Origin of the sequence: Virgibacillus sp. W0430 (assembly GCF_051846935.1) — a bacterium.
Taxonomy (GTDB): Bacteria; Bacillota; Bacilli; order Bacillales; family Amphibacillaceae; genus JBPYCR01.
In genome coordinates this window covers 1-50,753 of the sequence record NZ_JBPYCS010000019.1, presented here as the reverse complement: position 1 = coordinate 50,753, position 50,753 = coordinate 1, and the positions used below count along the sequence as shown (strand labels likewise).

Sequence of the window (50,753 nt, the reverse complement as noted above, 5' to 3'; positions counted from 1 at the left end):
AAAAAGGATACTTATTTTTCGCCTATCCGAAAAAAGGAAATAAACGATATGATACACACATTCATCGAGATGCTATTTTTCCAGCGTTGAAAGTCGATGAAGATGGTTATGTACTTAACAGTGATATAAAATTCTCGCGAATGGTTCGCATGGATGATGTTTATACTGTTGTAGGATTAAAACGTGAAAAAAAGAAGGTGAGAAAAACAGCTGCAGCTAGTCAATGTGTAGCGGATTATGAGGATAATGTAAAAGATATAAAAGCTCTATTAGCAGACCATCCAAATGAGTTGGCGTTCTATGAGAAACTTACACCAGGTTATCAAAGAGATTGGGCTCGTCAAATTTTTTCAGCTAAGCAACAGAAGACACGAGATAAGCGGAAGGCGCAAATGGTTGAAATACTGTCCCAAGGCTATAAGTCTGTTGATCTATTTCGACAAGGGAAGAAATAAGCATGCACTAATGAACATAAATGTATAATTTTGCAAGAACATAGTACAATGAGTAGGATGTAAAAAGTGGATAATCAACCGGCAGTTTTTAAAAAAGATAGGAGGAAATTATATGGGAAGATTGATACATTTTGAAATTCATGTAGATAATATGGAACGGGCGAAGAATTTTTATGGGGAAGTATTCGGTTGGACCTTTCAAGACTGGAGTGATTATGCAGGAATGCCTTATTGGGGGGCAGTAACTGGTGAAGATAACGAGCCTGGAATTAATGGAGCATTGATGCAACGGAAAGGATCTTCTCCACAACCGAATCAAGCTTTAAATGGGTATGCTTGTACAATAGGTGTAGAGGATTATGATACTACTGAAGCAAAAATTCTAGAAAGTGGCGGTAACGTAGCCTTAGCTAAACATGCACTTCCAGGTATGGCTTGGCAAGGGTATTATACTGACACAGAAGGAAATATATTCGGTATTCATCAACCAGATGAGCATGCAAAGTAGTTAATTCCTTTAATACCTAACGAGTTGGCTTAGTGAAAAAAGAGGAACAAGTTTCCTTTAGCCTAAAACGAATAGAAAACACCCCAAGAATTAGATGTTTCAGTCTAACTCAAGGGGTGACATCAATAGAAGCTATAGCGAGAGGTGTTTCTCATTAAATGTTTAAAATCGCGTTTAGTTTTCCGCAACTTTTAAATCTGTTATTAGAAATTCATCATCCGTACGTTCTACGGTATAGACGTTTTTAAATTCTTTATTTGTTTCATCCCCCGTATTCCAATCGTAAATAGAAAATGCTTCATAAACAGTTACTTTGTACGTATCTTCGTCCACTTTATTCATGTCAATAATTTCATAATTTAATAAATCTTCGGATATATCCCTTTAGTATAAATCTTTAACAAATGCTGCTTGTTCTTTATAAAAATCACTTGTTGGGGAAATATAAGCTGTGATATAGTCACTATCTCCTGAATTTACAGCATCGCTAAAGCCGGACAAATACCAGCTTATTATATCATCCACTTTTTCTCGATCGGCAGCTTCTTGTGCTTCTGCAACATATTCATCTGCTTCTGCGCGTGAAGATGTGTATAAGTAAACGGAATCACTATATGTATCAAGAAATAACGTATCCTCATCTTCTCTCGTAATTTCTACATAATCCTCATATTCGTCGTTGTATGCAGTAAGCATCTCTTTGTCTGCATATTCTATTTCTAGCTTTAGTCTATTTCGCTCAGAAAGAAAGTTGACTGTCCCATCTGATTTGAACTCAATAAAATTATTATCTTCCGATCTCCATACGCCAGCAATATCATTAAAGTCGAGCTCATTATTAAATACAAGCTCATTATGATAATACACATTATGATAGTTACTTAAATCGTCATGAACTACTTTTGCGTCTTGCATGTCTTTCATCATATATAATGTATCTTCACTCGTAGAATAAATAAGGCTTCCGTAGACATAGCTATATGCTTCAACATTGCTTGTTATTTTTTCATTGCCTACAAACAATTCATCATTATTGTTTTGATAAATGATTTTACCGTCCTCTGAAATCGTATAGCTTAATGCATCGGTAGCAATCTTTTTATTTTCTCCGTTGGAATTTAATGTGTATACATTACTTTCGCTATCTTCATAGAAAAGTCCGTGGTCCTCTACAAATTGAAAAAGATAGACATCGCTTGCAAGTTTCGTAGCTGAATCTTCATCTGCTTTTTTTCGGAAAAGATTATCGTCGGAGTTAACGAAATAATAATTGCCGTTATCGTACCAATAATCGCGGACGTCTGACGTAATTTTACTTGTAGGCATGTCATCTTTAAGCTCTGTTTTATACAATGTATATGTATCCGAATCAGATCCAATATAAATTAAGGCATTATCTACTAATTGAACAGAATTCATTATAATCGAATCCGAAGATATTTTTTTCGCTTCTTCGTCTTTTCCATTACGATAAAATAAAAAGTAATCATCATTCAAATAAGCTAGGTCGCCGTCTTTGCTAAAAATTATAAAAGATTCCGTGTTTGTCGCAATTTCTTCTTCCGTTCTTTTCTCTATATTGTACTTGCGAAAATACCCATCATAGTTCACATAATATAAGTCATTGTTTATAAGCTCATATTGGTATACATTGGACGCGATTTTTTCTACATCGGCATCCTTTTTTATAATGTATAAATCATTGTCCTCGTTCTCGTATGTAATTATTCCGTTGTCGTAGCTACTCGTGTCGTAGAAGTATACATTCTCTGCAAGCTTTACTTTGTCACTGCCTGACTCGTATTCATATAAAGTATTTTCGTTATCGAGAAATAACACTTTATTGTCCTTGTTTAAATACGAAAAGTTAAACTCTTTTACATCTGTAGAAATTTTATCCATTTTGTCATCGCCGAGCGTTTGAATCGATAGATCTCCTACACTGATGCTATCATCGTTTTGGTAATTTTCCTTGGCTTCACCTGTTTTTCAGCGCCAAGTTGTTTGCCGGTTCCTGTACAGCCTGTTAATAAAGCTATTAAAACGATTCCAATGATAAGTAAATCACGCTGTCTACACTTCAAAACTCTCATCCTTTTCTAAAAGTATGCAACTATTTTACCATATGAAGGAAGGAGATTTAATAAGATCGGACTAGAATTTTAAATTTATTTTAAGGGGAATTCAAATAGATGGAGAAAGCTTTTGATTAAATAAACGTTCGTGGTTTAAAAATAAAACGCACGAACGCTTGGAGTTATTCAGGCTAGGGACGGCTATTCCTTGTACTTACGCGCCAATAATTATTTGCAGCCGCAACGGTTTGATAATGGATGGCGATCACTTGAGAAGCAGCTATTAGATTATCGGCGTTTCGAGAATATTTCGGGCGCAATTTTTTTCGTACACGTTCGGAAGGCTGTGTATATGCGATCCCTTTTTGGGCGAGCTTAATCGCCAGTTCATATCCTTCTTGCGGTGTTGCAGTTTTAAGACTTTTGATCCATTTTTCCACAAAATCCATCTCCTTAGTTATATGTTAAAATAGTATATAACCCATTCAGTAAAATGGTTCATTGTGTGTAGCTGGGAAGTGAAAAAGAATGAAAAAGCAAATTACAGTATTGATTATTTCTTTCATATTATTAGCAGGTTCATTGATTCCCACATTTCAAATGGTTCGAGAAGTTTGGATTGATACCATTATTTCGTCACGTTATGATATCCATCATGCGTATGAAGAACAAGGCTTTGAAGATATTATTGATGTACAAGAAATAAAGATTAATAGTAAACATATAAAGATTTTAGAAGAAGAAACAGGTCAAAAAGCTCCATTAACCTATTGGGATAAAGAGGCAAACGTTCCCCCTGGGGATATAGTTCGCATTCATTTGTTAGTAAATAACAAGGAGATTTCGAGTTCGGATGAAATATGGCTTTCGAATCGAAGTAGAGGGAGCAGATATTTTTCTTGGTTGGATGTGTTAACGGTTACCGATCGTATAACGGGGAGTGAACAAATTAAAATTGTTCAAAGGCTGACAAGGGATGATGCGGCGATGGAGGATCGAAAATGGAAGATAATTACGATTTCATCGTCAGGTAATACGATAAAAGAAGACGTCGTTACTTATAATGAAAGAAGTGAAAATAAATTAGGTGTAAAGCTGATAAACTTTTCTGGAACTGCTTTAATGGCAATGGGGTACTACTCGGATATAATGAAGGGGTATCCAAGTTTCGTTTTTCCATTTATCTATCCGATCTTCATAAATGCAGTTGGTTTTTTGTTGTTCTTCATAGCGTTAAGCTCATTTATAGTGAAGCGTGAATCGTTAAGAGGGTTTTCGACTTTTTAATTTTTTGCAATCTTGTATAGTATAATTTTATATTCATGAATGAATTTCATTAATGAATTTCATTAATGCGTATTTTAAAAGAGTTCTTTCAATTAAACAATGTTCGTTCCAGAACAGGTAAACGAGCAAAAATTCATTTTGATATAGTCACCTTAATGTACAATGCATCTAAATTAGCAGTTGATCGAATTAATACAGCATTCAACCAAGAAACACGGGCTGCATAGCAACACCAACTCGTCTGTGTGGAATCTGGATCCACGCAGACTCCTGCAGGAAAAGCAACAGCCGAAAATCCATTTTAAAAGTTTTGTGGCAACCTTTTAAAATTAGTTGAGGCGTTGCCTGTGGAAAGCGGAGTGGATCCGGATGGAACATGGCAGACACCAATCTCGCTTTAAATTTTTAAGTGGATTTTAAAATTCTGTTCTTTTGTGATTTTTTTAAAATGGCAATTATGAAATCGAATCTCATATTAAAGCGATTCAACCGTTCAAATTAATTGAACGGTTGAATCGCTTTTTTAATAGTTATGAATAAAAGTAACATGCTTATGTGGGTAGTTAGAAAGCGTTGGATCGAATTGAGAGTCACATTTTTATTATAATATCCTACTAATTGATTGACATTCTCATTGATAATGATTATCATTGATAATGCAACGAGTGAGATACTAAATAATTGTAATCCGCTACCAGTGGGATATTAGTAATCTACGAAGCTTACATACAATACATGTTGGAGATAGTTATGAAAAAAAGATATTTAATTGTATTACTCATATTCCTCTCATTCATATCTTTATTTGTTGGGGTCAGCAATATAACCCCGTTTGATTTGTTTGATTTCCAATCAGAAGAGACGCAAATATTTCTTATTAGCAGAATACCGAGGTTACTGTCAATTCTTTTTGCTGGTGCAGCAATGAGTATAGCTGGTTTAATTATGCAGCAGCTAAGCAGAAATAAATTTGTTTCACCTACGACAGCAGGGACACTTGATGCAACGAGACTCGGAATACTTGTATCGATGCTCATGTTTACGAACGCGTCTATTCTTGAAAAAATGGTTGTGTCTTTTGTATTTGCGCTTGCCGGCACGTTTTTGTTTATGCAATTGCTCGACCGTATCAAGTTTAAAGATGCAGTATTCATCCCTCTAATAGGCTTAATGTTTGGTAATATTCTGTCATCAATAACAACCTTTTTTGCGTATCGAGCAGATATTATTCAAAATATGGCTGCATGGCTGCAAGGTGATTTTTCTTTAATTATGAAGGAACGTTATGAGTTACTTTACATAACTATTCCGGTTTTGTTTATTTCTTACTTGTATGCGAATCGATTTACAGTTGCAGGTATGGGGGAGGATTTCTCTAAAAACTTAGGAATCTCATATAAGCGGATATTAAATATCGGACTTGTGCTCGTTGCCCTTCTGACTGTCACAGTAGTGTTGACTGTAGGAATGATTCCATTTTTAGGGTTAATTATCCCGAACATCATCTCCATATTTAAAGGGGATCACTTGCAGAAAACTTTGCCACATACCGCATTGTTAGGTGCTATCTTTCTTTTGATCTGTGATATTTTAGGAAGAATCATTATTTTTCCGTATGAAATTTCTATTAGCTTAATGGTTGGGGTAATCGGTGGCGCTATCTTCCTATACTTGTTGTTTAGGAGGAAGCAATATGCGTAGTAACTCAGGTAAATTGAAAATGATTTATTCATTAGCTGCGCTCGCATGTGTAATCTATTTGCTTCATGATTTAAATGGAAGCTTTGATTATGCATTACCAAGACGGCTAATAAAAGTAATTGCAATGATACTAACAGGAATTTCTATAGCATTTGCAACCGTTGTTTTTCAGACGATTGCTCACAATAAAATTTTAACACCAAGTATTATGGGGCTTGATTCACTTTATTTACTACTGCAAACAACGATTATATTCTTTTTGGGTTCTACGCATGTCGTTGTTATGGATAAAAAGATAAATTTCTTTATATGTGTTGGTGCAATGATTCTCTTTGCCTTTTTATTGTATAACGCGCTTATGAAGAACGGAAAATATCCCGTTTACTTTCTATTGCTTGTAGGAATCATCTTAGGAACCTTCTTTTCTAGTATTTCAACGTTTTTACAAGTACTGATCGATCCGAATGAATTTTTAAGTGTGCAGGATCGGATGTTTGCAAGCTTTAATAATGTGAATGCGGATTTAGTTTGGATTGCCTTCGGATTAATTATTGTCGTATTTGCAATCGGTTGGAGATATATTCGTTATTTAGATGTTATTTCCCTAGGCCGTGAAAATGCGATTAATTTAGGCATACCATATGACTCTACTGTTAAAAAGATGCTAATACTTGTTGCAGTGTTTATCGCTATAGCTACTGCATTAGTAGGACCAATTACTTTTTTTGGACTTATCGTAGCAAATTTAGCGTATCAATTTTTTAATACGTATAAGCATTCCATCCTTATTACAGGTGCAATTGGTATCGGTATTATCGCATTAGTAGGCGGACAGTGGGTAGTTGAACGAATCTTTACGTTTTCGACGACATTAAGTGTAATTATTAATTTTTTCGGAGGCGTATACTTTATATATTTATTGCTTAAGGAGAGTCGATCAAATTGATTCAGATTCGTACATTATCGAAGTTTTACGGTAAGAAGTCCGTTGTTAAAGACGTAACGGTAAACATACATCGTGGAAAAATAACGTCTTTTATCGGACCAAACGGTGCAGGGAAGTCGACCCTTCTTTCTATGGTAAGCCGATTGATTGAAGCAGATACCGGAGAGGTTTTAGTCGATAATAAACAGGCAAAGGATTTTAAGTCGAATGATTTTTCAAGACGCGTATCGATTTTAAAGCAATCCAATTTTATGAACGTTCGCTTAACCGTACGTGAGCTTGTAGGGTTTGGCAGGTTTCCTTATTCAAAAGGGCGACTAAACGAAGATGATGAACAAATGATCGACAAAGCAATTGACTATATGGGATTAAACGATTTGCAAACAAATTATTTAGATGAGCTATCAGGCGGACAACGCCAACGTGCATTTGTAGCAATGGTAATTGCCCAAGATACAGAGTACATTTTACTTGATGAGCCTTTGAATAATTTAGATATGAAGCACTCTGTACAAATTATGAAAATCCTTCGACGTCTCGTTGATGAATTAGGAAAGACAGTTGTTATCGTTTTGCACGATATTAATTTTGCTTCCGTTTATTCCGATCGTATTGTTGCGTTAAAGGACGGAAAAGTAGTGAAGGATGGTCCGACAAGCGAGATTATTCAATCGGATTCGTTAAAAGAAATATACGATATGGATATTGCAATACGGAATGTTGATAATTGTAGAATTTGTGTTTATTTCAATTCGTAATAAAAGTGCGTGTGAGAAGACTCGTAGTTTTATTCTTAGATGAATAAATTATATTGCACAAAAAACTTAAAAAAATGTAAATCACAAGAGATTTTTTAATTTTTGTGATTCAAAAAAGAGAGGATTATACCTAATGAAAAAATGGTCATTATTTATACTACTATTTGCTTTTATTGTTGTTGTTTCTGCGTGTGGTTCAAATGGAGATGCGAACGAAGAAGATACAGCTAGCGGAAGTGAGGAATCGATTGCAACAGAGGATACGTCCGTTACAGTAAAACACGAGCTCGATGACGAAGAAGTCGTATTAGAGAAAACACCGGAAAAAGTTGTTGTATTTGATTTTGGTGTGCTCGATACATTAGATGAGCTTGGAATTGAAGTTACAGGTGTTCCACAAGCGGTAATTCCGCCTTTCTTAGAAAAATATGCAAGTGAAGAATATACAAACGTAGGGAGCTTAAAAGAGCCAGACTTTGAAGCGATTCATAAATTGGATCCAGATGTAATCATTATTTCTTCCCGTCAAGCTGACCTGTACGAAGAGTTTAAAGACATTGCTCCAACGGTATATTTGCAAGTAGATTACAACAATTATATGGAATCTTTTACGGAAAATATGAATACAGTCGCTAAAATCTTCAATAAGGAAGAAGAAATGGAAAAAGAATTAGAAGAAGTAACTAAAACAATAGAATCGATTAAAGAGAAAACAACAAGTTCAGATGAGAAAACGTTGGTTATCATGGGAAATGAGGGGAAAGTAAGTGCGTACGGACCTAGCTCTCGATTTGGTATAATTCATGATGTTTTTGGCTTTAAGGCTGCAGATGAAGGCATTGAAAAATCAACACACGGACAAAGTATTACATTTGAGTATATAAAACAGACAAATCCAGACATCTTATTTGTCATTGATCGTGATAAAGCATTTGATCCAAATGCTAGTGTTAAAGAGTCGATTGAAAATGATGTTGTTAAAATGACCAATGCATACAACAACGATCATATTTATTACCTGGACGGTGGACCTTGGTACTTATCAGGTGGCGGACTGCAAACGATCAAAATGATGGCGGAAGATGTCAAAGCAGGTGTGCAATAATGTTGTTTCAAATAAAACGCTTTGTTGTAAAAGAAGGCTATGCTGAAACAGTAGCGAAAGGTTTTGCTGGTGAAGGACTCATTGAGAAACAGCCTGGCTTTATTGATATGCATGTTGTACAAAAAAAAGTCCATCGCGGTGATGAAGAAATACAAGTAATTGTTAGATGGGATTCCGAAGTCGATTGGAAGAATTGGGAAAAGCACCCAGAGCACATCGCTGGTCATAAGGCGAGAGCAGGTATGCCAAAGCCTGATTACATGATTGAATCCAGTCAACACGTATATGAGCTGCAAAGTAAAAAATAAAATAGGATAGGAGTTAATTAAAAGGGACTCATATCGTTCAACAAAGTCAGGCATTCATTCGAGCATGAATAGCCTGGCTTTTGTCATGATATGCTAAAATAAATGAACATAAAAGGATTGGCTGTTGTATTCTTTTAGATTTATATTTAAATTGATGGAGGGGTTCTTTTGAAGAAATGGACAAAGGACGTAGAAATTAATGCACCAATTGAAACAGTTTGGAAATTTTTTGATGGCACATTAGAAAATATGCAAAAAATTATGCCTGAAGTAGTTGAAAATAAACCAATAAAAATTACAGTTGAAGGGGTTGGAAGTGTCTATCATCAAAAATATAAACAGGGGAAACGAATAGAGTCGTATGAAGTCGAAACGCTAGAATTTATGGATACGCCGCATAAGAAAAAGCTGAAGGTCGGCTTTACACTGGCTAATCTATTTGAGATTACTGCTTATTATGAGCTACAAAAAATAAATGAAAATAAGACACTGTTCACATACACGGCGACGAATCGCCCTTTAAAATGGTTCGTAAAAATCTTTTTAATGTTTGCATCGGATAAAGTATTTAGACAATTTGTCCAACGCGTCAAAGCCGAAGCGGAAGCGGATATATCAATCGATAATAGCTAGTCAATTACAAACGAATGTTAGAGTGGTGCAGGAAACCGCCAGAAATTCAAATTTATATGAAGTCAGCTTTTGAATGATTTTTGTTTAATGGTGCATTTTATAGAATAAATGTTATACATGAACAAAGGTCAGGTGAAGTTAAGTGAATGATTTTCATTGGGTTTGGCAAACAGTACTTATCTTTTATATAGGCAGATTTATTTTGCGAATCGGCGGTAGGAAATCTATATCGCAAATGACCATCACTCAAGTAATTGTAATGGTCGGAATCGGTTCTTTATTAATTCAACCTGTATCCGGGAAAGGATTGCTTATTACATTTGGTGTGGCGCTCTTAATTACAGTACTAATGATAATTACGGAATACTTAGAAATGAAATTTGATTTTATGGAAACAATCTCTACAGGTAAAGCCGTACTGGTGATTGACAATGGAGAAGTACAAATCGAAAACTTAAAAAAAGTTAGATTGACGATTGATCGTCTTGAAACGCGGTTACGACAGTCTGGGGTTTCTTCCATAGAAGATGTTCAATATGCCACTATTGAAGTAAGTGGTCAACTCGGCTATGAATTAAAAGATAGTAAAAAACCATTAACAAAAGAAGATTTTTTTACATTTATGAATGAAGCAACAGCAGAGAGCCGTGTAAAAAATAGAAGCGTTAAGAAAAGGACGAACAATAATTTATTTGAGGAGATTAAAACGAATAAATTTGAAGGAAAGAATGAGCCATAGAAAGGCCGGCCTTTCATAATGTACCGGCCAATTTTTTAGTGTTCCCCTTGTTGCAGTATTAAATTAGTAACTTTCGCCTGTTTCTAAGGCATCTGCCTTCGTTTGATGTACCGTTCCAAACGGATGCTCAGGTGGGGCATAAATCGTATACAATTTAAGTGGTATATTACCTATATTCGTTAAATTATGCCATGTTCCAGCTGGTACCATGATTGCATCGTCTTCATATACGAGTCTTTCAAAGCTCAAATTGTTTTTCGTATTTCCCATTTGCACAAGGCCATGCCCAACTTCTATACGTAGAAATTGGTCTACCTCTGGATGAATCTCTAAACCGATAGCTTCACCTGGAAGTATATTCATCAAAGTAACTTGCAATTTCTCCCCTGTCCATAGTGTAGTACGAAATGTACAGTTTTTTTCAGTTACAGCTTCAATATTTACTACGAATGGTTTTTTTCCATAATCCCGAATTCCCATATTATCTTTATGATTAATAGACGAACAATGCCAATGAGGCTGAACGGTTCCGTTATTAAACGGTTGATACATTGGTTGTCTTGTGCAACTGCATCTTGTAGGTTGAAAAAAACACGGCTGTGGACGCATAGTAGAGTAATAATACATTGTAGTTTTTTCTCTCCTTAAATATCTTTAAAACTATCTTATGCGCTTTACCTAGGAATGCTACTCTGTAACGGTTATGAAATAATAGCGGATAGCTACCTTAAGATGAAAGCTTTTAGTCTTTGGTTATGGAAAGGCGTTTATGCATGTTTTCTTATTATTATTCATATCGCGCTACTTTTTTTCACATAACAACCTCTTTTTCACGCGATTTTTATATAATAAATACGTGATTGGGCAACAGTTGACGTTGAATTAAACGCTTCGACCTATTTTTATCCTATTTTCACAAGGGTGTTCATAAAAATACAAAAAAATTTATAAAAATACTGTACACAGGTCATTTTTTAGTATACAATAGGTTCATGCTTAACACACTGTATTATTAGGAGAGAGTCAGATGAAAAGAAAAAACGTTATTATTATTGGAGCTGCAGGAAGAGATTTTCATAACTTTAATACATATTACCGGGATAATGAAAGTTACAATGTCGTAGCTTTTACAGCGGCACAAATCCCTGATATAGATGGTCGTCGTTATCCTGCAGAGTTGGCAGGAGAATTATATCCAGAAGGAATCCCGATCTACTCTCAAGATCAATTAACTGAGTTATTACATGAATTAGATGTTGATGAATGTGCTTTTGCATATAGCGATATAACGTATAATGAAGTGATGGGCGTAAGTGCGATCGTTAACGCATCTGGTGCTGATTTTACGCTTTTAGGACCGAAAAACACAATGATTAAAAGCAACAAGCCCGTTATTTCTGTTTGTGCTGTACGGACGGGAACTGGAAAAAGCCAAACGTCACGGAAAATAATTGAAACGCTGATGAAGCATGGATTAAAAGTAGTTGCAGTTAGACACCCAATGCCATATGGTGATTTAGCCGCACAGAAGGTTCAACGTTTTGCAACTGTTGATGATTTAAAGAAGCATCAATGTACGATTGAGGAAATGGAAGAATATGAACCGCATGTCGAGCGTGGGAATATTATTTATGCGGGTGTTGACTATGAAGCAATTTTAAGAGCGGCTGAAAATGATCCAGACGGCTGTGACGTTATTTTATGGGATGGGGGAAATAATGACTTCTCATTCTATGAAACAGATCTAGCATTTACAGTATTAGATCCACATCGTCCTGGTCACGAGTTAAGCTATTATCCAGGAGAAGTTAGTCTTAGAACTGCTGATGTTACGATAATTAATAAAATTGATAGTGCAGACGAGGAATCAATTAATATTGTAGAGAAGAACATTAAATTTGCCAATCCAGACGCAACTATTATTAAGGCAGAATCGAAAATAACGGTTGATAAACCAGAAATAATAAAAGGCAAGCGTGTGCTCGTCGTTGAGGATGGCCCTACATTGACACATGGCGAAATGAAAATTGGTGCTGGGACTGTTGCTGCTGAACGACTTGGTGCTAAAGAATTTGTTGATCCAAGACCTTATACAGTAGGTAAATTAACGGAGACCTTTGAAATCTATAAAGAAATTGGGCAAGTACTTCCAGCAATGGGGTATGGGGAACAACAATTAAAAGATTTGGAAACTACGATTAATCAAACGGATTGTGATGTAGTTATTATTGGAACACCAATGGATTTAACGAGAATAATAAACATAAACAAACCGTGTACAAGAGTGCATTATGACCTCGATGAAGTTGGCAGCCCTAATTTAGAAGAAATATTAAGTGATTTTATTAAAAAACATAATTTAGAAAAATAATAAAAATAAACTGTCGAATATCTAGATGTTCGACAGTTTATTTTTATCTTAGTAGATTTAGTTCGAATGGTGGTTGTACAATATATGACGTTGGTGAAGAAAAATCACATTACTTTTTGATAGGGAAGTGTGAGGTCACGAACATCATTTTGATTTCATAATAGAAAGCTTTATTTCAAGCGAAAACATGTAGAAACATACAATACAAAACATAAAAAAGCACACGTCAATGCAAATTAAACAGGATTGACGTGTGTGCAATGGCCAAGCCTTTATCAGTTTAAAAGAAAAGGGCGCGTCCTTTATGCTTAATTAAACCTTTTGTCGTTCGAGTTTTATTTTAAATGGGTTTATTTTAGTTTCAGAAATAATTATAGCTAGTAAGATTATGGCTGAACCTAATGCCATTTTCAATGTAATAATCTCACCAATTATTAAGATGGAGAAAATTGTTCCCCAAAGCGCTTCAGTAGAAAGAATTATGCCTGCTTTCGTTTCGGATACAAATTTCTGAGCTGCTGTCTGTAATAAAAAAGCGATAGCAGTTGAGAATACCCCTAAATAAAACATGGAGTATAATGAGCGAGCTTCTAATGGCATTTTTACTTCTCCTAGTACAGCGATTAGGATAAAGCCTATCACAGATGCGGTTATCATTTGAACAAGTGTTAATAAAATAGCGTCCCCACTCTTTACAAATTGTGCCGTATAAAAAATATGAAAGGCGAAAGCAAAGGCACATAATAAAGAAAGCAGATCGCCAATATTAATCGATGTTGTCAGTTGCAGAGAAATAATCCCCACACCAGTCATAGCTAAAATAGAGCCAAACACTTCAAAACGGTCCAATTGTCGTTTATATATAAGAAAGCTAATGATTGGGACGATGACGACATTTACAGCTGTTAAAAAAGCGTTTTTAGAAGGAGTAGTAAACTGTAACCCGACCGTTTGCAGAACAAATGCTAAATATAAAATACTACCTAAAATAATGCCATTAATAAGTACCTTTTTATTTAACTGTTTAAGTCTATTAAAAAATACGAGACATAGTATAAGTGCCCCAACAAAAAAGCGTACGAACATTGTTTGATAGGGTGTATAGTATTCCAATGCAATTGCGCTGGCAACAAAGCCGCTTCCCCAAATTATTGCAGTTATAATTAAGCCAAATTCCCCCAAATATTTACGCATCTAATCCTCCATAGTAGTATCTTTTTGTCTATTTTATCAAGCTTCATTCGGTTTCGTTTTGTCTACAACTGTGGCACCGACAATATCACCAACAACATTAGATGCTGTTCCGCCCATGCCAATAATTGCATCAACTCCTGCAATTAATGCAACAATTTCTAACGGCAGATTAAACATAGTGAGTACCGCTGATAACGTTACGAGTCCGGCTGCCGGTACACCAGCAGTTCCAACAGATAATAATGTCCCGATTACAACGATAAATATTAAGTCTATGAATGATAAATTTAATCCCGATATGTTTGCTGCAAAAATGATCGAAACGCCCATCCTTAATGCGCCACCATCTGAATTAAATACTGCTCCTAGCGGCAAGGAGAAATTAGCGGTTTGTTCCGATACACCAGCTTTCTTAGCGGATTGAATTGCTACGGGTAAAGAAGCGATACTACTTGAAGTAAAAAAGGCAGTAGTATACGCTTCTTTCGTTTGTTTGAAAAAGGCAAAGATTGACCTTCCTGTAAGCTTAATAAAGCTCGTATATACGAGTAGCCAGAGAAGGATAATGCCGATATAAAATACAGCAGTAAATGCCAGTAAGGATTGCAACGTTTTCCAGCCTTGTGTGCCAAACGTGGACGCGCTAATTGCAAAGACTCCGATCGGGGCGTACAATAAAATTCCGCTCAGTATTTTATAAAACATATCGTTTAAAGCGATAAAAATACGATGGAGCAATTGGCCGTTTTCTTGCATCTTTATATCTTTAGAAAAACGCATTGTTGAAATAGCAATTCCGATAATCACGGAAACAAATAAAATTGCCATTAGATCGCCAGCAGAAAATGCTGCGAAAATATTTTTTGGTACGATTTGCAATAAAATATCGGAAACGTGTGGGATATCCGGTTTGTCTATTGTTGTATTAGGAAGGGATAAATTTTTTCCTGGGTTAATTACAACCGCAAGCGCAAGTCCAATCACGACAGCGGCAGCGGTTGTAATTGTGTAATAAATTACTAATTTCCCGCCTAATTTTCCTAACTGGACAAGATTCATTTGGTCGACAGCCAAGATTACGGTTAAGAAGATTACTGGTATTGCAACTAAGCTTAATAAATGGATAAGCAGTGTTCCAAGTGGCTGTAAGAACCTTGCATCTTCCTTAAAGACTAATCCTATAATTATTCCTAAACCAAATCCTATGGCCATTTTTAGTACGAGTGAGCTGTTTTGGTATTTTTTCCATGCGTTCATCATGTCACTACCTTGTCCGTTTCAAATTTAATTAAGTTAGCTACATAGTACAGCATTTGCTTTAATCGTACCATGATTTATATCAATTGAGTCAATTTCATAATTGGCATTTTTAAAAAATCACAAAAGAACAGAATTTTAAAATCGACTTAAAAATTTAAAGCTAGATTGGTGTCTGCTGTGTTCCATCCGGATCCACTCCGCTTTCCAAAGGCAACGCCTCAACTAATTTTAAAAGGTTGCCCCAAAACTTTTAAAATGGATGTTCAGGTCTTGCTTTTCTCACGAGAATCTTCACATAACTCAACGGCTATTATTAATATACGTATTATAGTAACTCCTCATCCACAACATTTTACGTACACAAAAGTGAATGAAAAGGATTTTTTTATTCAATTTTTGGTAAAGCTTATTTTAAGTATGATATGGTAGAAGCAACAAATTAGTCAAATGGGAGGCTCGAGTTATGGTATCATTTGAAGCGTTTAAAAGTATTGATATGCGAGTAGGGACAATAATAAAAGCTATGCCCTTTCCTGAAGCAAGAAAACCGGCAATAAAGTTGGAGATTGACTTTGGCGAGCTCGGAATTAAGCAATCTTCCGCTCAGATTACGAAGAGGTACAACCCTGAGAAACTACTTGGTCGGCAAGTAGCCGCCGTAGTTAACTTTCCGCCAATGCGCATCGCTGGGTATAAATCAGAAGTACTCGTCTTAGGAGGGGTTCCTGAAGAAGGTGATGTCGTCTTATTAAGTCCAGACGAGGGTGTAGAAAACGGAACGCGTATCTCCTAAATGTAAGGTAAGGCTGTCGCTCTACGAAAACAAATCGAATGACAGCCTGTTTGAACTCTATGTATGTACTCCGTTATTTTTGTAGTAGCCGTTTAATTTCCTCTAATTCTTTTTGTACCTTTTCGAGCTTAATATCTGTTGGGGAAGGTTGTTCTTCCTGATTTGCTTCTTCTACATTATTAACAACAACACCGACAAACAAGTTGAAAATTACAAACGTACCAATCAAGATAAAAGTAACAAAAAACCACCAAGAAGAAGGGTCTTGCGCTAAAATCGGTCGCATGACTCCGCTAGCCCACGATTCAAGTGTAACAACTTGAAATAACGTCAATAACGAGTCGTGCAGCGATCCAAAGTATTCGGGTGCAATCGAACGGAATAAAAACGTCCCCATAACTCCATAGATATAAAAGAATAAGCTTAGTAGTAACAGTATCGTTCCCATGGATGGAATCGTTAATAAAAGAGCATTTACCATTTTACGCAGAGATGGGATAATAGAAATCGCACGCAACACACGTAACACACGTAATATCCGTAATACGGTTACGTAATAGGCACCAATTAAAATATGTCCGCTTAATACGATTACGAAATCAAATATATTCCACGGATCTTTAAAAAAGGAAACAATTGATTTGCTTCCTATTAAACGAATGATAATTTCAACTGTAAAAACCCACAGTAATAATTGATCGAGTATAAAAATTGACTGCTCAAATCGATTCGCAATAAAAGGGTACGTTTCTAAACCTACTAAAATAGCATTTATAATAATTAATAAAATGATTACATTCATAAAAACAGGATGCTGAGCCAATTGTTCACAATATTTTTTCAAACGATTCATTTTTAGTAATTCCTCCTCTACGCTATTTTACTGATTCAGTCCACGAATGTCATCTAATATATTTACGATTGCTATTCAAAAAGGAATGAACTCAAAAATAGTGTGTAGGATGGAAAACAGTCATGCGGAATTGATTTATAATCTACTTTATGCACAGCAGTAAATGGATAATTTATCGTACATAGCTGTCTAGCTTCCACGACGCGAAAAGAAGCCGACTTCCAACTGTGTCTTGCGATAAGTCATCGTACTGTGGTGCTTAAACTCTATATCTCAAATGTTCCGTCCAGTCGCTGTGCGCTAAGCAGGGCGCTTACGCATCTAGTAATACGAGATTGTGTGAAATTGATTCACATATGCTTAATCTAACTGGAAGGTATTTGTTAGTTTAGATAATGATTTTGAAGTATTCGATAGTTTTATTCCCATTTGATGCATGTTTTTAACTTCAGTCATTTGCTGATCGCTGCTTGCAAGCATTTCTTCTGCACTTGCCAATGTTTCCTGTGAGACGGAAGCAAAATCAACAGCAGATAACTCAAGTGTTGGCATGACTTCTTCTAACCCTCTGAGCTCGCCTTTAATTATTTGGAGCTGGTTAGTAACATTGGAAATATCACCCATTAAGGCATCGAATGATTGCTTCGATTCATTTGCTAACAACAAATTATCGTTCGTTTTTGAAAACATTTGCTCAAATTCTTCCGTTGCATTTGCTGTGATTACTTCCATATTATCAATGGATTGGGTGATTTCTGTACTAGCCGTTGCCGATGCTTCCGCTAGCTTTCCGACTTCATTAGCCACAACGGAAAAACCTTTGCCTGCTTCTCCTGCACGAGCAGCTTCAATTGCCGCGTTTAACGCTAATAATTTTGTTTGTTCAGCGATGTCATGAATAAGACCAACACTATTAGAAATAGAACGGGCGTATAAATTAACCTGGTTTATCGTTTTCGTTAAGTGGTGGAAATCCTTTTCAAAATCATCGTTCGTATTAATTAATTTCACCATATTTTCTTCTCCACTTACAGCAGAAGATCGCATTATTTTTGAACGGGTAAAGACGGTCTCCATGTGTGTAAATATGTCAACGAACTTGTTTTTCATTGTTGTAAAACTGTTTGTATTTTTTTCCGAATTATGAGCTGTTTGTTCAGCACCTTGCTTCACAATTTCAATTGCTTGGACAAGCTGCTGACTTGCCGTGAGCGTACTCTCTGAGTTGTGCGTTAATTGTTCCCCTGTCTTATTTAATTCGGTTGTTGTTGATTTCAATTCATGTAAAACGTTCCGCATATGAGTGATCATTGCATTGTAGCTTTTTTGCAATGAGGTTAGTTCTGGAAGTGTAGTATGTATACAACCCATTTGTTCAATTTTGCCATTACGTACTTCACGCATCGTATTTCGCAAGACGTGTAATGGGTTTGTCAATGTGTGCACGAATAAGAAAATGATAATGGTAGAAAGTAAAATGCATACGCCAATAATCGTTATGGTAAAATAACCCATTTTATTTACCGGAGCCATAAAGGATTGTGTTGGAACGAGTAACGCATAATGTCCGTTAATCTCCTCCATATATTGAAACGATACTGTAAAAGCTTCTCCCTGTATCTTACTTGTAAGCTGCCCATCAGTTGTGCTCGTTATCTTCTCTATTAATGAAGAGGAAATCGGTGGTAACTTTCCTTCGCTCACTTGAAAAGGAATAACATTATTATTCGTAACATAAAAAAATTCAGAAGCAATTCCTTCTGATTCAAGCTGTTCCTGTTGTAATCGAATTTTACTGTTTAACTGTTGCATAAAATAATCTTCATCACTCACATATAAAAAGTGGAGATTTTCTGCAATATGGCGCATTACATTCGTTTCATTAACTAATCTATTTTCAATCGTTTCTACGGTAATATTTTTGGCGTTTGTATAAGATATAGTACCTACTGCGGTTATTGAAAGGACCGTTAACGAAATAAAAAGAATAACCAATCGTGTCCGTAAAGATATTTTTCTCATTATAAATTGATAGTAATGCATTATAAGAAAGCCCCCTTGTTGAAAATAAATGATGCGTATGACCTATGCTGCACCAATTGTACCAGTGGTATATTACGTTTAAGTAAAGGAGACGTAAATGGAGTGTAAAGTTTATACGTTATGTATGAGTAAAATAGTTGCGTGAGAACAAAGGAACTACATTTATTGTGCTTCATTTTATTAAGTAGAAATAAGAGCTTTGTACGCACCGCTTCTATTTTTAAATTACTTGTATTTTGAAAATAAACCAATTGATACAAAAATTAGTCGTTTAGTCATATGGTGTGTATGAGTAAAATGTTTGTAGGGGAACAGATGCACGAATCTAACTAGATAATATGTGATCAATTTTACTTCGAACGATATACACATGAATAACACCGTTGATTTTCACTGCAGGTAGATGCTTTCCGCGGGCACGGCTTCAGCCTCCTCGGAAAGCGTAGTGTATATCTACTGCGGTCGGTAGGAAGCAATACTAAAATTAACGAATACAAAGAGAGGTTTTTTAACTTCTTAAAATAACACCCACAAATACGTGACTTAATCATATGGTGTTTTTGAAAGTCAAAATAATAGGAATTGTGTTAGAATATAAGGAAAAGGAGGGTGAGTATGACTGCAATTAATAAAGGAGATGGAAAGCTATTCGTTGGAGAAAACGAATCGTCACCGCTAGCTGAAATTACTTTTAAGGAAAAGGATGAGCAAGCATTGATTGTCGACCATACGTATGTATCCGATGAGCTTCGTGGACAAGGAATGGCAGGAAAGCTCGTGGCAGAGATGGTGGAATTTGCTCGATCAGAAGGAAAGAAAATAATTGCAGAATGTTCGTACGCAAAGAATAAAATTGAAAAGACACCCGAATATCACGATGTTTTAGCGAAGTCTTAGATAAAAATTAAAAATCATTTATTTAAATTAGAGGTCAGGCAATGCTGATGAGAATGGATAGCTGCCTGACCCTCTATTTATTCACTCAAATGATTGAAGATTAAAATGAATAAAGAACGGAATCTAAGTGACCGACTTTCAATGGCTTTTAGGTTTTTAATGAAGATGTTTAGTTACAAAGGCGCCTTTTCTACCGTAAACCCGCCTTTTCCTATCGTTGTTTCAGCTTGCTTTAATGAATTTATAATCGCTTCTTCTGTCGCCTCTGTTACCGCCAGGAAGAACTGGTTCATGCTTTTATGATCGTCGCGGAAGAAGGTAACCTTTTCTGTCGGCTCCCCTGTATTGTGTTTGTATTTATTAGCAGTAGAGAAAGCGATGGCAATATCGCCACTACCATGATCCATATGACTACCCGTACGAGCTAGACCAGCGGCACAGCGTTTGGCAAGACGTCTTAACTGTCGATCGTAAAAGGGAGCGTCTGTCGCTATGATCATCATTATCGAGCCTTCAGGTGTTTTGATTGGTGCCTTTTCCCAATTAGCAAATAAAGCTTCCTCTCGCTTACCAAAGTTGCTTAATACGAGACAGCCGATCGTGTATGCTTTAGTTTCTACGATAACTTCTCTTGAAGCTGTACCAATGCCTCCCTTATACCCGTAACAAATCATTCCTTTTCCAGCCCCGACAGCACCTTCTTGAGTCGGCTCTTGGCAAGCGTTTTCAATTGCTTGTACGGCATCGTTTGGCTTTACGGATTGCATGCGCATTGAATTTAAAAAACCATCATTACACTCTCCGACAACTATATTTATTGATGGCGATGAATTACCTATATCCTCGTTTTGTTCAAGCATGTACGTTAGAGCACCTTGCATCACTGGGCCGACACTCATAGTATTTGTAAGCATTATTGGCGATTCAATTAATCCAAGTTCTTCAATTTCTACGAGACCAGCCGATTTGCCAAACCCATTAATAACCTCGCATGCTGCACGTACCTTTTCCTTATAAAGATTACCGCTATGAGGCAAAATCGCTGTTACTCCAGTACAAATCGTGTCTTTTTCTGTCAGCTTCTCATATAAAGTAACGTGGCCGACTTTAACCTCTTTCACATCGGTGATACAATTAGCTTTTCCTTTTTGCAGTACCATGGAAAACCCTCCTATATGTATGCCTAAATTTGCTTTATTATAGCATGCATAAGGCACTTTCGTGGCATAGCAAAATCTATTTTATTGAAATATAAGCGGCATTCATCAAATTTTCATATATAAATTGTATAATTAAATGAGAACATGGATGATGGAGGGTTGAAATGGCTTTAACAGCAGCATTAACGAAAATAGGAATTTTAGTTACTAGCTTTTTATTGAGCTATATCGTTTATTATTTTACAAATTCATTGCCACACCAATCGAAAAAGGAACAACTGGAAGAACTAACATCGCTCCTAATTAATTTTGTAATTTATATTTGGGTTGGAAAAATCGTAGCAAATATTCAACTCTTTATACAAGATCCTTTATCTGTACTCGCCTATCCGAGTAGTTCAGCCGCTTTTTATGTTGCCGTACTATTAATCGGAATTAATGTAGCATTTAAAATAAAACGTCATTCGTTTAATGCAAAAATGCTTCTGTATGTATTTACGCCGATATTTTTATTAAGCTCGTTTATGTATGAGCTCATTCAACTTCTGTTTAACAAAAACTACGTGATGCTGCCGTACTTAAGCGTAATGTTTATTTTAGTCATACTCGTATTAATGGAGCGATTTAATAAGGGGAAACAGTTGCTAGTTCTAATATTTATTTGGAATATTGCTCAGCTCGTACTTGCAATAGTTATGCCATATACACGGATTTTTGGCTATTTAATCGATCCACTATTTTTCGTACTAATGATTATTAGCTTAATTGTACTCTATCGATTAACATATAAAAGGAAGGTGTCAGCATGGGTGGAATAGAAACGGATACAGTTTTAATCGTAGGAATGTTCCTCGCATTGGGGGCAGGAGCATTGTCCTTTTTATCACCATGTGTATTACCAATTTTTCCTGCATATTTATCGTACATTACAGGGATAAGTGTGAAGGAGCTACAAGGGTCAAAAAATGCTAAAATACGACGGAAATTACTCAGCCATTCCTTGTTTTTTATTCTTGGTGTTTCTCTTGTATTTATTAGTCTAGGAATTGGAGCGTCATTTCTTGGGCGTTGGATTCAAGATCTTCTCGCTGGTAATTCAGGTCTTTTTATTCAGCGTATAGCCGGAATCTTTATAATAGTAATGGGTCTATTTGTTGCTGGCTGGCTAAACGTACCAACTTTAATGAAAGAAAAAAGATTGCACTATACGAAAAAAAGAATTAGTTATGTAGGGACTTTTTTTGTAGGTACTGGATTCGCTGCTGGTTGGACGCCGTGTATCGGTCCAATCTTTGCTTCTATTTTATTTTTAGCAGCTAGTAATCCAGGGCAAGGAATATTTTATACGTTCATGTACGTTATTGGGTTTGCACTCCCGTTCTTAATACTTACTTTCTTCCTTGGTTCTACAAAATGGATCGTACAGCGTGGTCAAGTGATTATGAAAATTGGCGGTATAATTATGATTGCGATGGGTATTATTCTGTTTACTGGACAAATGCCACGAATTGCAGAGTTTTTTCTGAAGCTCGTTCAGGATACGTGGTTAGAAAAGCTTGGATAAATGTGGAGGGATTTAAATGAAAAAAGGAATTATTATTGCAATTATTGTCGCACTCTTTGCGTGGGCTGTATATGATTTTGTAATAAATGACGAAAAGGTTGCTGAAGAAGCTGAGGTCGGCTTAGAAAAAGGAAACCTTGCTCCTGATTTTGAATTAAAAACATTGGAAGGAGAAACGGTTAAACTATCCGACTTCAGAGGTGAGCGCGTAATGTTAAATTTCTGGGCAACTTGGTGTCCTCCATGTCGAGCAGAAATGCCAGATATGCAAAAATTCCATGAAAAAACGGACGTCGTTATTTTAGCGGTGGATTTATTGGAGACTGAAAGTAGTAAAAGTAATGTACCTGCGTTTGTTGAAGAATTCGGTGTAACATTTCGTGTTCTTTTAGATGAAGATTCATCTGTTGCTAATCGTTATCGCATTCAACCAATCCCGACTACATTTATGATTGATTCAGAAGGAAAGATACAAAACGTCTCATTTGGAGCTCTTAATTATGAACTAATGGTGCAGGAATATGAAAAAATGAAATAAGGCTAAATTATATCGAGGGATAAACATGAGTCAAATAATTTTAATTGTAGAAGATGATGCAATGATTCGTCAGCTCGTTCGGCTATATTTGGAAAAGAACGGCTATGAGGTTGTCGAAGCAGTGGATGGTGAAGAGGCTAAAGCTGCTTTCTTAACTTATCACCCTTGTTTAATAATACTCGACTTAATGCTGCCGAAAATGAGTGGGGAATCGTTTTGTACGTGGGTAAGGGAGCAAATTAATCAAGAAGTATCCATTATCATGCTGTCTGCCAAAGCACGAGTTGATGATAAAATTGCCGGTTTGCGTATGGGGGCGGACGGCTATATAACCAAACCATTTGATCCTGATGAACTAATGGCACAGGTGGAAGCTGTTTTACGTAGAACAGGACACTTTTGCAATAAAGTAATCAATAATGGATTATGCCTTAAGCCACGTAAAAGAGAGGCTTACCTATATGATAAGCCAATTCAGCTTACAAAGCATGAATTTAATCTCCTACATTTATTAATGAAGCATCCGAGTGTTGTGTTTTCTCGTGAACAGCTTATTTCTGAGCTTTATCCATTTGAGCAACAGTCTATACTCGATCGGACAATTGATGCACATATTAAAAAACTGCGAGAAAAAATTGAAGATATACCTTCTCATCCTAAACGTATTCAAACAGTAAGAGGAATGGGGTATCGATTTGTTCCTTCTTAAACGATTAAAAGCGCTTCTTCCAAAAGGTTTCTTATGGAAGCTAACGTTGATGAATGTAGTAATTATTTCTGTTTCAATAGTTGTAAGCAGCTGGGCAATATATGAAACGGCATGCTTTTTAGTAGAAGGAATAACAAATTTTGATGAGCAAAGACAGCAGCAATTTAATGCGACATTGTTGCAATATTTATGGACATTTAGCATAATAGCTGTCGTTGTAGGAGCGATGGCCCACTTTTATATGACAAAAAAACTTGTTCAGCCGATTCGTACGTTAATTGCGTCGACTGAAAAGTTGAAGGAGGGCAATTATCCTAAAGAAATTGTTGTAACGTCTGATGACGAAATTGCAGAGCTTACGAAGCAATATAACGGGCTGTTGCGACAGCTTCAAGCAGATGAACAAGAGCGGAAGCGATTTGTATCGGATATATCTCATGAACTGCGTACACCGCTTTCGAATTTGAATGGGTATTTACACGCATTAAAGTCTGGCTTAATTGAAGGGGATAAAGCATTGTTTCTAGCTTTATCCGAAGAAGCTAATCGGCTTTCTCGCTTAGTCGATGAATTAGACGTTTTAAAAGAGTGGAACGAGATTACCACACAAAGTTTAATGAAAAAACAATTGATAGATGTTTCTGAGCAAATTCATCAATGTGTAGCAATGTTTCGTTGGAAAGTATTAAAATCTGCTATTGATGTACAAGTAAATGCGTCACCTGTAAAAATAAAGGTTCATGTGGAAGGGCTTCAGCAAATATTAAATAATTTGCTTGATAATGCGATTCGCTATTATGAAGGAGACGGTTCGATTCTCGTTACGGGTGAACAGGAAGACATCTTTTATCGAATATCCTTTTCAGGCCCAAGCAGCAAGATCCCACACAAGGATGAAGCAAATATTTTTAAACGGTTTTACCGTGTAGAAGCTTCCCGAAATCGAAAAACGGGTGGTTCAGGGCTCGGACTTGCTATTGTAAAGGAAATTGTCGAGCGTCATAACGGTAAGGTCGGTGTATACAGCGAAGGCACTGTTACAACCTTCTGGGTGCTCCTTCCATTAATTAAGCAATCGAGTTAATTTTATACTTGCCATTTTTAAAACATCACAAAAGAACAGAAGAATTTTAAAATCGATTTAAAAATTTAAAGCCAGAATGGTGTCAGCTTTGTTCCATCCGGATTCACTCCGCTTTCCGCAGGCAACGACTCAACTAACTTTAAAAGTTTTTCCCAAAACTTTTGAAATGGATTTTCGGCTGTTGCTTTTCCTGCAGGATTCTGCGTGGATCCGAATTCCACACAGACGAGTTAGTGTTGCTATGCAGCCTCTGTTTCTTGGTTGAATGCTGTATGAATTCGTTCAAATACTAATTTAGATGCATTGTACATTAAGGTGACTATACAAAATGTTTTTTGCTCGTTTACCTGTTCTGTAACGAACACTGTTTAATATAGGCTTGGAATTATGAAAATCATTCAATTCAATAGTTATAATAGCTTTATGAAGGGTATCGTATAAAAATATCGTTTTTTATTCCCGCACGTTGCGGGCTTTTTGTTTTGAAATGGAAAATTACTAATACATTCGCTAAAATGGATGTAGTGCTTTATATGGAGGAGATAACAATTAATCTTAAATTTTATGGCTATCAAATTTTAGGTGTATTCATTATTTGGCTTGGTATGCTTTTCTTCTTTTCCGATTTATTTGAATCAGGTAAAATTATTTTTTATATCGTTACTTCCTGGCTCTTATTTTTAATTGTACTTTTTGTAAAGCAATATGTGCGTGAACGAAATAAATAGTTGGATGAATTGCTATTCATAAGGATGATAAATTATGCTAACGGTTGAAAACTTAAAAAAATCATATGGAGATACTACACTGTTTCAACAAATTAACTGTACAATATCAAACAGAGATCGTATTGGGTTAATTGGAGTTAATGGTACGGGAAAGTCGAGCTTATTAAAAATACTTGCTGGAATAGATGCGCCAGATTCGGGCACAGTTACCCATCCGAAAGAGTATACAATTGAATATTTAGCACAAACTCCACAATTGGATCCGTTGCTGACAGTCATTGAACAAATTTATTACGGTGAGGCGACGGTTATGCGCGTCATGCGTCAATACGAACAAGCCCTTCTCCGACTCGAAGCAGATCCTATGTGTGAAGAGAACCAAAAACGTCTTTTAGAGATGCAACAGCAAATGGACGCACATGAAGCATGGGATGCCAATACAAAGGCAAAAACTATTTTGATGCGTTTAGGAATTAACGATGTCGATCAACCGGTTCAAGCTCTTTCAGGTGGCCAAAAAAAACGTGTAGCTATTGCACGGGCGTTAATTCAGCCTGCAGATTTACTCATCTTGGACGAACCGACAAACCATTTAGATAACGATACAATTACTTGGCTAGAAAATTATTTAGCTACATACAATGGAGCTTTATTGCTCGTTACACATGACCGCTATTTTCTTAATCGAGTAACGAATCGAATATTTGAGTTGGATAAAGGGACGATGTATACATATGAAGGAAATTATGAGCTTTTTCTAGAAAAGAAATCCGAAAGAGAAGAACAGGAACGCAACGAACAGCAAAAACACAAAAATACATTAAGAAGAGAGCTTGCATGGCTAAGAAGAGGGGCACGAGCAAGATCAACAAAACAGAAAGCTCGAATTGAAAGAATCGATGACATGCAGCAAAAAACATTTCATACCCAAAAAGAAAATGTGGATTTTCAAGTAGGATCTACACGATTAGGCAAACAAGTGATTGAATTAGATGGCATTGAAAAAGCGTATCAGTCGAAACAGCTAATTACTTCTTTTTCTTATTTAATAACTCGTGGCGAACGGCTTGGAATAATCGGACCAAATGGATCAGGAAAATCTACATTATTAAACATTATTGCGCAACGAGAAAAGGTAGATAAAGGTACAATTACAGTAGGGGAAACTGTTAAAATTGGTTACTATACTCAAGAGGAAGAGGATCTTGACGATGATCTGCGGGTAATTGACTATATAAAAAAGGTCGCTCAAGTTATCCGAACAAAAGGTAATGACGTTATTACAGCTGAGCAAATGCTAGAGCGCTTCTTGTTTCCACGTCCGAAACAATGGACGTATATCCGCCGATTATCTGGTGGAGAAAAAAGACGCCTGTATTTATTGAAGGTGCTTATGACAGAACCAAATGTGCTTTTGCTGGATGAACCTACAAATGATTTGGATGTGCAAACATTAAGTGTATTAGAGGAATACTTGCAGCACTTTCCAGGTGCCGTTATAACTGTTTCCCATGATCGGTATTTTTTAGATCGTGTGATCGACACGTTACTCGTATTTTGTGGCGAAGGAAAGGTAAAGCATTTTTACGGGAATTACACCGAGTATCTCGAAAAGATGATTGAGAGAGAAACGAGTAAACAACCGAAAAAGACTCAAGACGTTAAACAAGTAATAAAAAAGAAAAAGTTATCCTACAAGGAACAAAAAGAATGGGAAAGTATCGAGGACGAAATTATGGCATTGGAAGAAAAGATCGATCAGCTAAAAGTGGAAATACAAGCAACAGGAAGCGATTTTGAACAAGCCCAAAAGCTATTTGAGGAGCAGGAGCAAATCGAAATGGCATTGGAAGAAAAAATGAATCGATGGGAAGAACTTTCACTGCTTGTTGAAGAAATGGAATGAGTACAACTTTAATAATATAGCAAAAATATAGCAGAGAATTAGCAAAAGAGTAAAAACAAGAAACAAAGCTGAACGGGTTGAATCAACTATTTGTAGGTGCATATTTACTATCTTGAATTCAACCATTTTATATCAATTATTTTATTTTTAAAATACGCTGCGATTATCGCCGTTGTCATATAGATAAAATTGTAATTTATTAGGTAATAAACGCCACCGTTTAAAAAGTTAAAAAGCTTTTTTAACGGTTTTTTTCTGTTTAAAACACTATTTTTTTCGTCGTTGAAGTATAAGATAAGCTCTAGTCATAGAATAAGCCATATTAATATCTTTTCTTGAAAGCATCAATTAAACTATTAGAAGTATTAGGAAGAGATAAAACAGTTCCTTCATAGGAGATGACATAATTGAACCGTTTCTTAACAAATAAATGGATTGTAGCAATAATTGCAGTCTTTTGTTCCATATTATGGGGAAGTGCATTTCCTGTATTAAAAATTAGTTATACCGAATTGCAAATGCCGCCAGACGATAGTATGGCTAAAATTGCTTTTGCTGGGATGCGTTTTTTCTTAGCGGGAATTTTATTAATCTTTGGGATGCTTTTATTAAATAGAAAAGCACTATTTGTTACTAGAAGGCAAGTACCAGTTCTTATTATTTTTGGGGTTGTGCAAACGGTGCTGCAATACTTCTTTCTATATAATGGGTTATCTAAAACTTCTGGGATGCAAGCTTCTATCTTAATTTCGGGTGTCATATTTTTTACGGTAGTTTTAGCACATTATTTTTATGTGAATGATCGAATGAACTGGCAAAAAGCGTTCGGGCTAATAGCTGGATTTGTTGGTATTGTTTTTGCGAATTGGGGACAAGCGTTTCATTTTAGCTTTCAAATTACGGGTGAAGGATTTGTGATTTTATCTACCTTAATGGGGGCAATTGGTACAATAATGGCTAAAGAGCTTGCTGTCGGTATTCATCCATTTGCATTAACAGGCTGGCAATTAACAATTGGTGGTGGATTAATGTTAGGCTTTGGTTATCCATTAATGGGGGAAGGTGCCATGACATTTACGCCATTTGGCTGGGGATTATTAATTTACTCGGCACTGCTTTCTATAGTAGCGTTTGCACTTTGGTTTTCTTTACTTAAATATAATAAAGCAGGCGAGGTTAGTGTTTATCAATTTGTCATGCCGCTGTCAGGTGCTATTTTATCGGTTATTTTTATTCCGGGTGAAAATTTTTCCGCGTTTATTATCGGGGCGTTAGTTTTAGTAGTTCTTGGAATATTAGCCGTCAACTATAAACCTAAACGGGCTGAAGAACAATAAGAAAAGGTAGAGATTGCTAATTTTAACATAATTTAAAGGGCGTAGTGAAAAAACTTAAATTGTTATAAGTGGAGATAACCAGAATTTCTCCACTTTTTTTATACGCTCGTTTCAATCGGTGAGGATAAATTAAGCGTAAGCCATTGACGGATCTGGTTTTATTTTTTGTGTGTAATGACTTAACTTCTTCAACTGCAAAATTTGTTTCCTTGAAATAATCAAATTCTTTTTCATCGTTCAATGTTGTGTTACCGTTGCAGCCTAGAAGGATGTTCTTAAGCATTTTAAATATACGCCACAAATACGCAACGCAATCGCACATAAAATAACAATTGAATATTTTGAAATTTTACTATATACTCATTATATGAATATGAAATAATGTTTCACTAAATGAAATCGGGAGGATCAAAAATGCGTTTTGTCTCTGAAAAGGTACAACGTTTGCCTGAGTATTTATTCTCCGAGTTTCAAAGAAAAAAGAAGGTACTTCAAAAGAATGGGGTTGACGTAATTGATTTAGGTATTGGTGCTCCTGATTTATCGCCGCCTCAGTTTATTATTGACGAACTGTTTAATCAATCAAAAAATACTGCAAATCATCGATATTCACCGTTCAGTGGCTGCGATGAATTCAAACAGGCAGTTGCTCATTTTTATGAAAAACGCTATGGGGTAAATCTTGATCCAGATACTGAGGTACTAGCATTGATCGGTTCAAAAGAGGGGATTGCTAACCTTGTTCATGCTGTAATTAATCCGGAAGATATCGTGCTAATCCCTGATCCAGGTTATCCAGTGTATAAAGCAGCCGTGCATTTGGCTGGTGGTAAAGCAGTGTCACTTCCATTAGATAAAGAAAATGAGTACGTACCGCAATTCAATCAAATTAGTGAGCAGGTGGCCGAAAAAGCGAAGGTAATGTTCTTAAATTATCCTGCCAATCCAACTGCTGCTACGGTTGAATTACCTACATTTGAAAGCGCAGTCTTATATGCGGAAACGAATAATATTTTGCTTGCCCATGACGCAGCGTATGATTTAATCACTTTTAATTCGTACAAGGCTCCAAGTGTGCTTCAAGTAACAGGTGCTAAAAAATATGCAGTTGAATTTGGTTCGTTATCTAAAAGCTTTAATATGACAGGCTGGAGAATTGGGTATGTTGTTGGAAACAAAGAAGTTATTCAGGCATTGGCAACATTAAAAAGTAATATCGACACAAGCCAATATGTTCCAATTCAAAAAGCAGCAGCAGTTGCACTGAATAGCGACTTGCAATCCGTATCCTTAAACAACGACATTTACGTTAAGCGAATGGAAACGTTATATAATGTGTTAGGATCACTTGGAATGCGTGCGCAGCGACCGAAGGGAACAATTTTTGTATGGGCAGAAGTACCTGAAGGGTTCTCATCTTTATCGTTTGCCAATTATTTGCTGGATGAAGCGGGTGTTATCGTGACTCCGGGATCTGCTTTTGGAAAAAACGGAGAAGGTTTTGTGCGCATTGCCTTAACGGTAACTGAAGAACGACTAAAAGAAGCTGTATTGCGCCTGCAAAAGCTGAATATTAAGGAGGTGGACAAAAATTGACAAAAGTAATGAAAACGCTAACAGCGGCACAAGCCATTATTGAATGTTTAAAAAAGGAAAATGTAGAACGGGTCTTTTGTGTTCCTGGTGAAAGCTATTTGCCTGTATTGGATGCTTTTCACGATACTCCAGAGATACAAGTAATATCAGCAAGACATGAAGGTGGAGCGGCGTTCATGGCAGAAGGATATGCAAAAGCATCCCTAAAGCCGGGAGTTGTGATGGCAACGCGAGGTGTTGGTGCAGCAAATTTAACGATTGGTGTGCATACAGCATACCAGGATTCAACGCCAATGATTGTGTTTCTTGGACAGGTACATAGTAAATTCCGAGGCAGAGAAGGGTTCCAAGAAGTTGATCTCGATCGGTTTTTTCAACCGATTACAAAATGGGCAGTAGAGGTTAAAGATGCAGAAAGAATGCCAGAAATAGTCGAAAAGGCTTTTCGAATTGCTCAAACAGGAAGACCTGGCCCTGTCGTTATTTCATTGCCGGAGGATGTTTTGCCTAAACGAGCTGACATGTACTTTGGCCCACGAACAATGATTCCAAGACCTGCTCCATCTACAGAAGAAATAAAGCTAGTAAGCAGTTTATTAAAGGAATCTAGTCGTCCGCTCATAATTGCGGGAGGCGGAGTGAAACTCGCTCAGGCTGAATCATTGCTTCAGCAATTTGCAGAGAAAAACTCATTACCTGTAATGGCAGCCTTCAGACGACAAGATGTCTTTCCGAATGATCATCATTTATATACAGGGCATCTTGGACTTGGGACGAATAAAAATGTTTTAGAAACGGTAAAAGAAGCGGATGTTATCATAGCACTGGGGACACGTCTTTCTGAAGTGACAACACAGGATTATTCGATTATTACTCCCGATAAAAAATTAATTCATATTGATATTGATTATGAGACAATAGGAAAGACAGTTGCTCCGGAAATTGGCATTGTTGCAGATAGTAAAGAGGCGTTGAAACACCTCAATGATCTGGACATAAAGGAAACATGGAAGGATTGGGCAAAAGAGAAGCGGAACGTATTCGAGAAGGCAAGTACTCTTACCTTAGATTCTACTGCCGTAATTAATAAACATGTTATATCTATTTTAAAGGAAAAGTTACCGGAAAATGCTCTAATTACAAATGATGCGGGGAACTTTGCAAGTTGGCTGCATACGTATTATTCGTTTACACAAGAGCACACGTATGTTGGGCCGACTTCCGGAGCGATGGGATATGGACTTCCGGCAGCACTCGGTGCGCAATTAGCTAAACAAGACAAAACGGTCGTTGCGTTATCTGGAGACGGTGGCTTTATGATGACAGCGAATGAATTGGAAACAGCCGTTCGTTACAACATTCCAGTAATAAGCCTCGTTTTTAATAATAATATGTATGGAACGATTCGAATGCATCAAGAAATGCACTATCCTGAGAAAGTAGTTGCAACCGATTTAGGAACCGTCTCTTTTGTACAGCTCGCTCAAAGCATGGGAGCGGACGGGTACCTTGTGAGAACGGCAGCGGAATTTTCAACAGCATTGGAAACAGCATTAGAAAAAAGTGTACCCGCAATGATAGAAATTTTAACGGAGAAAGAGCAAATAGCGGCTGGCTCCACAATTGAACAAATTAGAAAAAACGCAATGAACAACACTTCAAGGAGGAAAAAGGAATGACAACAACATTATTAGATGTAAATGTATTAAATAATTATATTAACGGTGAATGGATAGACGTTGAGCGCACAACACCTGTGATTAATCCTGCAACTGGTGAAGCAGTAGTAAACGTACCACTATCAACAAAAGAGAGTGTAGATGATGCAGTTGCTGCTGCTAAAGTCGCGCAAAAAGAATGGGCGCTTGTTCCCGCTCCACAAAGAGCAGAAGTACTTTATCAAGTAGGAATTATTATGAAAGAGAGAAAAGAACATCTTTCTAAGCTTTTAACTATGGAGAATGGAAAAGTGCTAGAAGAAGCTCGTGGAGAAGTACAAGAAGGGATAGATATGGCATTTTATATGGCTGGAGAGGGGCGTCGCCTATTTGGGCAAACGACTCCAGCAGAATTAAAAGATAAGTTCGCGATGAGTGTGCGGGCACCTATTGGGGTCGTTGGTATTATTACACCTTGGAACTTTCCAATTGCCATTGCTACTTGGAAGTCTTTCCCTGCTATTATTGCAGGCAACGCGGTTGTCTGGAAGCCTGCTACAGAAACTCCAATTATGGCGTATGAATTAGCGAAGATATATGAAGAAGCAGGTTTACCGAAAGGAATTATTAATGTTGTTTTTGGCTCAGGTTCAACTGTAGGCGATGCGATGGTTCAGCATAATGATATCCGAGTTATTTCCTTTACTGGATCTAATGAAACAGGGAGTCATATTGCCGGGGAATGTGGCCGTCAATTGAAAAAGGTATCATTAGAAATGGGCGGTAAAAATGCGGTTATTGTAATGGACGATGCCGATTTGAATCTAGCTGTCGAAGGGATTTTGTGGAGTGCGTTTGGTACGAGTGGGCAAAGGTGTACGGCTTGCAGCAGGGTAATCGTCCATGAAAATGTAAAAGAAGAATTGGAAAAACGCCTATTAGAGGAAATGCGCAACCTATCTATTGGAAATGGTATGGATGAAGCGGTAAAAGTTGGCCCAATCATTAACGAGGCCGGTATAGAAAAGATTAAAAAATATATTGAAATTGGTAAAAATGAAGGGGCAAAACTGCTTGCAGGTGGGCATGAATTAACGGACGGTACGTATGCTAACGGAAATTATTTTGCACCAACGTTGTTTACCGATGCAACGGTAGATATGCGAATTGCACAGGAAGAAATCTTTGGTCCAGTCGTATCCTTAATCCCAGTTAAAAGCTTTGAGGAAGCAATTGAAGTAAACAATAGTGTGACCTACGGATTATCCAGCTCCATTTTCACAAAGGATGTTAATCAAGTATTTAAAGCCCAGCGCGATTTAGATACGGGAATTGTTTATGTAAATGCTGGGACGACAGGAGCAGAAATTCATCTGCCATTTGGTGGTTCAAAAGGAACCGGAAATGGCCATCGTGATTCAGGCGTGCAAGCACTTGATGTCTTTACAGAGTGGAAGGCGATTTACGTGGATTATAGTGGTAAGCTACAACGAGCACAAATTGATGTAGATTAATAGACTAGAATTATAAAGTGAGTTGAAAATGATCGTTAGAGAGGGTACGTGCAAAATGGTTTTCTTATGTTGAAATTTAATCAATTAGGGAGTGGATGGAATGAAAGTAGGTGTATTAGGTTCTGGATTGATGGGGAAAGAAGCTGCAAGGGATTTAGTATTAAGTGAAGGTGTAAATGCTGTTGGATTAGCTGACATTGATTATAATCGTGCTAAAATCGTTTGTGATCAGTTGCAATCAGACAAATTAACACCGTATGCTGTCAATGCGAGTGATGAGCAAGCGCTTGCTGCTTTCATGAAACAATTCGATGTCGTCATTAATGCATTATTTTATTCATTTAACGAAATTGTTGCCAAAACAGCAATAGAAGTTGGGGTTCATTCCATTGATCTTGGCGGCCATATCGGTCATATGACAGATAAAGTATTAAGACTTGATAAAGCAGCAAACGCTGCAAATGTGACGATTATACCTGACCTTGGTGTTGCACCCGGTATGATAAACATATTGTCTGGCTATGGTGCAAGCAAATTAGATAAGGTAGATTCAATTAAGCTATACGTAGGTGGAATTCCTATTCAGCCTGAGCCGCCACTTGAATACAATCACGTTTTTTCAATGGAAGGTGTGTTTGATCATTATACAGACCCATCCTTAATTATCCGAAATGGAATTAAGCAAGAGATACCTTCTCTATCTGAAGTGGAACGGATTTATTTTGAAAAATTTGGCCCATTGGAAGCTTTTCATACATCGGGTGGTACTTCGACGCTATCTTTATCCTATCCAGATTTAAATACGCTCGAATACAAAACAATCCGCTACCCTGGGCATGCAGAGAAGTTCAAATTACTCGTTGATTTAAATTTAACAAACAAAGATTATGAGATTGATTTGCATGGACAAAAGATTAGCCCTCGAGATGTATTATTAAAAGTGCTCGACCCGATCGTAGAATTGGATGATAAAGATGATGCTGTATTGCTTCGAGTCATCGTCTCTGGTGAGAAAAATGAGGAAGCGGTAACATATGCGTATGAAATGATTACGTATAAAGACCGTAACGATAATGTAACAGCAATGGCTAGAGCTACAGCGAATACGATTTCTGTTGTAGCTCAGATGATCGGGAACGACACAATTAATAAACGGGGTGTTTATCCTCCGGAACAAATCGTTCCCGGAGAGGCTTATATTCAAGAAATGAAGCGACGGGGTGTCGTAATCCACGAGATTAAAAAGCAGACAAAATTAGCACTATAAAAATAGGAATACGATGAATACATCCCTCTCCCTGAATATGGAGAGGGAAATTTTCTACTCAAAATAGAAGGTTTATTATATAAAGGTAGAACGTATAAAACAAGGAGTTATTTCGATGAATCAAAGTGTTGCAAAGGCTCTTCAATTGCTCGAACTTTTTACGAAAGAAGAACAAAAAGAATTAACACTACAAGATATTTCCATTCAGGCGAACATTCCAAAGCCAACTGCTTATCGTCTTTTAACAACACTTGAGAAGAGTGGTTTTTTATATAAAACGAAATCTTCAGCTCATGATAGTCGCTATGGGCTAGGGTTGCGTTTATTAGAGTTAGGTCAGCTCGTTTCAGAAAGACTTGAATTACGAGCGCTTGCTTTACCTAGTATGGAAGCACTAGCGAAAAGAATAAATGAAGTCGTTCATTTAGTTATCGTCAACCAGAACAAAGCAATATATATTGAAAAAGTAGATAGTACGCGAGCATTACGATTAAATACGAGAGTTGGAAAAAGCGCACCATTGCATATTGGCTCTGGGCCTAAAATGTTACTCGCACACCTTCCAGAGCAACAATTAAATAAGCTGCTTGAAGAAGCATCCTTTGCGAATCGAAAAGAACTTATAAAGGAGTTAGAAAGAATTCGTACAGTAGGGTATGCCTATAGCGTTGGTGAACAGGATCGCGACACTACTGGAATTTCTTATCCTATTTTTGACTTCACAGGGCGTGTGATTGCATCGCTTGCAGTGAGCGGACTGTCCACCTATTTTGAAGGAGATAAGTTACTAGAAATTAAGCGTGAATCGGAGAAAACAGCGCAAGAAATTTCCCGGAAGCTCGGGTACCGATTTGCTGAGTAAGTAACAAATGCGATATTGAAGGATTAACAGTAAAAAAACAGCTACGCTCGATACAGATTAAATAGTTATTCGTGTACAGATTGACGGCGATGCATAACTAAAGTGATGGAGTGGGTACAATGAACACAGTTTTTATTGCAGGGCATGCACGGCTGCCATCTGGTATGGCTGCGAAAAGTATTTATGAAACATTAACGATAACAGCGGAGATCGATAAAAAATATGGTGTAATTGTAACAACGAGCTGTACATTAGCAACAATGCATGGGCGTGAATTTATTGAACAATTATTAAAAGGCTATAGCTTAAAGGATGGAATCGAGCAACCTGTTCATGCAATTAGAGATCATTACTTAGGAAAAGCAGGGAGTGCAATTGAATCAGCGATAAAAGATTTATATAAGCAATATGAAGCATATAGCGCAGGGAAAGAGATGTAAAATCATATTCGACTTTTATGTTTTTATTTAAAGTAGGAAAGAACGCACACAGCGATAATTTAATCGGATGGATGCGTTCTTTTTATTTTATGCTTTAGTACGGTTATTGGGGATAAGATTGCACAAATCAATACTTCCTATATTGTAGACTATTTCTACTCCCAAGCAGGTAGCATTTTCGATAGTGGTTTATCCTTTCGATATCCTAGCGCATATTCAGCTTGCATAATGGTGTGAATTTCCCGCGTACCTTCATAAATAACTGGCGCTTTAGAATTACGTAAAAATCGCTCAACTGGATATTCATCGGAAAATCCATACGCCCCATGGATTTGTACGGCATCATCTGCGGCTTTGTTGGCAAAATCGCATGCTTGCCATTTAGCAAGTGATGTTTCGCGCGTATTTCGTTTTCCTTCATTTTTTAATTCGCCAGCCCGATAAACGAGTAATCGACTCATCTGCATTCCGGCCTCCATGTGGGCGATCATTTGTTGAACGAGCTGGTGTTTCCCGATTGGTTTACCAAACGTTTCACGTTCATGGCAATATTCAACGCTTGCCTCTAAACAAGCCATAATTTGGCCAACGGCTCCAGCAGCAACGGTGAAGCGCCCATTGTCTAAGGACGACATCGCAATTTTAAAGCCTTCTCCTTCTTCTCCGAGCAAGTTTTCTTTCGGTACTTTTATATTTTCGAAAAATATTTCTCCTGTATTACCGGCACGTATCCCGAGCTTCCCTTTTGTTGCTTTTGAAGAAAATCCGTCCCATGTTCTTTCAACGATAAAAGCAGAAATTCCTTTATGCCGTTTTGCTTTATCAGTGTATGCAAATACTAAAAAGTGATCGGCAGTATCACATAGAGATATCCACGTTTTTTGACCGTTTAAAATATAGTAATCGCCGTCTTTAACTGCAGTTGACTGCAGAGCAGCTACATCAGAGCCTGCCCCTGGTTCAGTTAGACCAAATGCGCCAATTTTTTCTCCCTTCGCTTGAGGAACAAGATATTTTTGCTTTTGTTCTTCATTCGCCCACTGTAAGAGGGACATACTATTTAAACCAGTATGTACAGAAACTGCCGTACGAAATGCTGTATCGCCTCGCTCTAGCTCTTCGCAAACGATGGCAAGTGCATTATAATCCATCCCACTTCCGCCGTATTGTTCCGGAATGCAGACTCCCATTAAGCCAAGGTCAGCGAGCTTTTGAATGATTGCTGGGTCAAATTTTCCCTCACGATCCCACTCAGCAATATAAGGCATGATTTCTTTGTCAACGAAAGTACGAACGGTTTGTCGTAACATCTTTTGTTCTTCTGTAAAATTAAAGTCCATTTGTCTATCTCCTCGTTTCTTCTATTTTTTTATAGGATAAAATTTCTTCATTATGCTCCCCCGCATTTGGAGGATGATGCCGGAAGGTAGTAGGTGTTCTTGAAAGTTTTAACGGACTACCGATCATTTTAATCGAACCAGCAGTAGGGTGTTCGTAATCAATGAACATTTCTCTTTCTTGCAAATGTGGGTCATGTACAACTTCTGAAATATTTTGAATTGGACCACAAGGAATGTTGTTTAATCTGCATTGTTCTTGCCAATAGGCAGTCGATCTTTCCTTTAAAGTCGATTGAATATAAGGAATTAATTCGTTTCTATATTTTACTCGATCTGGATTCGTTAAGAAGCGTTTGTCTTCAGCAAGCTCAGGTGTATGTAAAACTTTTCTGCAAAATAAGCGGAATTGGTTATCGTTACCGATAGCGATGACGATTTGACCATCGTTTGTATAAAATGTTTGATAAGGAACGATGTTTGCATGCTCATTACCAAGCGGGACAGGTATTTTTTCTGACATCAAATAATTACTACCTATATTGATAAGCGAGCTTACTGCCGCATCGTATAGTGAAATATCCAGCTTCTGTCCTTTACCAGATTGCGTTCTTTCTAGTAATGCGCCTTGTATTCCTATACAAGCATAAAGTCCGGTGAGTATATCGGTAATTGCGACACCAACTTTTTGTGGTCCCGATTGGTCTGTACCAGTAATGCTCATTAGTCCGCTCATTGCTTGAATAATAAAATCATAGCCTGGTAAATCGCGATAAATGCCGGTTTCTCCAAATCCTGTAATGGAACAATAAACGATTTGCGGATTTATTTCGGAGAGAACTTCATAATCAATTCCAAACTGTTTCATTTTGCCCGCTTTAAAATTGTTAACAATAACGTCGCTTTCTTTAACTAATTGTTTAATTTGCTGAATGCCTGATGCAGACTTTAAGTCAACCGTTATACTTTTTTTGTTTCGGTTGGCACATAAATAATAAGCGCTCACTCCATTTTTAAAAGGAGGTCCCCATTTACGTGTATCATCACTTCCGCCAGGTGCCTCTACTTTAATAACCTCGGCGCCTAGGTCACCTAGAACCATCGTACAATAAGGTCCTGCTAATACTCGAGATAAGTCTAAAATCTTTATATTGCTTAATGCTCCTGCCAAGTTTTTTCCTCCTTTCTATTCAATTTTGGTTTAAAAGAAGTGGCGATCGCTTACAAGTAATAGGTTGTCGAATGTTTAGGATAGGCGATTATATAAATGTTTTTTCGATCACCATAAAATACAAAAAAAGCCAATTCAAACTAATTACAGAGATTGCTGTAATTAATATGAACTGGCTTTTACTTGCTGGAACATTCCTGGAGTAGAAATGTAAGCAAGTTAGGCAGTTAGTTTTTTCAGATCATTAAGTAAATAATGATTATCACTAGTATAGCGTATTCTGAAAATATTGTAAATGCTGCTTTCGCTTTAGATTGAGTCACGTATTTGTGGGTGTTATTTACAATCTTGAATAAAATACCCTAGTCGTATTATTCAATTTTAAATTTGGTGCGTTTACCGCCGTTGACATATGCTTCTCTTTCTGCGGGCAGTGTCTTAACTAATTAGCGAAATTATTTAGATGGCGCTTTTATTTGGCAACTTTTTGTAGCTTTGTAATCATCTTCAACGCTTTGCCAGTTCCTATAGCGACCGATTCCAATGGGTTTGGAGCAAGGTGTACGGGTACATGTATTTCATTAGAAAGCCATTCTTTTATCCCATTTAACATAGAGCCGCCACCTGTTAAAACAATGCCGTTATCTACGATGTCGCCACTTAATTCCGGAGGACAATCTTCTAATGTTGAACGGATCGCCTCTAAAATCTGCTCCAACGACTCTTGTAAGGCGTCGTACACCTCAAAAGAAGTAATTGCTACGGTCTTTGGTAAACCTGTTACCATATCTCTGCCACGCACTTCCATTGTTTGCTCTTTATGATTTGGATGTGCGTAGCCAATTTCCATAAGTACATTTTCAGCTGTACGCTCCCCGATTAATACGTTATGTTTTTTGCGTATATACTGAATGATTTCATTATTCATTTTGTCTCCCCCGATACGTACTGACCGACACGAGACAACACCACCGAATGAAATGATGCCGATTTCTGAAGTTCCACCACCAATATCGACAATAACATTAGCAATTGGTTCATCTACTGGAAGATCTGCTCCAATTGCCGCTGCAATCGGTTCTTCTATTAAATGAACTTGCTTTGCACCATAACTTGAAATTGCATCATGGATAGCGCGCCGTTCTACTGCTGTACTCCCTGATGGTGTACAAACGACAACAGTCGGCTTTCTCATTGATAAACCAATCCGTTTGCTAATTTTCTTTAAAACTACCTTAAGCATTTGCGCTGTAATATCATAATCCGCAATAACACCATCTTTCAATGGGCGTATAGGGATAATATCTTTTGGAGTTTTTCCGACCATTTCTTTAGCTTCTGCACCAACTGCAATTACTTCTTTCGTATTCATATTCATAGCTACGACAGATGGCTCGTTGTAAACGATGCCTTTTTGTTTTGTATAAACGAGTACATTCGCTGTACCGAGATCAATCCCTATTTCTGCATGCGATAACATGTAATTCCCTCCCGTGATGTAGGATCGTTTTATTTCGCAGGATTGCTTCAATTTTAATTTAGTATGCAGCCCCTATATTTACAGTGTTTCTATAATACCCGTTTATTTTTGGGGGTAAACAACGAACTAATTTCTCAATTGAATCTTTCTGCCTATTAATAAATTAGTTTAGCTTAAGGTCAGAAATCAAGTAACATTTTCATTACAAAAAAGCTCTAATGTAACAAAAACAGTGGAATTCAAAGTGTGTCAACCATCATTTGCTGGCAATTTTCACCACTTTATTATGTTTTATCCTATTCACGTAAATTTAGGGAACTACGAAACTATTAGTTTATAACGATTTAGTAAATTACTTTTGAGTAGGTCACTCTATTTACGTATTTTGGAAAATTAAGCCACAAATATTACAAAAATCGTATGCTATGATTATTTTGCAAAACAAAAAACAAAGGAGCGTGTTTCAAACATGTTTAAAAAGATAGGTATCGTATCAGCGTTATCAACCGCACTATTGTTTGGTGGAGCATTTCAACATTCTGTAGATGCATCTGCAAAAGCAGATCAAGCTCAGAGTCCTATATATAGTAAAAAAGTCTATTATTCTATTAATGGAAAGTGGCAGGAAGGCTCATGGGAAAATTGGGAAAGTATACTAAATAAATATCTTCCGAACTGGGGAAAGAACATCCATTGGAATATTAAAAAAGAGCAGCCAAAGCAGGAAATACCAGCACCACAGCCAAAGCCAGAGCAACCAAAGAAAGAAACACCAGCGCCACAGCCAAAGCCAGAGCAACCAAAGAAAGAAACACCAGCACCACAGCCAAAACCAGAGCAACCAAAGAAAGAAACACCAGCACCACAGCCAAAGCCAGAGCAACCAAAACAGGAAGCACCAGCACCACAACCAAAACCAACACAACCAAAACAAGAACAACCAACAAATGAACAACACGGTCAGCTCAGTCAATTTGAAATCCAAGTTGTTGAACTAACAAATAACGAAAGAGCGAAACAAGGGTTAGCACCTTTAAAAATAGATACAGCGTTAAGTAAAGTTGCTCGTGAAAAATCACGCGATATGGCCGTTAATGGTTATTTCGACCATAATAGCCCGACGTACGGTTCACCATTTGATATGATGAGAAGCTATGGAATTAGCTATCGAACTGCTGGGGAGAATATTGCGAAAGGGCAACGTACACCACAAGAAGTAGTTACGGGTTGGATGAATAGCCCAGGTCACCGTGCAAATATATTGAACGGAAACTACACACACATTGGTGTTGGGTATGTTAAACAAGGAAATCATTGGACACAACAATTTATCGGAAAGTAATTGTATAGCTTATAGAAGCTGGATCTAAAGAAATCAGGCAATTCATTCGCGAGGGTGAATAGTGCCTGATTTTTTTATGTACAATAATTTATTGCTTACGAAAAGGTCGATTCCGTCACAGCCGATTGCAGAAAATTACTACGTTTATTGAAGATAATACAATCCAATAAGGGGCTTTCTAATTTAAAAATTGTCCATACAAATATGTACTTGGAACGTGTAATAAAGCACTAATTTAAAATTATTTAAGGAATTGGTATAATTAGTATTTGATAATGTTTTAGTGTACGCTTTTTACAGTAGCTAAAACTACATGAACAAGGGAGGAATGCATCGTATGAATGGAAAGAGATGGTTAGCCATTTTGCTAGCTGCAGCATTGTTATTCATTTCAATTGGCTTTCGTTTTGCAACAAGTGTTGCATCGGATCAATTTGAAAATTTATTTGCTCCACAAGAAAGTCTTTTTACGGAAAATGTGCTTGTTGAAGGAATGGGGGATAAAGTAGTTGTATTAAATGTAAATGGAGTTATTCAAGATCTTGGAGAAAATCCATTTATGAGTACACTTACATATAATCATAAACAATTTTTACAAATGATTGAAGCGGCAGGAGCAGATCCGTCCATTGATGGTATTATTTTACAAGTTAATTCACCAGGTGGGGGAGTTGTAGAAAGCGCAGAAATTTACGAAAAAATTGTTGAAATTCAAACAGAGCATGAAAAGCCTATCTATGTATCGATGGGCAATACAGCAGCTTCTGGAGGGTATTATATTGCTGCACCTGCAGATAAAATTGTTGCTCATCCAGCAACGATTACCGGTTCAATCGGTGTCATAATGGAAAGCATAAATTTCGCCGATTTAGCGGAAAAATATGGTGTTGATTTTAATACGATAAAAAGTGGTGAGTTTAAAGATATTATGTCAGCTTCTCGTGAAATGACAGATGAAGAGAGGCAAATTTTGCAAACGATGATTGATGAAATATACAATGACTTTGTCGATGTTATCGTCGATGGCAGAGGAATGACAGAGGCAAAGGTTCGTGAGCTTGGTGATGGAAGAATCTATACAGGTAAGCAAGCTGTAAATAATGGCCTTGTTGATGACTTAGGTACATTGGATGACACAATAAATATGATGATCGAAGACTATGATTTATCAGGCGCACAAGTCGTTGAGTATGATTCTGAGCTTGGGTTTTGGGGAATGCTAGGAATTTCTATGAAAAGTATACTGAAATCGGATTCCGAATTGGTACGAATTATGACATTGTTAAGAGAGTCGGAGAGTCCGCGCGCAATGTATTTATACTCAAGGTAAGGGGTGTTTAAATTGGACGATAATCAAAGAAATGAGTCAGAAGAATTATCCGTACATGAGGAGCACTCTCGACCGAATGAGTATCGATATGCAGGGTTTTGGATGCGGTTTTGGGCGTATGTTACGGATTTAATTATTGTTTTTAGCATTAATGGTATAGTACTTAGCCCTTTAAAATTTTTCAACGATGGGTTCGTTATCGATATTGGCTTTTGGACGCTAAATGGTATTTTAGCTGGCGTGCTATCTTATATCTACTTTCTAATCATGACGAAATTGTATGGGCAAACAGTTGGAAAAATGATCTTTGGATTGCGCGTTATTAATGAAAATAATGAGCCGTTAACGTGGAGTGATTTATTTTTTAGAGAAGTGATTGGACGGTTTATACATCGAGTTATTTTCATTACGGCTATTTTGTATCTTGTTGTAGCTTTTACATCTGAAAAGCAAGGGATACATGATATGTTTGGAAATACAAGAGTTGTTCATATTAATTAACAGTCTAGAAGCAATCCAAATAATCGACTCATAGGAGGGATCCCTTTTGTGCGGGAGGTATACACTGCTTGCTGATGAACTGGAAATAAGAAGAGAATTTTCTATTGAACATGCGATAGAAGAATACGGAATTAGTTATAATATAGCGCCAGGGCAAAACGTATTAGCAATCATTAATGATGGAAAGAAAAAAAGAGCTGGATATTTGCGTTGGGGTCTCGTACCTTCATGGGCAAAGGATGAGAAGATCGGCTATAAGATGATTAATGCAAGAAGTGAAACAGCACATGAAAAGCCGAGCTTTAAACGGCTTATGTCACGAAAAAGATGTTTACTAGTTGCTGATAGCTTTTACGAGTGGAAGAAAACAGAGGCTGGTAAAGTACCCCAAAGAATCCAGCTTCGTGATCGAAAGTTGTTTACTTTTGCCGGTTTATGGGACAAATGGGTACGAGGTGAAAAAACATTATTTACGTGTACAATGCTAACGACTACAGCTAATGAATTCATGCAGCCTATTCATCACAGAATGCCGATCATCTTGCCAAAAGATAAAGAAGATTCATGGATTGAAGCAGAAGCGTGGCAGCCGGAGCAATCCGTTCAATTTTTACAATCGGTTAAATTTGATCCATTAACCGCTTATTCAGTTAGCACGTATGTAAATACAGCAAAAAATGATGATAAAAAGTGTATTGAGGCAAGTGAATAACATTGCTAAATATGAACGGATTGCATGAAAGTGTTAATGATTAGCAGTGATCTGAGAAACATTAAAGTGAGGTTAGCGGAATATTTAGGGCGTATTGTTCTATTAATTGAAGGAAGGTGTTTACGAATGATCCGTGTGTTATTCGTCTGTTTAGGGAATATTTGTCGTTCACCAATGGCTGAAGCAATTTTTCGTAATTATGTACGTGAAGCACAACTAGAGGGGAAAATAAAAGTAGATTCAGCAGGAACTGGTAGCTGGCATGTAGGTAAGCCTCCACACCATGGGACAAGAGACATATTAGAACGTGAGCAAATTAGCTATGAAGGGATGAAAGCAAGGCAAGTGCATAAAGAGGATTGGAATTCCTTTGACTATATTATTGCAATGGATGCGCAAAATATGGACGATTTAAAAGACTTTTTCCAACAAGAGGAAGGCCCAGTTGTTAAAAGGCTTATGGAATTTGTAGTCGATCCAGCAGAATTAGATGTACCGGATCCTTATTATACCGGTAATTTTAATTACACATATGAGCTTGTTTCCAATGGGTGCAAAAATTTACTAACATATATTAAAGAACATGAAAGCATATAAATAAGGAGAGGTTAATAATGGGAAAACGCAATTTATGTACTGGAGTATTAATTGGCGCAATAGTAGGTGGGGTAGTATCTTTATTTGATAAGAATACTCGAGACTATACGAAAAACAAATGGAGCGAAACGAAAGCTGCAACAGCATCTTATTTTACTAATCCTGCAGAAGCTGTACATAGTTTAAAACAATGTGTGCAACAAGTGAATCATACGATTAACAATGAGGCACAAAATACAATTAATGCTCTTGAGCAAGTAGAAAATACATTAACTAAAGTTCTTAAAAAATAAACGAAAAGGAAGCGGGAATGAATGAGCAGGATGAAACTTTTTGTTAAACAATTGTATACGCAAATTATAGAGGCAGACGTGCTCGGTTTATCTGCGCAGCTTGCTTACTTCTTCCTGCTTTCACTTTTCCCTTTTTTATTATTTTTAATTACATTGTTAGGTTATTTGCCAATTGATGAAAATACAGTTATTGATTTCCTTAGAGGATATGCTCCTGAGGAAATCATTACATTAATTCAAGCAAATGTTACGCAGCTCGTTTATACGAAAAACGGGAGCTTGTTGTCGATTACGATTATCGGAACGCTATGGTCAGCTTCTAACGGAGTTAATGCAATTACGAGAGCATTTAATCAAGCGTATCAAGTGGAAGAGGATCGCTCCTTTGTTGTTGCACGGCTTATAGCCATTGCTTTGACAATAGCAATGATCGTCGTTATAAGTATAGCGTTATTGCTGCCGGTATTTGGAAAAATGATCGGTGTTTATTTATTTTCATTTGTAAATTTATCGGACAACTTTTTACAAATATGGAATATGTTACGTTGGATTGTGTCTTCACTCGTGTTCTTTATCGTTTTATTAGCTTTATACATGTTAGCACCTAACAAAAAAGTGCGTCTTGGAGATGCTGTTTGGGGAGCTATGTTTGCAACATTTGGCTGGCAATTCGTTTCCTTTGCCTTCTCTTATTACGTAAATACGTTAGGTAATTATTCAGCAACCTATGGAAGTTTAGGTACAGTAATCGTATTAATGATCTGGTTTTATATTACAGGAATAATCATAGTCGTAGGCGGGGTTATAAATGCAATTTTACATCGTACTAGTAATGAGGTGAGGATATAGACTTATGTTAATCGATAGAGGTGAGGCTCCAATCATCACTAGTCGAATCATGGAACCATATATCATTTTTCCTATTACTTATCGGACGTTAATATTATGTTTGTTTTAGCAAACGTAATCCATTCAAAATTACTATTATTGTACTTCCTTCGTGACCAATTACCCCTAACGGCAAATCAATTATTTGAAAAAAGTTTGAAAAAATTAAGGTGACAATTACAGCTAATGAAAAAAATACATTTTGCTTTACGATTCGGTTCATTCGCTTTGATAAATCAATCGCACTCGTAATTTTGGATAGGTTATTTTTCATTAAGACGATATCTGCTGTTTCTAATGCTACATCGGTACCTTCGCCCATTGACACTCCGACATTTGCTGTTGCAAGCGCTGGCGCGTCGTTTATTCCATCTCCAACCATAGCTACTTGTTTATACTGCTTCTTTAGACGCTTCAATTCTTTTACTTTATCCTCAGGTAAACATTCAGCAATGTAACGATCGACTCCAACTTCTTCCGCAACGGCTCGAGCGGTAATTTCATTATCGCCAGTAAGCATAATTGTATCGATACCGTGCTGTTTCAATGTTTTGATCGTTTGCTTCGCATCGTTTCGAATCGTATCTTTTAAAGCGAACAGGGCTACGACTTTTTCGGCATGTTTAACAAATACAATTGTTTTTCCTTGTTTAGCTAATTGTGCAGCGATTCCTTCCTGAAACTGTTCGGCTAGATCTTTTCCGACAAAGTCAGATTTCCCAATGTGCCACTTTTCTCCCCGAACAGTTGCTTCTACGCCGTTTCCACCAACCGTTTTCATATTTTCAACAGTGCTATTTTTGATGAAGTACCGATTTTTTTCTTCTTTTAAGCTGTACGATGTAATTGCGCGTGCAAGTGGATGCGTAGATTCATTTTCGATTGCTCCTACAGTCGATACGAGAAGATTTTCATCATAGTTTGGATCGAAATAGGCATCGGTAACGATTGGTTTTCCATTTGTTAGCGTCCCGGTTTTGTCAAAGGCGAATAATTTCATATTATTGAAGTTTTCAACGTGTACACCACCTTTAAATAATACACCATTCTTTGCACTATTTGATATAGCAGATAAAGTGGCTGGCATAATAGAAGCGACGAGTGCGCATGGAGATGCGACAACGAGCAGCACCATTGCACGGTATATACTTTGTGTGAGTGTCCAATCAAAAAGTAAATAAGGTAAAAACATCATTACAATAACAGTTACAATAACAATATTTACATATGTTCCTTCGAATTTTTCAATAAACAACTGAACTTTTGATTTTTCTTCCTTTGCTTGCTGAACCATTTGAATAATTTTATGGAATAACGTTTCATTTGCATTTTTTGTAATCTTAACAGTAATTGAACCATTCATTGCGACCGTTCCTGCAAATACGTCTTGATCGATTGCTTTGTTAACAGGTATCGATTCTCCTGTAATAGCACTTTCATCAATTGCTGTGTTACCTTTAATGATTACCCCATCTGCAGGAATACGTTCGCTTGCCCGTACAAAAATCTCATCACCAATTACGAGCTCAGATACGGGAACGGTCTTTTCTATTCCGTTGGTAATTCGCAACGCTTCTTCAGGTTGGAGTTCCATAAGTGCGGAGATTTCTTTGTTACTTTTGTTCATTGTATACGTCTCAAGCGCACCGGCAAGAGCAAAAATAAATATTAAAATTGCGCCCTCTGTCCAAAAACCAATTGCTGCTGATCCGATTGCTGCAAAAATCATTAGTAGCTCCACATTTAGCTCTTTATTTTTTATCGTTTCAGTTATTCCTTCTTTAGCTTTGGCATACCCGCCTATAATAAAAGCAGCGATATGCATTCCTGAAAAAACAGCGAGAGGAAGATGGCTTTCTAATAACCAAGCGGCTAATATAATAATTCCACTCGCAATAGCAGCAATTAATTCACCGTGCTCTTTATAAATGTGGTTCAGTTTGTCTCTTTTTAAATGTTCTTTTTGTTTTTCTATTTGTATTGCATTTGCTTTAGTAGACATCTCATACCCTCCTATATAAATGATAACAAGAATCATTTTCAATTAATTATAATCATTATTAATAAGTAATAATTATAATACCATTAATCTTAGTAAAGTCAAGACATTACGTTTCATAGCTAATTACTAAACAGATTTTTATTTTTATAAAACAGTTTATAATAACTATTGATAACATTGGGTTAAACTGTTACAATCACAATTGTGTTTTATATGTAACAATTTATATTAAGGGGAGATCATAGTGAAAAGAGTATTTTTTTTAATTTTATTTTTGGGTTTTATTAGTCTGTTGACTGGTTGTGGTGCTGAGGATGCTAACGAAGGAAATAGTACAGATAATCATATTGAAGCCGACAATGCTGAAAGTAACAAAGACACAGTAGATGAAGCTTGGAGTCAAATTGAAGAAGCCGGTGAATTGGTAGTAGGCACATCAGGAACTTTAATTGCTGCATCTTATTTTGATGGTGAAGGGGAGAATGTAGACGAGTTAACTGGCTTCGATGTGGAGGTTATGCGTGAAATTGCAAACAGGCTAGGTGTTGATGTATCTTTTGAAATAATGGGTATTGATGGAATGTTGCCAGCTATTAATAGTGGGAGAATTGACGTAGCTGCAAATGATATTGAAATAACAGACAAGCGTTCAGAGAAATTTGACTTTAGTGAACCATATAAATACTCCTATTCGACGATGGTCGTTCGGAAGGGAGATTACTCCGGCATTGAATCATTAGAAGATTTAGAAGGGAAAAAGGCTGGTGGCGGAGCAACAACAATATACAGTCAAATTGCAGAGCATTATGGAGCAGAAGTAGTTACATATGGTAATGCTGGAAATGAAGCTTATTTACGAGACGTAGATAATGGTAGAACAGATGTTGTTATTAATGATTATTTTTTATGTAAATTTGGTGTTGCAGCTTTTCCAGACTTCGATATAACGCTACATCCTGATTTAATGTTCAATCCGACAGAAACAGCTGTAATTATGCCAAAAGGTGCAGATGAACTTCGTGAACGGATTAATGGTGCACTTGAGGAGATGCGAAAAGACGGGACATTAACAGAACTTGCAGAAATGTTTTATAAAGAGGATGCATCACAAAGACAGACTGAAGCTATTATTGAAATAGAAGGCCTTGAACTATAAAAACCTGAAGTGATTTGTCCAGAGAAAGCGAATTAAATAGTAAGATATCAAGGAACAAATATGCTGAAAAGACAACACTAAATTAAGCCAGTAATTAAACGTAAATACTGGAATGCATAAAAAGATTTAAGAGCTATTTTTGCTTCATGCAAATTGAGTTATTTTGGAATGGAAGGTGGCGAATCCAGCGGGAAAGCATGCGTCTTGAGGCCCCACGTTGAGCGCTCTTTGCGAGTGAGTAGGCTCAAGCCTTGCCCGTGGAAAGCGTCTGCCTGCAGTGAAAGATGACGGAGCTATAAAGTCTGGATATTTCCAAAATGAATTAGAATAAATAGGCTAAACTTAATGTTTAAATAAACTATACGAGGGGATAGCAGATGGATTTTAATGGGTTTAATTTTGGTGGTTTATTTGATATCGAGCTAGCATTGAGAAGCTTGCCCTTCGTACTCGGTGGACTGCCAATGACATTATTCGTATCCTTTACTGGTATGGGCATCGGGCTTGCTCTTGGGATATTTTTAGCCTTGGCTCGTAGCTCAAAAATACTTCTATTCCGCTGGCCAGCTCGGATGTATATTTCTTTTATGCGCGGTACGCCCATGCTTGTATTTTTATTTATACTGTATTTCGGGTTACCAATTGTTGGGATTGAATTTTCAGCACTTGCAGCTGCGTCACTTGGTTTTGGTTTAAATAGTGCGGCCTATATTGCTGAAATAAACCGTGCAGCGTTAAATAGTGTGGATAAGGTGCAGTGGGAATCGGCGAAAGCATTGAATTTAAATTACGTAGTTACATTAAGAAAGATCATATTCCCACAAGCGACAAGGATTGCTGTTCCACCGCTTACAAATGTATTTTTGGATATTATTAAGGCGACATCTCTTGCAGCAGTAATTACGGTTCCAGAGCTTTTTCAAAGGGCACAAATTGTTGCTGGGCGTGAATTTGATTCAATGACATTATACGTGTTAATTGCTTTAATTTATTGGCCGCTTTGTACAATTATCTCATTCTTTCAAGAACGTCTTGAAGTGCGATACAGTAAATATTTAACATCTAATTGATAGATTAGCATGCGTTTAAAGTTGTGTTGAAAGTGGAGGGGGTTATGACATCTTCAGTGGCTTTGGCTCTCTAGGTTTATCAATTTTCTAATGTCATGCAAGGACAATGAGATTATCCATTATCTACTGAGTGGACAGTATGAGTAAAATGTTTGTGGGGGAACAGATGTACGAATCTAACTAGATAATATGTGATCAATTTTACTTCGAACGATATACACATGAATAACACCGTTGATTTTCACTGCAGGTGGATGCTTTCCGCGGGCACGGCTTCAGCCTCTTCGGAAGAAAACCACTTCCTGCAGGGTCTTCAGACGCGTGCTATTCCCGCAGGAGTCACCACCTTCCGTTACAATCAACTGGGAGTGGGTACATCATCTAGGGATAATTTAGTCGTGTTCCATGAAAAAAAGGACCCTCTTTTGTATAGTTAAGTTACGACAACACAACTAACTAAAGAAAAGAGGTCCTTAAATGAAAAATATCATATCTCAATTTACTTTGAAAGAATTAAGCGTAGTGTATATCTACTGCGGTCGGTAGGAATCAATACTAAAATTAACGAATACAAAGAGAGGTTTT

General features: G+C 37.0%; 50 protein-coding genes and 1 pseudogene. 37 read left to right on the top strand and 14 right to left on the bottom strand.

What is annotated here, in order from left to right:
• Positions 1–455: YdeI/OmpD-associated family protein (locus ACLIBH_RS10500; RefSeq protein WP_439316667.1), on the top strand; the 455-nt coding region annotated here is incomplete at its 5' end.
• Between the two features lie 112 nt (positions 456–567).
• Positions 568–963, top strand: a complete 396-nt coding sequence (locus ACLIBH_RS10495) for a VOC family protein (protein ID WP_439316666.1) — start codon at positions 568–570, stop codon at positions 961–963.
• A gap of 174 nt (positions 964–1,137) precedes the next feature.
• Here the strand turns inward: ACLIBH_RS10495 and ACLIBH_RS10490 are convergent, their stop codons facing one another.
• From ACLIBH_RS10490 to ACLIBH_RS10475, 4 genes are all read right to left on the bottom strand, one after another.
• Positions 1,138–1,341 (bottom strand): TcaA NTF2-like domain-containing protein, encoded by a 204-nt coding sequence (locus tag ACLIBH_RS10490; RefSeq protein ID WP_439316668.1) that lies wholly within the window; start codon positions 1,339–1,341, stop codon positions 1,138–1,140.
• 6 nt (positions 1,342–1,347) lie between these two features.
• Positions 1,348–2,865, bottom strand: coding sequence for a hypothetical protein (locus ACLIBH_RS10485; RefSeq protein WP_439316665.1), 1,518 nt, complete (start codon positions 2,863–2,865; stop codon positions 1,348–1,350).
• A 35-nt stretch (positions 2,866–2,900) separates the two neighbouring features.
• A complete protein-coding gene (locus ACLIBH_RS10480; protein ID WP_439316664.1) occupies positions 2,901–3,047 on the bottom strand; it encodes a hypothetical protein in 147 nt (48 codons plus the stop codon).
• A gap of 182 nt (positions 3,048–3,229) precedes the next feature.
• Positions 3,230–3,478 carry a hexameric tyrosine-coordinated heme protein gene (locus ACLIBH_RS10475; protein WP_439316663.1) on the bottom strand — a complete coding sequence of 83 codons (249 nt, stop codon included), beginning with the start codon at positions 3,476–3,478 and terminating at the stop codon, positions 3,230–3,232.
• Between the two features lie 88 nt (positions 3,479–3,566).
• On the opposite strand from ACLIBH_RS10475, the gene ACLIBH_RS10470 reads away from it, so the two are divergent.
• The 9 genes and pseudogenes from ACLIBH_RS10470 to ACLIBH_RS10430 all read left to right on the top strand — a co-directional run bounded on the left by ACLIBH_RS10470 (position 3,567) and on the right by ACLIBH_RS10430 (position 10,515).
• Positions 3,567–4,325, top strand: coding sequence for a hypothetical protein (locus ACLIBH_RS10470; RefSeq protein WP_439316662.1), 759 nt, complete (start codon positions 3,567–3,569; stop codon positions 4,323–4,325).
• Positions 4,326–4,399: 74 nt separating this feature from the next.
• Positions 4,400–4,552, top strand: a pseudogene (locus ACLIBH_RS10465) (IS5/IS1182 family transposase); the annotation flags it as partial.
• Positions 4,553–5,075: 523 nt separating this feature from the next.
• On the top strand, positions 5,076–6,026 hold the full coding sequence (locus tag ACLIBH_RS10460; protein WP_439316661.1) for an ABC transporter permease: 951 nt from the start codon (positions 5,076–5,078) through the stop codon (positions 6,024–6,026).
• Positions 6,019–6,972 (top strand): iron chelate uptake ABC transporter family permease subunit, encoded by a 954-nt coding sequence (locus ACLIBH_RS10455; protein WP_439316660.1) that lies wholly within the window; start codon positions 6,019–6,021, stop codon positions 6,970–6,972. The genes ACLIBH_RS10460 and ACLIBH_RS10455 overlap by 8 nt, the downstream gene beginning before the upstream one ends.
• Positions 6,969–7,730, top strand: coding sequence for an iron ABC transporter ATP-binding protein (locus ACLIBH_RS10450; protein WP_439316659.1), 762 nt, complete (start codon positions 6,969–6,971; stop codon positions 7,728–7,730). The genes ACLIBH_RS10455 and ACLIBH_RS10450 overlap by 4 nt, the downstream gene beginning before the upstream one ends.
• A gap of 133 nt (positions 7,731–7,863) precedes the next feature.
• Entirely contained in the window at positions 7,864–8,835 is a 972-nt protein-coding gene (locus tag ACLIBH_RS10445; RefSeq protein ID WP_439316658.1) for a siderophore ABC transporter substrate-binding protein, read from the top strand.
• The gene (locus ACLIBH_RS10440) at positions 8,835–9,143 is read left to right on the top strand and encodes an antibiotic biosynthesis monooxygenase family protein (RefSeq protein WP_439316657.1); all 309 of its coding nucleotides are present in this window, start codon (positions 8,835–8,837) and stop codon (positions 9,141–9,143) included. The genes ACLIBH_RS10445 and ACLIBH_RS10440 overlap by 1 nt, the downstream gene beginning before the upstream one ends.
• A 168-nt stretch (positions 9,144–9,311) precedes the next feature.
• Positions 9,312–9,776 (top strand): SRPBCC family protein, encoded by a 465-nt coding sequence (locus ACLIBH_RS10435; protein WP_439316656.1) that lies wholly within the window; start codon positions 9,312–9,314, stop codon positions 9,774–9,776.
• A gap of 142 nt (positions 9,777–9,918) precedes the next feature.
• Positions 9,919–10,515, top strand: coding sequence for a DUF421 domain-containing protein (locus ACLIBH_RS10430; protein ID WP_439316655.1), 597 nt, complete (start codon positions 9,919–9,921; stop codon positions 10,513–10,515).
• A 63-nt stretch (positions 10,516–10,578) separates the two neighbouring features.
• Here ACLIBH_RS10430 and ACLIBH_RS10425 read toward each other — a convergent pair whose 3' ends face one another.
• Complete coding sequence (locus ACLIBH_RS10425; protein WP_439316654.1) at positions 10,579–11,142, bottom strand: cupin domain-containing protein; 564 nt, start codon at positions 11,140–11,142, stop codon at positions 10,579–10,581.
• A 400-nt stretch (positions 11,143–11,542) separates the two neighbouring features.
• Here ACLIBH_RS10425 and ACLIBH_RS10420 point away from each other — a divergent pair, with 400 nt between their 5' ends.
• The gene (locus tag ACLIBH_RS10420; protein WP_439316653.1) at positions 11,543–12,886 is read left to right on the top strand and encodes a cyclic 2,3-diphosphoglycerate synthase; all 1,344 of its coding nucleotides are present in this window, start codon (positions 11,543–11,545) and stop codon (positions 12,884–12,886) included.
• A gap of 312 nt (positions 12,887–13,198) precedes the next feature.
• Here ACLIBH_RS10420 and ACLIBH_RS10415 read toward each other — a convergent pair whose 3' ends face one another.
• Positions 13,199–14,080, bottom strand: a complete 882-nt coding sequence (locus ACLIBH_RS10415) for a DMT family transporter (RefSeq protein WP_439316652.1) — start codon at positions 14,078–14,080, stop codon at positions 13,199–13,201.
• A 36-nt stretch (positions 14,081–14,116) separates the two neighbouring features.
• Complete coding sequence (locus ACLIBH_RS10410; RefSeq protein WP_439316651.1) at positions 14,117–15,340, bottom strand: dicarboxylate/amino acid:cation symporter; 1,224 nt, start codon at positions 15,338–15,340, stop codon at positions 14,117–14,119.
• Between the two features lie 463 nt (positions 15,341–15,803).
• Here ACLIBH_RS10410 and csaA point away from each other — a divergent pair, with 463 nt between their 5' ends.
• Complete coding sequence (csaA, locus tag ACLIBH_RS10405) at positions 15,804–16,133, top strand: chaperone CsaA (protein ID WP_439316650.1); 330 nt, start codon at positions 15,804–15,806, stop codon at positions 16,131–16,133.
• Positions 16,134–16,206: 73 nt separating this feature from the next.
• Here csaA and ACLIBH_RS10400 read toward each other — a convergent pair whose 3' ends face one another.
• A complete protein-coding gene (locus tag ACLIBH_RS10400) occupies positions 16,207–16,986 on the bottom strand; it encodes an ion transporter (RefSeq protein WP_439316649.1) in 780 nt (259 codons plus the stop codon).
• A 360-nt stretch (positions 16,987–17,346) separates the two neighbouring features.
• Complete coding sequence (locus ACLIBH_RS10395) at positions 17,347–19,029, bottom strand: methyl-accepting chemotaxis protein (RefSeq protein ID WP_439316648.1); 1,683 nt, start codon at positions 19,027–19,029, stop codon at positions 17,347–17,349.
• Positions 19,030–19,644: 615 nt separating this feature from the next.
• On the opposite strand from ACLIBH_RS10395, the gene ACLIBH_RS10390 reads away from it, so the two are divergent.
• On the top strand, positions 19,645–19,926 hold the full coding sequence (locus tag ACLIBH_RS10390; RefSeq protein WP_439316647.1) for a GNAT family N-acetyltransferase: 282 nt from the start codon (positions 19,645–19,647) through the stop codon (positions 19,924–19,926).
• A gap of 173 nt (positions 19,927–20,099) precedes the next feature.
• Here the strand turns inward: ACLIBH_RS10390 and ACLIBH_RS10385 are convergent, their stop codons facing one another.
• A complete protein-coding gene (locus tag ACLIBH_RS10385; protein WP_439316646.1) occupies positions 20,100–21,086 on the bottom strand; it encodes a DmpA family aminopeptidase in 987 nt (328 codons plus the stop codon).
• A gap of 164 nt (positions 21,087–21,250) precedes the next feature.
• Between ACLIBH_RS10385 and ACLIBH_RS10380 the strand changes: the two genes are divergently transcribed.
• The 14 genes from ACLIBH_RS10380 (at position 21,251) to ACLIBH_RS10315 (ending at position 36,289) form a co-directional block, all read left to right on the top strand.
• Positions 21,251–21,904 (top strand): hypothetical protein, encoded by a 654-nt coding sequence (locus ACLIBH_RS10380; RefSeq protein ID WP_439316645.1) that lies wholly within the window; start codon positions 21,251–21,253, stop codon positions 21,902–21,904.
• Positions 21,892–22,650, top strand: coding sequence for a cytochrome c biogenesis CcdA family protein (locus ACLIBH_RS10375; RefSeq protein WP_439316644.1), 759 nt, complete (start codon positions 21,892–21,894; stop codon positions 22,648–22,650). Before ACLIBH_RS10380 ends, ACLIBH_RS10375 begins: the two co-directional genes overlap by 13 nt.
• Positions 22,651–22,666: 16 nt before the next feature.
• On the top strand, positions 22,667–23,188 hold the full coding sequence (locus tag ACLIBH_RS10370; protein ID WP_439316643.1) for a redoxin domain-containing protein: 522 nt from the start codon (positions 22,667–22,669) through the stop codon (positions 23,186–23,188).
• Between the two features lie 25 nt (positions 23,189–23,213).
• Positions 23,214–23,897: a response regulator transcription factor gene (locus ACLIBH_RS10365; RefSeq protein ID WP_439316642.1), complete on the top strand. Its 684-nt coding sequence runs from the start codon at positions 23,214–23,216 to the stop codon at positions 23,895–23,897.
• 49 nt (positions 23,898–23,946) lie between these two features.
• A complete protein-coding gene (locus ACLIBH_RS10360) occupies positions 23,947–24,981 on the top strand; it encodes a sensor histidine kinase (protein WP_439316641.1) in 1,035 nt (344 codons plus the stop codon).
• A gap of 482 nt (positions 24,982–25,463) precedes the next feature.
• Positions 25,464–25,709, top strand: a complete 246-nt coding sequence (locus ACLIBH_RS10355) for a hypothetical protein (protein ID WP_439316640.1) — start codon at positions 25,464–25,466, stop codon at positions 25,707–25,709.
• Positions 25,710–25,743: 34 nt separating this feature from the next.
• Positions 25,744–27,615 carry an ABC-F family ATP-binding cassette domain-containing protein gene (locus ACLIBH_RS10350; protein WP_439316639.1) on the top strand — a complete coding sequence of 624 codons (1,872 nt, stop codon included), beginning with the start codon at positions 25,744–25,746 and terminating at the stop codon, positions 27,613–27,615.
• A 407-nt stretch (positions 27,616–28,022) separates the two neighbouring features.
• On the top strand, positions 28,023–28,952 hold the full coding sequence (locus tag ACLIBH_RS10345; RefSeq protein WP_439316638.1) for a DMT family transporter: 930 nt from the start codon (positions 28,023–28,025) through the stop codon (positions 28,950–28,952).
• A 414-nt stretch (positions 28,953–29,366) separates the two neighbouring features.
• Positions 29,367–30,548, top strand: a complete 1,182-nt coding sequence (locus ACLIBH_RS10340) for an aminotransferase class I/II-fold pyridoxal phosphate-dependent enzyme (RefSeq protein ID WP_439316637.1) — start codon at positions 29,367–29,369, stop codon at positions 30,546–30,548.
• Positions 30,545–32,227 carry a thiamine pyrophosphate-binding protein gene (locus ACLIBH_RS10335; RefSeq protein ID WP_439316636.1) on the top strand — a complete coding sequence of 561 codons (1,683 nt, stop codon included), beginning with the start codon at positions 30,545–30,547 and terminating at the stop codon, positions 32,225–32,227. Before ACLIBH_RS10340 ends, ACLIBH_RS10335 begins: the two co-directional genes overlap by 4 nt.
• Positions 32,224–33,720 (top strand): aldehyde dehydrogenase family protein, encoded by a 1,497-nt coding sequence (locus tag ACLIBH_RS10330; RefSeq protein WP_439316635.1) that lies wholly within the window; start codon positions 32,224–32,226, stop codon positions 33,718–33,720. Before ACLIBH_RS10335 ends, ACLIBH_RS10330 begins: the two co-directional genes overlap by 4 nt.
• Before the next feature lie 100 nt (positions 33,721–33,820).
• Positions 33,821–34,987: a saccharopine dehydrogenase family protein gene (locus ACLIBH_RS10325; protein ID WP_439316634.1), complete on the top strand. Its 1,167-nt coding sequence runs from the start codon at positions 33,821–33,823 to the stop codon at positions 34,985–34,987.
• A gap of 115 nt (positions 34,988–35,102) precedes the next feature.
• Positions 35,103–35,849 (top strand): IclR family transcriptional regulator, encoded by a 747-nt coding sequence (locus ACLIBH_RS10320; protein WP_439316633.1) that lies wholly within the window; start codon positions 35,103–35,105, stop codon positions 35,847–35,849.
• A gap of 119 nt (positions 35,850–35,968) precedes the next feature.
• Complete coding sequence (locus ACLIBH_RS10315) at positions 35,969–36,289, top strand: DUF3870 domain-containing protein (RefSeq protein WP_439316632.1); 321 nt, start codon at positions 35,969–35,971, stop codon at positions 36,287–36,289.
• Positions 36,290–36,444: 155 nt separating this feature from the next.
• Here the strand turns inward: ACLIBH_RS10315 and ACLIBH_RS10310 are convergent, their stop codons facing one another.
• The 3 genes from ACLIBH_RS10310 to mreBH all read right to left on the bottom strand — a co-directional run bounded on the left by ACLIBH_RS10310 (position 36,445) and on the right by mreBH (position 40,277).
• Positions 36,445–37,629, bottom strand: a complete 1,185-nt coding sequence (locus ACLIBH_RS10310; RefSeq protein ID WP_439316631.1) for an acyl-CoA dehydrogenase family protein — start codon at positions 37,627–37,629, stop codon at positions 36,445–36,447.
• Positions 37,630–37,633: 4 nt separating this feature from the next.
• Positions 37,634–38,797, bottom strand: a complete 1,164-nt coding sequence (locus ACLIBH_RS10305) for a CaiB/BaiF CoA transferase family protein (RefSeq protein WP_439316630.1) — start codon at positions 38,795–38,797, stop codon at positions 37,634–37,636.
• A gap of 472 nt (positions 38,798–39,269) precedes the next feature.
• Positions 39,270–40,277: a rod-share determining protein MreBH gene (gene mreBH, locus ACLIBH_RS10300; protein ID WP_439316629.1), complete on the bottom strand. Its 1,008-nt coding sequence runs from the start codon at positions 40,275–40,277 to the stop codon at positions 39,270–39,272.
• Between the two features lie 469 nt (positions 40,278–40,746).
• Between mreBH and ACLIBH_RS10295 the strand changes: the two genes are divergently transcribed.
• The 7 genes from ACLIBH_RS10295 to ACLIBH_RS10265 all read left to right on the top strand — a co-directional run bounded on the left by ACLIBH_RS10295 (position 40,747) and on the right by ACLIBH_RS10265 (position 45,901).
• The gene (locus tag ACLIBH_RS10295) at positions 40,747–41,619 is read left to right on the top strand and encodes a CAP domain-containing protein (RefSeq protein ID WP_439316628.1); all 873 of its coding nucleotides are present in this window, start codon (positions 40,747–40,749) and stop codon (positions 41,617–41,619) included.
• A 337-nt stretch (positions 41,620–41,956) separates the two neighbouring features.
• Positions 41,957–42,949: a signal peptide peptidase SppA gene (gene sppA / locus ACLIBH_RS10290; protein ID WP_439316627.1), complete on the top strand. Its 993-nt coding sequence runs from the start codon at positions 41,957–41,959 to the stop codon at positions 42,947–42,949.
• Between the two features lie 3 nt (positions 42,950–42,952).
• Positions 42,953–43,450: an RDD family protein gene (locus ACLIBH_RS10285; RefSeq protein WP_439316626.1), complete on the top strand. Its 498-nt coding sequence runs from the start codon at positions 42,953–42,955 to the stop codon at positions 43,448–43,450.
• Positions 43,451–43,496: 46 nt separating this feature from the next.
• Complete coding sequence (locus ACLIBH_RS10280) at positions 43,497–44,162, top strand: SOS response-associated peptidase (protein WP_439316625.1); 666 nt, start codon at positions 43,497–43,499, stop codon at positions 44,160–44,162.
• A 126-nt stretch (positions 44,163–44,288) separates the two neighbouring features.
• A complete protein-coding gene (locus ACLIBH_RS10275; protein ID WP_439316624.1) occupies positions 44,289–44,759 on the top strand; it encodes a low molecular weight protein-tyrosine-phosphatase in 471 nt (156 codons plus the stop codon).
• Positions 44,760–44,776: 17 nt separating this feature from the next.
• Positions 44,777–45,052 (top strand): YtxH domain-containing protein, encoded by a 276-nt coding sequence (locus ACLIBH_RS10270; RefSeq protein WP_439316623.1) that lies wholly within the window; start codon positions 44,777–44,779, stop codon positions 45,050–45,052.
• A 21-nt stretch (positions 45,053–45,073) separates the two neighbouring features.
• Complete coding sequence (locus ACLIBH_RS10265) at positions 45,074–45,901, top strand: YihY/virulence factor BrkB family protein (RefSeq protein ID WP_439316622.1); 828 nt, start codon at positions 45,074–45,076, stop codon at positions 45,899–45,901.
• Between the two features lie 94 nt (positions 45,902–45,995).
• Here the strand turns inward: ACLIBH_RS10265 and ACLIBH_RS10260 are convergent, their stop codons facing one another.
• Positions 45,996–47,942, bottom strand: coding sequence for a heavy metal translocating P-type ATPase (locus ACLIBH_RS10260; protein WP_439316621.1), 1,947 nt, complete (start codon positions 47,940–47,942; stop codon positions 45,996–45,998).
• 244 nt (positions 47,943–48,186) lie between these two features.
• Between ACLIBH_RS10260 and ACLIBH_RS10255 the strand changes: the two genes are divergently transcribed.
• Together ACLIBH_RS10255 and ACLIBH_RS10250 are read left to right on the top strand one after the other, a co-directional pair.
• Positions 48,187–49,098 carry a transporter substrate-binding domain-containing protein gene (locus ACLIBH_RS10255; protein ID WP_439316620.1) on the top strand — a complete coding sequence of 304 codons (912 nt, stop codon included), beginning with the start codon at positions 48,187–48,189 and terminating at the stop codon, positions 49,096–49,098.
• Positions 49,099–49,475: 377 nt separating this feature from the next.
• Positions 49,476–50,168: an amino acid ABC transporter permease gene (locus ACLIBH_RS10250; protein WP_439316619.1), complete on the top strand. Its 693-nt coding sequence runs from the start codon at positions 49,476–49,478 to the stop codon at positions 50,166–50,168.
• Positions 50,169–50,753 lie beyond the last annotated feature (585 nt).

Coding starts and splice junctions, on each gene's coding strand:
- ACLIBH_RS10485 (WP_439316665.1), bottom strand. CDS start 2,865: ATGGATAAAATTTCTACAGATGTAAAAGAGTTTAACTTTTCGTATTTA.
- sppA (WP_439316627.1), top strand. CDS start 41,957: ATGAATGGAAAGAGATGGTTAGCCATTTTGCTAGCTGCAGCATTGTTA.
- ACLIBH_RS10260 (WP_439316621.1), bottom strand. CDS start 47,942: ATGTCTACTAAAGCAAATGCAATACAAATAGAAAAACAAAAAGAACAT.
- ACLIBH_RS10270 (WP_439316623.1), top strand. CDS start 44,777: ATGGGAAAACGCAATTTATGTACTGGAGTATTAATTGGCGCAATAGTA.
- ACLIBH_RS10360 (WP_439316641.1), top strand. CDS start 23,947: ATGAATGTAGTAATTATTTCTGTTTCAATAGTTGTAAGCAGCTGGGCA.
- mreBH (WP_439316629.1), bottom strand. CDS start 40,277: ATGTTATCGCATGCAGAAATAGGGATTGATCTCGGTACAGCGAATGTA.
- ACLIBH_RS10425 (WP_439316654.1), bottom strand. CDS start 11,142: ATGTATTATTACTCTACTATGCGTCCACAGCCGTGTTTTTTTCAACCT.
- ACLIBH_RS10395 (WP_439316648.1), bottom strand. CDS start 19,029: ATGCATTACTATCAATTTATAATGAGAAAAATATCTTTACGGACACGA.
- ACLIBH_RS10420 (WP_439316653.1), top strand. CDS start 11,543: ATGAAAAGAAAAAACGTTATTATTATTGGAGCTGCAGGAAGAGATTTT.
- ACLIBH_RS10275 (WP_439316624.1), top strand. CDS start 44,289: ATGATCCGTGTGTTATTCGTCTGTTTAGGGAATATTTGTCGTTCACCA.
- ACLIBH_RS10445 (WP_439316658.1), top strand. CDS start 7,864: ATGAAAAAATGGTCATTATTTATACTACTATTTGCTTTTATTGTTGTT.
- ACLIBH_RS10315 (WP_439316632.1), top strand. CDS start 35,969: ATGAACACAGTTTTTATTGCAGGGCATGCACGGCTGCCATCTGGTATG.
- ACLIBH_RS10320 (WP_439316633.1), top strand. CDS start 35,103: ATGAATCAAAGTGTTGCAAAGGCTCTTCAATTGCTCGAACTTTTTACG.
- ACLIBH_RS10265 (WP_439316622.1), top strand. CDS start 45,074: ATGAGCAGGATGAAACTTTTTGTTAAACAATTGTATACGCAAATTATA.
- ACLIBH_RS10455 (WP_439316660.1), top strand. CDS start 6,019: ATGCGTAGTAACTCAGGTAAATTGAAAATGATTTATTCATTAGCTGCG.
- ACLIBH_RS10350 (WP_439316639.1), top strand. CDS start 25,744: ATGCTAACGGTTGAAAACTTAAAAAAATCATATGGAGATACTACACTG.
- ACLIBH_RS10415 (WP_439316652.1), bottom strand. CDS start 14,080: ATGCGTAAATATTTGGGGGAATTTGGCTTAATTATAACTGCAATAATT.
- ACLIBH_RS10375 (WP_439316644.1), top strand. CDS start 21,892: ATGGGTGGAATAGAAACGGATACAGTTTTAATCGTAGGAATGTTCCTC.
- csaA (WP_439316650.1), top strand. CDS start 15,804: ATGGTATCATTTGAAGCGTTTAAAAGTATTGATATGCGAGTAGGGACA.
- ACLIBH_RS10365 (WP_439316642.1), top strand. CDS start 23,214: ATGAGTCAAATAATTTTAATTGTAGAAGATGATGCAATGATTCGTCAG.
- ACLIBH_RS10400 (WP_439316649.1), bottom strand. CDS start 16,986: ATGAATCGTTTGAAAAAATATTGTGAACAATTGGCTCAGCATCCTGTT.
- ACLIBH_RS10325 (WP_439316634.1), top strand. CDS start 33,821: ATGAAAGTAGGTGTATTAGGTTCTGGATTGATGGGGAAAGAAGCTGCA.
- ACLIBH_RS10460 (WP_439316661.1), top strand. CDS start 5,076: ATGAAAAAAAGATATTTAATTGTATTACTCATATTCCTCTCATTCATA.
- ACLIBH_RS10250 (WP_439316619.1), top strand. CDS start 49,476: ATGGATTTTAATGGGTTTAATTTTGGTGGTTTATTTGATATCGAGCTA.
- ACLIBH_RS10340 (WP_439316637.1), top strand. CDS start 29,367: ATGCGTTTTGTCTCTGAAAAGGTACAACGTTTGCCTGAGTATTTATTC.
- ACLIBH_RS10440 (WP_439316657.1), top strand. CDS start 8,835: ATGTTGTTTCAAATAAAACGCTTTGTTGTAAAAGAAGGCTATGCTGAA.
- ACLIBH_RS10390 (WP_439316647.1), top strand. CDS start 19,645: ATGACTGCAATTAATAAAGGAGATGGAAAGCTATTCGTTGGAGAAAAC.
- ACLIBH_RS10495 (WP_439316666.1), top strand. CDS start 568: ATGGGAAGATTGATACATTTTGAAATTCATGTAGATAATATGGAACGG.
- ACLIBH_RS10410 (WP_439316651.1), bottom strand. CDS start 15,340: ATGATGAACGCATGGAAAAAATACCAAAACAGCTCACTCGTACTAAAA.
- ACLIBH_RS10310 (WP_439316631.1), bottom strand. CDS start 37,629: ATGGACTTTAATTTTACAGAAGAACAAAAGATGTTACGACAAACCGTT.
- ACLIBH_RS10370 (WP_439316643.1), top strand. CDS start 22,667: ATGAAAAAAGGAATTATTATTGCAATTATTGTCGCACTCTTTGCGTGG.
- ACLIBH_RS10385 (WP_439316646.1), bottom strand. CDS start 21,086: ATGGTACTGCAAAAAGGAAAAGCTAATTGTATCACCGATGTGAAAGAG.
- ACLIBH_RS10470 (WP_439316662.1), top strand. CDS start 3,567: ATGAAAAAGCAAATTACAGTATTGATTATTTCTTTCATATTATTAGCA.
- ACLIBH_RS10295 (WP_439316628.1), top strand. CDS start 40,747: ATGTTTAAAAAGATAGGTATCGTATCAGCGTTATCAACCGCACTATTG.
- ACLIBH_RS10330 (WP_439316635.1), top strand. CDS start 32,224: ATGACAACAACATTATTAGATGTAAATGTATTAAATAATTATATTAAC.
- ACLIBH_RS10380 (WP_439316645.1), top strand. CDS start 21,251: ATGGCTTTAACAGCAGCATTAACGAAAATAGGAATTTTAGTTACTAGC.